Origin of the sequence: Nonomuraea sp. NPDC050383 (assembly GCF_044459125.1) — a bacterium.
In the GTDB taxonomy this organism is placed as follows: Bacteria; Actinomycetota; Actinomycetes; order Streptosporangiales; family Streptosporangiaceae; genus Nonomuraea.
The window spans coordinates 56,338-112,172 of record NZ_JBITIP010000023.1; the positions used below are offsets into that span (position 1 = coordinate 56,338).

The window sequence follows — 55,835 nt, forward strand, 5'->3', positions numbered from 1 at the left end:
GGCGCCTCACGGTCTACGGCGGCGCCTTGCACGCCTTCCACCACCCGCCGGTCGACCAGCCCGTGGTTCCCGGCGTCGGCTACCACCCACGGCACGCGCAGCGAGCGTGGCGCGACGTCGTCGACCTGCTCGCCGAGTGCCTGCCCGTAACGGAGTGATGTGGTGAGTCCGAGCTCGGCCGGTAGCATCAAGGTCGCCACCGACGACCGGCCCGCGCTGCTGAGCGCACTGTCCCGCATCCGCGACGGCGACCTGCTGACCGTTCAGGAGGTTGACCGCCTCGGCCGCAACCTGCCGGAAGAGCTGATCGTCCGCAACGATCGGTTCCTGCACGGCATCGGCGTCGTTCACAAGACCCTGGCAGAAGATCCCGCCAGTGGCTCAGCAGGAAAGGTGACCCGCCGCTCGGACTCCGACGGCTCGATCGGAAGCGGCGGTAGCGAGGCTGCGCAGGGTGTGGGGTCCAGTGGAGTGGTATGAGATCGAGACGTTCCTGGCCCTGGCTGAGGAGCTCAACTTCACGCGCACCGCCGAACGTCTACTCGTCTCGCCGGGTCGGGTCAGCCAGACGATCAAAAAGACAGAACGTCGTATCGGCGGCGCGTTGTTCGAACGCAGCAGCCACCACGTGGCCCTCACCCCGGTCGGCCGGCAGCTCTACGCGGAGCTGCTGCCTGCATACCAGCAGATTCAACGTGCCCTCGGCAACGCTTCGGCGGCCTTCGCGGGGATCAGCGGTGAGCTGCGCGTAGGATACACCGCCCCATGGTCCGGTGCCCTCATCGTGCGGGCGGCCGATGCGTTCAACTCGCGCCAGCCCCGGTGCACCGTCGAGCTGCAGGAGCTGACGTACAACGCGGCCATTGCGGCGTTGCAGAGCCAGGACGTCGACCTGGTGGTGGCCGAGCCGCCTGTCGAAGACCCTGCCATCATCGTGGGCCCCGTCCTGTTCTCCGAACCCCGCGCCTTGGTCGTGCCCGCCGATCATCCCCTGGCGACACGGGAAACGGTGTCGTTGGAGGCCCTGGCCGTCCTGCCGCTGATCACGGCTGTCGGGGTATCCCGTACCTGGCGCGACGCCTTCTTTCCCCGCCTCACCCCCCAGGGCCGCCCCATCAGGCACGGACCGGCCGCCGTCGGATGGCAGGAGGTGCTCTCACTGGTCGGGGCGGGCAAGGGGGCAACGGTGGCCACCGTCCGGGCGGGGCATTACCACGGTCGGCCCGATATCGTCTATGTCCCGTTTGATGACGCACCGCCCGTCGACTACGCGCTGATGTGGCGTAACGCAGGCGACACGGTCGGGCTGCGGGCGTTCATACAGACCGTCCTGGAGTTCGCCCCGCAGGCGGTCGGCAGGGCGTGACCTGGCGCGCGGGCCCGGGGCAAGGCTCACGCCTGCGCGTCCCGACGTCCGCCCCGCGGCAGTGCCAGGGTCGCGGCCGCCGTCAGGACGAGCCCGGCCGCCGCGAGCAGCATGCTCCACCGCATTCCGGTCAGGAACGTGTCCGCCCCTGCCAGCAGCGCCCCGAAGATCGCCACCGCGAGCGCCCCGCCGACCTGGCGGGCGGTGTTGAGCACGGCGGAGGCGGTGCCTGCCCGTTCCGGGGGTACCGCGTCGAGCAGCATCGCGGTCAGCGCCGGCACCGCGAGTGCCCCGCCGAGGCCGACCGGCACCATCAGCGCCGCCACCGCCCACACATCGGTGTGCGCGCCCACCGTGGTCAACGCCGCCAGCCCGGCCGTCCCGACCAGTTGCCCTGCCACTATCGGCACCCGCGGGCCGAACCGCCCGGCCAGCTTGGCCGAGGCCAGGTTCACCACTGCGACCAGTGCTGTCATCGGTATGAACATCAGGCCCGCGTGCAGCGCCGACTCACCACGCTCCTGCTGGAAGTACAGGCTGAAGTTGAACACTCCGCCGTAGTAGGCGGCATTGAGCATGAAGCCGACCACCACCGACACCACCACGACCCGTGAGCGGAACAGGGGCAGCGGGAGCATCGGATGCGCGCCCCTGGCCTGCGCGGCGAGGAAGGCGGCTGCCGCGACCGCGGCCACCAGGAGCGACGCCACCACGAGCGGCCGGCCGAAGCCCTCGGCGCCGCCCTCGATCACGCCGTACGTCAGCGCGCCCATCGCGACCACGGCTGTCACCTGCCCGACCGCGTCCAGCCGCGCGGGCAGTCGCGGGGAGGCCGGGACGCGGGAGAGCAGGGCGAGTGCCAGCAGACCTGCGGGGAGATTGACGAAGAAGATCCACCGCCAGCCGACGGAGGCGGTGAGTGCCCCGCCGAGCACCGGACCGACCGCCACCGCGACCGCGCCGCCCACGGTCCAGACGGCGATCGCCCGCGCCCGCCTGGCCTGGTCGGGGAAGCCCTGTCGGACCAGGGCAAGGGACGCCGGCATCATCACCGCCGCCGCGGCCCCCTGCACCAGCCGCGCCGCCACCAGCACGCCGAGGTTGGGGGCGAAACCGCACGCTGCCGAGGTCAGCGCGAAGAGCACCAGCCCGCCGCCGAACGCCCGCCGGGCCCCGATGCGGTCGGAGAGGGCGCCGGCGGAGAGCATCAGGGCGGCGAACATCAGCGCGTATCCGTCCACCACCCACTGCAGGCCGGACATGCCGCCACCAAGGCTGCGGCCGATGTCGGGCAGCGCGACGGTGACGATCAACGCGTCCAGCGAGATGAGAAAGAAGCCCAGCAGGGCGGCGCCGAGCACCATGGGGGATCCGCCCCGGGCCGCCTCCGGCGCAGCGGCCGCGGCGCGGACGGCAGGGGAGGGCTTGGACAGGGATTTCATCAGAGCACTCCTGAGACATTTCGATAGGTGCGCAACCGAGACCGGGAGCCGCGGGAAGACCACTGACAGACGGGCCTGCTGCCGGCAAGCCGTGTGCCGGGGTGTGACAGAGCCCCGGCGCACGGCGCATGCGTGCGGTCAGCCTGCCGCCTGTGCGGGCAGGTCCTTGTTGCCGTCACCCCACGTCGCCGTCATCACCACCGAGTTGATCAGCCATCGGCCGCCGGTCCGTGCCAGTTCCCACCGGTAGTCGCCGCCGAGCGTCCACAGCGGAGCCCCATGCGGGGTGGCGAGGCGGTGTGTGGCCTGGAAGGAGGCGGTGCACACAGCATGGACCCCGTCGATGCGGACCAGGTGGTTGGCGATCAGGTGCTGGGTGGCGTCGAAGCCACCGAGTGTCGCCGACCAGGCATCGACGATCTCCTGAGGAGTGAGTTGGATCGGGTCGCCACCGTTGAGGCTTGTGTAGTCGAGGAGCACCTTTTCGGCGAACAGACCGCGCAGGAGCGTCCATTCCCGGCGGTCGGCGTGCACCGCCATCCGGGTGCACGTCTCGACCACCTCGATCCTGGCCTCGGACAGGGACGGTGCAACGGCCGCAAAGGACTCGGACATGACGAGGTGACCTCCTGCTGTAGGGGCGATGAGTGGGGTGGCCGGGGGGCGGGGGTGCGAGCGCCGGGCGCTCACAGCGTGCGGGCGAAGTGCTCGGCCGCCGCATCCGCGGCGAAGCCGACCTGTGGTGACTGGTCGTAGAAGTCGAACTGGGTGCCCTCGGTCCACAGGAATTGCCTGGACCCGGCGAGATCTGCGTGGAAGCGGCGGGCTCCGTCCGGGATGGCGGCGTCCTCGCTGTGCACCAGCAGCACAGGTGCGGTCAACCGCGGCGCGATCGCGACGGCGTCGAAGTCCAGCCACCCGGTCCAGGCCATGACCGCGAACCGGTTGGACCACTGCGGGATACCGCCGCGCTGCGGGTCGAGGTAGAAGTCGATGTCGAAGGGCATGGCCGCGTTCGGGTCGCTGCCGCTGACCACCGGCACGTAGTCGACCTCCCCGGTCTCCTCGTACCTGCGCCGAGCCTCGGCCGCGGCCGCCTTCTTCGCCTCGATGCCCTCCGGACCGCCATAGTTCTCCTCACAGATACGCCGGTCGTGCAGCCACGGCGCCACCAGGGCAAGCGACCCCACCCTCGCGTCCTCGGCGGCGAGGGCGCTCGCGTACATCGCGCCGGCGCAGACGCCCAACGCGCCCAGGACCCCGTCACCCACCGCCGGATGCCCGGACAAGAAGTCGGCCGCCGCCCGGAGGTCCCGGACCTTCAGCTCCGGCGACTCGAAGTCGCGCGGCTCACCGCCCGATTCGCCGTAGCCGGTGAAGTCGAACGACAGCGCCGCAAAGCCACGCCGGGCCAACTGCTCGGCATACCGGTCGGCCATCTGCTCCTTGACGCTGGTCCAGGTACCTGCGACCACGACCCCCGGCGCAGGGGCGGCGTCAAGGTCAGCGTTATCAGGCAAAAAGAGGTGACCGGCGAGCTTTGCCGCATCACCGGTGAAGCTGACCTGTTCTGGTAGGGGCATGTCGAGACTCTCTTTCGAGGCAGGAAGGGATATGGCACGTCAGCCGACGACCAACCGCCTCGCGACGGCCACCTGAGGAGACCGTCGGTTGAGCACACCGCGTGGACCGCGCTGGCCGCAGCCGCGTTGATGGACGGGCAGCATTGCCCGCTCGCCGTCCCCCACACGCTCGCACCTGACGCTCCGGCCGGGCAACGCCCAATCTCTCAAGGCACGTTTAGCGCGGCTAACAGCCTGCGGCCGGATGCCGACCTGACCTCCGCCCGATGGGAGCGCCGCGCCGGCAGACTCGGTGCCTGGTGGCCGCCGGTGAGTGAGCACTCCCGCCGCCCGGACCGTGAGTCGAAGCGGGCGGTGCGGCACGGGAACGATCGTTGGGCGCACCCGGCCTTACGGTGGCGCCATGAGCAATCACTCCGAAGCGCCTGTCACGCCCGTCGAGGCCTACGAACCCCCCTACTACGTGGCTGTCTTCACGACGGTGCGAACCCAGGAGCAGAGCGGCTACAGCGAGACCAACGCACGCATGGAAGAGCTGGTGAAGGACATCCCTGGGTTCCTGGGGATGGATCACGCGCAGACTCCTGGTGGGCTGGCCATCACCGTCGGGTACTTCCGCGACGCCGACGCTCTCGCGGAATGGCGGTCCAACCCCGAGCACCGCGCGGCGCAGAAGCGCGGGCAAGTCGACTGGTACCAGAGCTACACGCTGCATGTGGCGAAAGTGGAGCGCAGCCACGGGTTCATCCGAGCGTAGGTCCCGCAGCGCCCGACAGCAGGCCGACCCAGCGAAGTCACCTCAGCGACCGTCCCGCCACAGGCTCTCATCGAACGGGTCGGCGTGCCCTCGTGAGCCCGATCCAGCGGAGTCGGGCCCGGCCTGGTCCCGGTCACCGACTGGCACCCTGACGGGATCTCCGAAGGTGTCAGCGGCGACCGGATCGGCCTCTTGGCCGGCGTCGGCCCCGTCCCCTGGCTAGCGGGCCTTGACGGTGGTCGGCAGGCTGCTCAAGCCGTGAATGTTCGGGTGGTGCACGCGCACGGGTGTCCCTACGCCGTAGTCCTCGTGTACGGCGGCGACCAACTCCTCCAGCACGATGCGGGCTTCGAGGCGGGCCAGGCTCGCTCCGAGGCAGAAGTGCGGGCCAGTCCCGAACGCCAACGTGCGGGAGGTGTCGCGGTCGAGGTCGAACATCTCCGGGTTCGGGAAGACGCGCGGGTCGTGGTTGGCGGCAGCGAAGATCAGCAGTAGCCGGGAGCCGGCCGGGACCACGGTGTCATGCCACTCCACATCGCTGGTGACGAGCCGTGCCGTCATCTGGCCTGAGGAGTCGTAACGGAGCGTCTCCTCCACCCAATCGCCGATCCGGCCGGGCTGAAAGGCGATGCGCCGCTGGCCGGGGTGGACGGCTGCCTGGTACCAGGCGTTGCCGAGGATCTTCGTGGTGGACTCGTTGCCGGCCACGCCGAGCAGCAGCAACACCGCGCCGATGTCCTTGTCGGACAGCCGCTGCCCGTCGATCTCTGCGGCGATGAGGGCAGACACCATGTCGTCGCCCGGGTGGGCGCGGCGATCGGCGATGAGCTGCCCGTAGTAGGTCATGAGCTGGATGGTCGCTGCGACGGAGGAGCCCGGGATGCCGGAGGTGCCCTCCTCTCGGTTCAGGCTCTCGTTCGACCAGCGCAGGACCTGCGCGCGGTCCGCAGCGGGGACGCCGACCAGTTCGCTGATGACGTCCGCGGGGATGTTCTGGGCCAGGTCGGTGATGAAGTCGAAGTCGCCGCCGGCCGCGAGAGCCGCGTCGAGATGGCCGCGGGTGATCTGCCGGATGCGGGGCTCCAGCTCCGCGACCCGTCGCGGGGTGAACGCGCGGGAGATCAGCGCTCGGAACCGGGTGTGGTCGGGCGGGTCCATGGCGATGAACGAGGAGCGTCTGGCCATGTCAGGTGACCATAACTCCAGGTTGACGCCGTGGCTGTTGCTGTAGGTGGTGAAGTCCCGGCCGGCGGCGTACACGTCGGCATGCCGGGTCAGGGCCCAGAAATCCAGCTCGTCGTTGCGGTAGATCGGCGCCTTCTCACGCAGCAGCTCGTACGTCGGATACGGATTCTCGTGCATGGCGTAGTCGTACGGGTTGTAGATCAGAACGTCGCTCACGAGACCCCTATCGGAAGTGAAGGGAAAGTGGGGAGTGGGCTGCGACCCCAGCTTCCCAGCCGATCCTGGGCCCGGGCAACGGCCCCGAGGGTCAGCCGCAGCCCGGCGGGCCAGAGCGGTGAACCGTAGACGCCGGCCGGTGCACGACCCGAGGGCAACTCGCGCGTAAGAGCGACAACCTGAACGAGCGTCCCGTTGCGCGAGAACCGCCGCATGAAGCGGACTCTGAGTCGTGATCACGTGGAGGGAAAGGGTTGGACGAGGTCGCGGGCGGCCTGGTAGCTGCAGCCGACCGCGACACCGTCCGAGGAGGTGAGACCCATGAACGTATCCATTGTGGGTGCTCCCCCTGTCGTCACGGTCGGGCGATTGACGTAGGTGTCGCCGGGAGCGCCTCGATGACAAGGCACTCCCGAAAGGCAACACCTGTGCACTCACTGCAGTTCACCGCCGAGTTGTTCCGGGCGAGGGCGGCGGGCGAGCCGGAAGGCCCGATCGTCGTGCGCTACAACGACCACCTGGCGGAGCTCGCCGTGCCCGAGTACCAGGCGACCCTGGATGCCCTCCAGGAACTCCCGGAGATCGGCACCGACGGGCTGGTCGGTTTCTGGGGCATCAACATGGGCACCGCCATCGGCATGCCGTTCGTGGCGATCGAACCCGGGATCACCGCCGCGGTCTTCGGTCAGCACTGGCCTGATGTCCTGGCCGAGAAGGCGAAGCAGATCACCATCCCGATCGAGTTCGACATGCAGTGGGACGACGAGCACATCTCGCGTGAGGAAGGTCTCGCGCTGTTCGACGCCTTCGCCTCGAAGGAGAAGTCGTTGCACGTGAACTCGGGCAAGCACAAGGAGCTGCCTCGGTTCGAGGTCGACAGCGCGGTCCGGTTCTTCGCCCGGCACCTTGGCGGAGCGGTCACCGCGTCGGCCTGACCTGAGCGGTCGCGGCGTCCGGCTTGCCGGCCGGGCGCCTCGACCGCGGCCCGGGTTCTGGCTGCGTATCCATCCGCGTAGTTGGAGTCCGCATCCGGCAGGCGCGATCGACCTCGGGCTGAGGAGCATTCCCGGAAGGGGTGGGCCTGGCTGACCGCGCTGCTGTACGGGCCGGAGTGCGACGAGATTCCCGGCCGCGTCAGACCATGGCGAGGTACGCGGCGAGCTCGTCGGAGGAGTCAGTGGAGATGCCGACATATCCGTCCGGCCGGATGAGGGTGTGCCGTACCCCGCCGTACGGGTCGGCCGGCACGTACGCCCGTACCCGCGGCCCGTCCGGCACCCGGGGCGCGGGATCCGGCGAGAGCAGCGTGAAGTGCGGGCCCCGCAGCAGGTCGAACATGCGCGCCCGGCTGCCGTCGGCCAGGCGCAGCGGCCCGTCGGGCACCCGGTCCCCGCCGCTGCGGGCCAGCGCCGAGCCCCGGTAGCCGACCTGCAGCTGGTAGGTCTCCTCGTCGCGCTTGAAGGTCTTCTTGTCGAGCAGGTCGGTGCTGAGGCCGAGGACGCGGGCCGCGATCGGGCGGCGTTCCTCCTCATAGGTGTCCAGCAGCGACCGCGGCGCCCCGTCCAGGACGCGCGCGAGTTTCCAGCCCAGGTTGTACGCGTCCTGCACGCCGGTGTTGAGGCCCTGCCCGCCCGCGGGCGAGTGCACGTGGACGGCGTCCCCGGCCAGGAAGACCCGGCCGTCCCGGTACCTGTCCGCCAGCCGGATGTTCACCCGGTAGAGCGAGGACCACAGCACCTCGGTGACGCGCACCCCGCGCAGCATCGACCGCTCGGCGAAGATCCTCTGGAAGCCGGACAGCGTCAGGTCCGGGGTCACGCCCGGCCTGAGCGGGGCGAGCAGCTGGAACGTGTCGGTGCCGGCCATCGGGTACAGCGCCACCATGCCCCTGCCGGGCCGGACCCAGACGTGGATGTGGTGCCGGTCGAGCCCCTCGACGCGTACGTCGGCCAGCGCCATGCGCTCCTCCTCGCGGGTCTCGCCGGCGAACCCGACGCCGAGCGCCTTGCGCACGAAACTCCTGCCGCCGTCGGCTGCGACCAGGTAGTCGGCCCGCACGGTGCCCCCCGTGCGCAGCGTGGCCGTCACCCCTCCCGTGTCCTGCTCGAAGCCGGTCAGCTCCGCGCCGTACTCCACCTTCCCGCCCAGCTCCGCCAGCCGTTCGCGCAGGACCCGCTCGGTGCGCCACTGCGGATGCATCACCACCATCGGGTACGGCACCGCGTCCGTCGCCGTGCCCGGCTTGTGCATGCGCCCCTGGTACACCGGCACCCGGCCGACCCGCACCCGCAGCGGCGGGTAGACCGTCGCGGACGCCAGCACGCGGTCGATCACGCCGAGGTCGTCGAAGATCTCCTGCGTGCGGGGCTGCAGCCCCTTGCCCCTGGAACCGAGCGAGGGCTCCGGCGCCCGCTCCACGACGCGGTGGCCGATCCCGCGCCTGGCCAGCTCCACCGCGAGCGTGAGCCCCGTGGGGCCGCTGCCGACGATGAGCACGTTCGTCTTCTCCGTCATGCCCCGACCGTGCCAGGGCGCGCTGCCATATCCCTGTCACCGCCCTGCCGGTCGGCGGCGGGCCAGGTGGCGTGGTCACGGCAGGATCGAGTCGACGTAGCCGCCGTCGGCGCGGACGGCGCCGCCCGTGGTGGCGGAGGCGTGATCCGAGCTGAGGTAGACGACCATGTTGCCGACCTCGGACGGCTCGATCAGCCGCTGGATGAGGGAGCTCGGGCGGTGCTCGCGCATGAACCGCCGCTGCGCCTCGTCCCAGGGCAGGTCGTCGCCGACGAGGTCCTCGACGAAGATCTCGACGCCCGGCGTGTGCGTGGGACCGACGATGACCGAGTTGACGGTGACGCCGCTCCCCGCGGCGGCCTTGGCGAAGCCGCGCGTGACCGCCAGCAGCGCGGTCTTGGTCATGCCGTAGTGCACCATCTCGACGGGGATGACCACCGCCGAGTCGCTCGCGATGTTGAGCACCCTCCCCCAGCCGCGCTCCATCATGCCGGGCAGGTAGGTGCGGGTGAGGCGGACGGCCGACAGGACGTTGACCTCGAAGTAGCGGCGCCACTCGTCGTCGTCGATCTCCAGCACGGGCCTGGCGCCGAAGATGCCGAGGTTGTTGACGAGGATGTCCACGTCGGGCACCCGGCCGAGGAGCCCGGCCGCGCCGTCCGCGGTCGCCAGGTCGGCGGCCACGGCGGTCACGTCCGCGTCCGGCAGCCGGCCGGTGATGGTGGCGGCCGCCTGCTCGGTCTTCTCCTGGCCGCGCCCGTTCACGACGACGGCGGCGCCGGCGCGGGCCAGCTCGGTGGCGATGGCCAGGCCGATGCCCTGGCTGGATCCGGAGACCAGGGCCCGGCGGCCCGACAGATCGATGTTCATCGGTTGCGTCCTTTCCGGGTCGTCTTTCGACCGACCGGCGTAGGACGTGCCCAGAGATGGGCGGTGAATGTCGGATCCGATGGGGTCAACCGAGTGTGCAGGTCACCTGCGGCGGGGTGTTGACGCTGCCGTTCCAGCTCGCGATGAAGCCGAACGTGGCGGACGCGCCGGCCGCCAGAGCGCCGTTGTAGCCCGCGTCGCGTGCGGTGACGGCGGCTCCGCTCTGGGTGAGCGTGGTGTTCCACGACTGGCTGACCCGCTGGCCGTCGGCGAAGGTGAAGGTCGCCGTCCAGGCGGCCGACGCGGCCGGGGATTCGTTCCTGACCGTGACCTCGGCCTGGAAGGAGCCGCCCCACTGGGAGATCAGCCGGTAGGTGGCGGCGCATCGTCCCCCGGTCGGTGAAGGCGACGGCGAGGGGCTGGGTGAGGGCGAGGACGAAGGGATCACGCCGTCCAGGACCCGCGCGAGCGCCGGGTACCAGCGGTCGGCCATCTTCTGGAAGCCGGTGTCGTTGGGATGCACCCCGTCGCCGGTGTCGGTGGCCGTGTCGAAGCCGGTCCACTGGTCCACGACGACGATCGGCGACCGGGTGGTGGTGAGGCCGGCCGCCCAGCCCGGGATCGCCTTGTCGAGCGCCGTCACGTCGGCGGCGCAGGTGGTGCAGCCGGACGGGTTCATGGGGATGATCTGCGCCACGATGATCTTCATGTCGGGGTTGTTCGCCCGCATCTGGCCGACCAGCTTCGTGTACGCGGCCAGGACGGTGGAGGTGGGGAGGTAGCCGCCCCACATGTCGTTGGTGCCCAGGTGCATGAGGACGATGTCCGGTCTGGCCGCGTCCAGCCATGGTGGGAGCTGGTTCTGGTCGGCGATGCCGGTGGCGGCGTACCCGCCGTGGCCCTCGTTGTCGCCGTCGTAGGAGTAGCCGTAACCGCAGCCGCCGTCGGGGACGCTGCCGACGAAGTCGATGTTCGCGTATCCGGCCGTCTGCAGATGGTGCCAGAGCATGGCGCGCCAGCAGCCGGGCCCCGCGGTGATGGAGTCGCCGAGCGGCATGATGCGGACGGGCGCCGCCGCGGCAAGGGCGCGTACGCCGGCCGCCGGAGGCGCGTACAGGCCGGCGCCGAGGGTGAGTGCCGCGAGGAGGGCGGCCAGGGCGGCGTACAGGTGGGATCTGCGAAGCATGGCTCACTCCCGATGGACCCGGCCGGGCCCGCCGGATCGCGGCGGGCCCGGCCGGAAGCCGGTTCTAGGACGGTTCTGTCTAGGACAGGGGGTTCTGGGTGAGCAGGTGTGCCTTGAAGCCCGCGCCGTAGGTGCTGGTGGGGGTTCCGTTGTAGTCCTCGATGAGCACGTTGCCCTGGCTGCAGCCCCACGGGTTCCACGTCCAGGCCGTGTATCCGACGCCGTGCGCGTCGGCCCAGGCCATGACCTGGTCGATGTAGTCGTGGGCGCAGGAGTTCTGGCCGATCTCGCCGGCGTGCACCGGCACCTGCGCGGCGACGGCGCCGACCTGGCTGTCCCAGCAGGAGACGTTGGAGCAGGTGTTGAAGTTGTAGGTGTGCCAGGCGGCCATGAGGTTGCCGGCCGGGTCGGACGGCTTGTAGGTGAGCCACTGGCTGAGGTCGTTGGACCAGGCCAGGCCACCGAGCATGATCACGTTGGTGGCTCCGGTGGCGCGCACCGTGTCCACCAGTGACTGCATGCCGGCCACCTGGTAGCCGATGCCGGTGCAGGTGCCGCCGTCGCGCCAGCAGGTCCATCCCGCGGTCGCGTTCCAGTTCGCGGCGGCGTCCGGGTACGGCTCGTTGAACAGGTCGAAGACGACCGCGTTGTTGCCCTTGAAGGCGGTGGCCACGCCCTTCCAGAACGTCGGCGCGTACTGCGCGTCGGGCATCGGCTTCTGGCAGGTCGCCGTGGTGTCGGAGCAGCCGGCGCCCTGGCCGGTGTACTGGCCGTAGTTCCAGTGCATCTCCACGATCGGCGTGATGCCGTTGGCGACGAGCAGATTCACGTAGTCCTTGACGTTCTGCTGGTACGTGGCGCCGCTGGGCGTGCCGTTGGTGCCGTTCCAGCACTCCTCGTTCAGCGGGATGCGGACCGCGTGGATGTTCCAGGCCTTCATCGCGTCGACCGACGCCTGGTCCGCGGGACCGCTGTCCCACATGCCCTTGCCCTGGACGCAGGCGAACTCGCCGCTCGCCCGGTTGACGCCCAGCAGCCGGTACGTGGCGCCGGCGGAGGTGACCAGCCGGTTGCCGGAGACGCGCAGAGCGGGCGCCGCGCCGCCGGTGACGGCGTCGTTGTCGGCCTCGGTGGCGTTGACGGTGACGGAGGTCAGGCCGGAGGAGGCGACGCTGATCGGCCGGGTGCCGTTGGTGCTGTCGGCGTCCTCCGCGGCGCCGAGCGTCACGGTCTGCGGGGTGCTCCAGTTGGCGGCGGTGAAGGTGAGGCCGGCGCCTCCGGTCACGGTGATGTCGCCGTCGCCGGCGCCCGCGGTGCTGGTGACCGTCACGTTGCCGGACGGCTGGGACTGCAGGCGCACCGTGTAGGCGCCGGTTCTGCCCTCCGGCACGCTCACGCTGGTGGGCGAGACCACCAGGGCCTGCTGTGTCCCTCCGGACCCGGTGCCGGTGCACGACACGGTCGGGGACGTGTTGGCGCCGGTGTAGGTGCCGTTGAAGCCGACGGTCCAGGTCGCACCGGTGCCCTTGGCGGCGTTGTACGACTCCGGCTTGACGGTGACGGCCGCACCCGCGGGGGTGGGCGCGGCGGGGGTCGGCACGCCGCCCCACATCTGGGTGATCACCTGGTTGCCGGGGAAGTCGAAGCTCAGGGCCCAGCTGGTCAGCGGGTCGCCGGTGTTGGTCACCGTGATGGAGGCACCGAAACCGGTGCCGTTGTCCCAGCTCTTGGCGTAGGTGGCCGAACACGCCACGGCGGCGTCGGCGGCGGTCTGGACGGTGGCGAGTCCGGATCCGGCGAGCAGCACGGCGGCTGCTGCCATCAAGGGTCTGCGCCACGGGTTCCGGGGCATGTGCATGAGGGTTCTCCGTGACGGCATCGGCCCTCCAAGGGGGGTGGGAGCGCTCCCAAACGATCTGCCCCTTTGCGGAGCCTCCGCAAGCCGGCTCCGGTGGCCTCCAGGCCGGCATCCGTGCCGACCTCGGAGGACACCGTCGGCGCCGCTGAAACTTTCACCCCTCTCAGGTCATCGGTCGCCCGCCGCCGCCCGCTGGACGACCACGATCGGGATCCGCCTCGACGTCTTGCGCTGGTAGGCCGTGTACTGCGGCCAGAGCCCGGTCATCGTCACCCAGAGGCGGTCCCGTTCGTCCTCGGCCGCCGGACGGGCCACCGCGTCGAACACCTCGGCGCCGACCTGCACCGTCACCCGCGGCTCGGCGAGCACGTTGTGGAACCAGAGCGGATGGACGTCGGCGCCGCCGTTGGAGGCGACCACGAGGTAGCGGCCGGCGTCACGGCCGTAGATGAGGGCGGTGCGGCGCGGGAGCCCCGAGCGGCGGCCGATCGTGGTGATCAGCAGGGTGGGCGCGCCGTGGAAGAGGTGACCGCGGGCGCCGCCGGACTCGGTGTAGCTCCTGACATGCCGGGCCACCCACCGGGTCGGGCTGTCGATCGGCTCCCGGCTCATCGGGCCGCCCCGCCCACGTGCCGGTCGGCCCACGCGCGGGCCTGCGCGAACCAGCGGGGCGCGGTGCGGTGGCCGTTGAGCACGTGCCCGGCGCCGGGGATCACGACGGTCTCCAGCTCGGCGCGGGGACCGTAGAAGGGGGCCTCCTGGGCGTGCAGCGCGGCGGACGTACGGGCTCCGGCCAGCAGCCGGTCGTGCTCGCCGTTGACGATCAGTACGGGGACCTGGATGCCCTTGTTGATCGAGGGCGGGGTGTAGGAGTCGCCGGGCGGGAAGACGTCGGTCGTCTTGGCGGCCTCGTCGGCGGCGATGACCTCGGGGGCGGCGTCGGGCCGGTGGTAGAACCAGGTGGCCCGCAGGCCGGGCCGGGTGGTGAGGTAACCGTCGTCGAGCCCGCGCCCGGCGAAGCGGGGATCGTCGGCGGCGCGGTAAATGCCCGCGCCCATCTGCTCGAAGGCGGCCGTGTCGGGCATGCTCGACTCGCCGGTCAGGATGACGCCGTCCACGTCCGCCGGGTGCCGGGCGGCCAGAATGCGGGCGAGTGTCGAGCCCAGCGAGTGCCCGACCAGGACGACCTTGGCGAACCGGCGGCCGCCCAACCGGCCCTCGCGCAGCCGCCGGATGAGCTGGCGGATGACGATCTCGTGGGTGTCCTGCCGGAAGCGGGCGCTCGGCGGGTAGGAGCTCGCACCGGTGCCGAGCCGGTCGATGGCCAGCGTGGCGTATCCGGCGGCGGTCATCGTCTCCACGTACGAGGGCCGCCGCTGGTCGCCGCGCATCCGCCAGTACGCCTGGCCGTAGAAGCCGCCGGGGATGAGCAACTGGACGGTGGTGGCATGGCCGCGCGGGAGGCACAGGGTGCCGGCCAGGCGCTGGTCGGCGGGGCCGTCGGCGGTCATCGCCACCTTGGCGCCGATGGATCGGCAGACGGGGGCGGCGTTCGCGGCCGCGGGCGCCGAGGTGACGGGGATCGAGGCGAGCGCCAGAAGCACCGCGGTGGTGATGCGCATAGAACTCCTTCGGGTAGCCAAATTTGGTTAACCAAATTTGGGTATCGCACTATGGCGCACCCACGTCCCCACCGTCAAACCGGTTCCCTACCGTTCAGGTCGGCCGTTCCAGCCGCCTTGCCGTCCCGTTCAGGCGGGCTTGTCGCCCCGTTCCAGCCGTCCGATCAGCTCACGGGTCCACGACGCGTCACCCTCGGCCTGCGCGGCGCGCAGTGCGAACAGCTCCGCCACATGCCCTGGGCGCTCTCCCTCACCGGCCGTGGCCACGATCCGCGCCCGTTCGTCCTCCAGAGCGCGTACCCGCTCCCTGAGCAGCGCGATCACTTCCTCCACGGGCAGCGCGGGCAGCATGACCAGGGCCGCGCCCAGCAGTTCCGGGCGTCTGTCGGGCACGCGCAGGGCGCCTCTGAGCAGCTGGAGGAACTCCGCCTCGCCCTTCTCGTTGATGGCGTAGTCGACGCGGCCCGGCCAGTCGTGCACCTCGCTCGCGTCCAGCAGCCCCTCCTTGGCCAGCTGGCGCAGGGCGTGGTAGATCGAGCCGGACCTGAGCCCGGCCCACCTCTCCGTCTCCCACGACTCCAGCTCGGAGCCCACCAGGTAGCCGTGCGCCCGGTCGTGCTGCCGCACCACGCCGAGAACCAGCAGTCGCGTCGCCGACATCGTCTCCCTCACTCGCCGCGGTACCTGGCATCCCGGACCAGGTTAGCCGTCACGCTCGGTCTGAGCCGGTCGGCGGGCGATCAGGCCGGCCGACGGAACCCCCGTCCGGGGCCCTCCACCAGCAGGGCCGCGAACACCTGATCGGACCCGATCACCGGTAACATCTGCTGACAGTCCCACGGCGCCCGTGCCGCCGCCGAGTTCGGAGTTCCGGCAGTTGCTTTTCGACGTCACCCGCAGCGAACTCGCCGACATCTTCGGCGACGACCGGCTCGCGACCCTGCCCGCCACCGCCTTCCCGCCCTCCATCGCGGACCTCGAGGGCGCCCGCCTCCTGCAGACCGTCGGCGTCCCCACCGGGACGCTCTGGCTGCGCGAGCCCGACGAGAACTCCGGTCGGCTGCCCCTCGTCCAGGACGTCGTCTACACCGAGGACCTCGAGGACGCCCCGGGGGACGCGGGCGAATGGCCCGTCATCGGCTGGCTGCTCAACGCCCACCTCGCCCTCGACCCCGGCTCCGGCAAGGTGCACGCCTTCGACCCCGACGAGGAGACCGTGCAGGAGCTCCACACGGACGTCTCCTCCCTCCTCCAGGTCACCGTCCGGTTCCAGCGCCTGCTCGAGGAGTTCACCTTCAGCGGCGGCGACGAGGAGGCCGGCTTCGAGCGCTTGGAGCGCGAGATCGAGCGTATCCGCCAGGAGACGAGCGGCATCGACCCGCTCCCCTTCCAGGACGACGAGACCCTCTGGTCGGTGGTCGGCGACGAGATCGCCGCGGGCCAGCGCTTCACGGGCACCAGCCCGGGAGCCCGCTCGCTCTACGGGTGATGCCGACGAAGGCGAGGAAGTGCTCAGCCTTTCGCGCGTGAAGCTCTCCTGCGGTGCACGGCTGTCGCCGCCCCGAGGGCGAGGGCGGCGTACCCGCAGGCCACGGCCAGACCTGCCCATGGCGGGAGCGGGTAATAGCCGCCGAGCAGCGACCGGTCCACGTCCACATGCGCGAACGTGGGGACGCTCTGCGTGATCGCGAACCCGGCGGCGGGGGTGATCGTCAGCAGCCATGGCGCCAGCCCCGCGGTCGCCAGCAGGTACGGGGCGACGACCAGCGCGATGGCCAGCCCGATGGCGACGATGCCCCGCTCGACCAGCGCGGCGAGGCCCAGGGCCAGCACGGCGGCGGCTGCCGTCAGCGCCGCGTAGCCGACGATCACCCGCAGCTCGGTGCCGGGAGTGATCGGCTGGACCGGGTTCTGATGGGCACGCAGCATCGCCAGGCCGGCAGGGACCACGACCCCCGCGGCCACCAGCCCCGCCACGAACGCGACCGCGCCGACCACCGCGGCCTTGGCCGCCAGCAGCCGCGCCGGCCGCGGCTCGGCCGGCGGGCCGGTCCCGATCGGCCCGCGCCGGCGTTCCGCCGTGCAGAACGTGACCCCCGCCACGAGCACCGGGATCAGCCCCAGGGCCCCGCCGATCAGCATGAGGTCGGCGCGCACACCGCCCTCCACCGTGGCGGGCCCGATGTCGCCACCCCCGGTCACGATGAGCTTGTCACCGGACTCGACGACCCCGCCCGGGTGATGCGGGGTCCTGCCGTCGGACTCCAGGGAGACGCCGACGTCGTCGCGGCGCCACGAACCGTTCGCGCCCTGCACCTTGATCTGGTCGAAGGTGGCGGTGGCCTGGGCGAAGGCTCGCGCCGTCTCCCACAAGGCTCCCGGTGAGGTGGCGAACAGCCCGATCTCGACCGTCTCCGGAAGCCCGGTCAGCTTGACCGCCCCGACCTCGGTCCACGTCCCGCCGTCGTCCGACTCGTAGCCGGTGATGGTGTCGCCTGACCTGATCAGCCGCAGCCACTGCGGGCCGTTGTGCGGGCCGCCGGGCACGTCGTGGGTGAAGTTGTACTGCATCCGCACGCCGTGCTCTCCGGTGAGCATGACGGCGGCATACGGTGTGCCCTGCTTGAGGCTCTGCCTGACGAGGATTCCGGCCTTGGCCCACGGCACCACTCCCTCCTTGATGTTGCGCACCCCGGGTACGGCGTCCGGCAGCCGGATCTGCCCCGTCATGTCCGACACACGGGCGGTGAGGCTGCCGTTCCCCTTGAGTGGCTGGTGCACGAAGTAGTACTTGTCCTTCACCGCGGTGCCGTCGGGACCCACCAGCGGCGCGGGGCAGGGGCCCTCGCCCTTCCCCGTCACGCAGCTGCTGCGCACTCCCCCGGCGATCAGCAGGCCGAGCGACACGGTGACCAGGACGGAGGCCGCCATGGCGAGCGCCCAGCCGCGCGAGGCACGAAACGTGGTCCACTGCTCGTGCAGCAACCGGGGGAAGCCGTCCCACCCGGCCCGCCGGCTGGAGCGGTGGGGCGTACCGGAAGGGGTCACCGTGACACCTCCGTGGACGTCGCGGCGCGATGGACCGGCACCTCGGTCCGATCCGCAGGGCGACCCGCCGCCGAGGCGGACTCCCCCGCTCCGTGCGGCCGCACGGAGCCGGTCGCCGGCCCCGCCAGGAACGCCTCATATCGCTTGCGCGGCCCGGCGACGATGTTCCCCGGGGCGCTCATGGGGTTGGTGGATGGACTCATGCCGACGGTTGTACGCGGCCTCCGGTTCCACCCGGGTCGCAGCGGCTGCGACCTGGCTGAGACCCGGGATCTGGCATCGTTGCACCATGGCACCTCGACCGGGCCGCCGCGCCCGCACGATGACCGGCGGTGAGCGGCGGTGAGGGTCCTCGTCGTCGAGGACTTCGAGGTCCTCGCCCGCTCCATCGGAACGGGGCTGCGCCGCGAGGGCATGGCCGTCGACGTCGTCCTGGACGGAACCGCCGCCCTCGACCGCCTGGCCGCCATCCGCTACGACGTGGTGATCCTCGACCGCGACCTGCCCGGCGTCCACGGCGACGAGATCTGCCGGCGGCTCGCCCACGGCCGCTGTGAGACGCGCGTCCTGATGCTCACCGCCTCCGGCACGATCGAGGACCGCGTCGACGGGCTCGGCCTCGGCGCCGACGACTACCTGCCCAAGCCGTTCGCGTTCGCCGAACTGGTCGCCCGCGTCCGTGCCCTGGCCCGCCGCGCCGCCCCGCCGCTCCCGCCCACCCTGGCATACGGGGACATCACCCTCGATCCGGCCCGCCGTACCGCGTCCCGGGCGGGCCGGCGCCTTGACCTGAGCCCCCGCGAGTTCGCGCTGCTCGAATGCCTGCTCGCCGTACCCGGACTGGTCATCTCGGCCGAGGAGCTGCTCGAACGCGTCTGGGACGAGGCCGCCGACCCCTTCAGCAGCGCCGTCAAGCACACCATGCACCGGCTGCGGGCCAAGCTCGGCGACCCTCCTGTGATCGAGACCGTCCGCGAAGCCGGCTACCGGCTCGGTGCGTAGTGCTCCGGCCTTCAGCTGGGGTGCAGCGGAGCGCGTCAACGCGTAGGACCGTCATGCCCCCTCAGACGCTCGCCAGAAGGTCCCTGCAGACGCGGCTGGCGCTCGCCTACGCGGCGGGCATCTACGCCGCCGGAGTCCTCGTGCTCGTCCTCGTCGCCGTCCCGCTGTCCAGCATCGATGCGGCCGTACCCGAAGGCGGCCCCCCGTCGAGCGCGATGCCCCAGGCCGGGCCCGGGATCAGCCTGCCCCAACTCCTCATGGGCTCCGCCGTCGCCCTGGTCGTCCTGATTCCCGTCGCCCTGGCTCTCGGCTGGTTCGTCGCCGGCCGGTTCCTGCGCCCGCTGCGCGCCATCACCGCCACCGCCAAGAGCATCTCCGCCGGCGACCTCCACCGGCGACTCGCTCTCGGCGAGCCCGCCGACGAGCTGACCGAACTCGGCCACACCCTCGACGACCTGTTCGCCCGCCTGCAAGCCTCCTTCGACGCCCAACGCCATTTCGTCGCCAACGCCTCCCACGAGCTGCTCACCCCACTGGCCGGCCTGCGCACCCTCCTCGAGGTCGCCCTCGCCGACCCCGACGCCGGCGCCGACACCCTGCGCTCGGTCTGCCAGGAGGCCCTCGCTCTCGGCGGCCACCAGGAGCGGCTCGTCCAGGCACTGCTCGCTCTGGCCACCAGCGAGCGCGGCGTCACCCGCTGGGACACCCTCGACCTCGCCCAGGTCGTCGAAGGGGTGCTCGCCACCCGCCGCGACCAAGCCACTAAAAAGGGCATCGACCTCGCCGGACACCTGGCGCCCGCAGTGACGGCCGGAGACCCGAGACTGGTCGAAAGCCTCGTCGCCAACCTCGTCGACAACGCCATCCGCCACAACCACGCAGGCGGGCATGTCGAGGTCACCACGCAGACCTCCGGCACGGAGGCGACTCTCACGGTCACCAACAGCGGGCCGACCGTCCCCGGCGACCAGATCCGGCGCCTCTTCCAACCCTTCCAGAAACTGGCACCGGAGCGTCACGGCCACCACGACGGCTACGGCCTCGGCCTCGCCATCGTCAGCGCCGTCACGCAGGCCCACCACGCCACCCTCACCACCGGTGCACGCCCTGAAGGCGGCCTGTCCGTCACTGTGCGGTTCGCGCACACCTCTCCTGCGAGCGACTTCTGATGTCGGGGACGGCTCCTGCGCGGGTCCTCCCCTGCAAGCCCGGCCCTTTACATTGTAGATCACTGTCGCCCTCGGGAGGCGATGTCCGCCAGCTCGTGCCCGGTCATGGGCAACCGGTGCCGAAAGTCCGGATGAGGTCCTCGAAGGACGGCCTCGCGCGTCTCGATAGAAGAGATAAAAGCGACATATGGGCATATAGAGGGTAAACTGCCAGGGCGTTTACCTCTCCCTGGAGAAATCCGATGCACCAGATTGTTCACGTGCGACCGGTCGACGACGCGGTGGGGCATGAGATGTCCCCGCAGTGCGTGTGCGGCCCCGTGAGTCAGGAAGTCAGCCTGAAGCTGAGCGGAGAGGCCGTCGGCACCATCTACCGGCACCACCCCCTCAGCCCCTGTCACGAATGGGAGGCCTCCGCCGCGTAGCCCCTGGACGAAAGCCTCATGGCCGTCCGCGCGGGCGCAGCGCGCTGACGACGATCGTGATGGCCGAGGTGACGATGACCAGGTCGAACACCGTCTGCACGATGACCGCCGCCTTCGCCGCCTGGCCGATGGGAACGATGTCGCCGTACCCGATCGTGCCCAGCGTCACCACCGCGAAGTACAGCGCGTCCAGCCTGGTGCGGATCCCGGCGAACTGGTCGGCCATCACCACGTACGTGGCCGCGAAGAAGACCACCACCAGGTTGACGCCGGTCAGCAGCATCGTGACCTGCTCCACCAGGAGCCGTTCCGGGCGCAGCGCCCGCTGCACCTGCCGCGTGAGCAGCCAGGTCAGGACGGCCAGACCCGCCAGGGACGCGAAGGAGCGCCACTGGAACAGGCCACCTCCCGCCCCCGCCTGCGGCAGTGGCACGACGAAGTAGAGGCCGGTGACGACCGCGATGGCGCCCGCCGTCCGCGTCCATGCCAGCATGCGGGCTCCGTAAGGGGACATGCGGTCAACGTTCCGCGGTCGCCCGGCGCGCAACGCGGGACACGGTATGGAATCGCCCAAGAATGTCGGGGATCTTCTCCGTCTCGGAGGTGACGCCCCGTCGCCCCGCAGGCGGACGACGGCAGGCGCCCCCGACTTCTAACGTCAGCGGCATGTTCAACGACCAGGTGACATTTCGCCGCGTGGCGGCCGGCACCGTCCTCATCGTGGCCCCGCTGCTCCAGGCCGTGGCCGTCGTCGTCGATCCCGGCACCTGGGGCGACGACAGGGAGGCGGTCAGCTACGGCGACAACCCCGCGCTCGCGCAGACCGAATCGGCGCTGTACCACTGGAGCTGGATGCTGATGGCCGTCGCGGCCCTCGGCCTGGCCCATCTCACCCGGCGCAAGGCGACCAGGCTCGGCCACATCGCGGGCGCGGCGACGGTCATCGGGTACATCTCCACCTCCGCGCTGCTGATGAGCGACCCGGTCGAGTGGTGGCTGGGCCGGCACTACCCGCCGGAGCAGGCGCAGAAGATCCTCGACGAGATGCTGAACCTGCCCGGCGTCGTCATCGGCTTCCACATGCCGTGGATCTTCTTCGCGGTCCTCGGCCTGCCGCTGCTGACCGTGGCCGTGTGGCGGGCGGGCTTCGTCGGCTGGTGGGTGCCGCTGCTGGTGTTCATCGGGTACGTCGCCTCCTTCCCCCTTGAGTACGGGCCCGCGACCGTGGCGTTCTGGGCCCTGCCGGTGATCGGCCTGGGCTGGACGGGGCTGAAGATCCTGCGCATGGGTGACGAGGCGTGGGTCGCCTACTACCCGTCCGCCGTCCACGACAGGACGGCCGTCCCGGCGCAGGGGTAGGCCGTCACGTGGGCAGGGGCCGGTCGTCCACCACGTGCTTCATCACGAGGGTGGAGTTCAGCCTCTGCACGCCGGGGAGCGCGGCCAGGACGTCGTCCTCCAGCTCCTGGTACGCGGTCAGGTCGGCGGTGACGATCCGCAACAGGTAATCGGGGTCGCCGAACAGCCGCTGCGCCTGCACCACCTCCGGCACCCGGGCGACGGCCGCCTCGAACCCCAGGAGCGTCTCGCGGTCCTCCTGGCGCATGGTGACGAACACCAGCGCCTGGAACGTCAGCCCGAGGGCCGCGGCGTCCACGATCGCCCGGTAGCCGCGGATCGTCCCGCCGCGTTCGAGCTCACGGAGCCGGCGATGGCACGGCGACACGCTGAGGCCCACCCGCGCCGCCAACTCGGTGACCGTCAGACGGCCGTCCTGCTGCAGCAGCGCAAGAATCTTCCGGTCGATCGCGTCCATGGAGCAGATTCTTCCACCGAAGCGCCTTGGACGGGCGGAAGTTGGAAGCCTCTTCGGCGCGATGAGCACTATTCTTCCCGTATGACCAGCTAGCGGGGGGATTCTGCTCCATGGCCGCCAGTTCCGTGCTCGCCTTCTGGGCGGTCGCACTCCTGCTCATCGTCGTCCCGGGCGCCGACTGGGCGTTCACCATCGGCGCCGGGCTGCGCGGCCGCTCCGTGGCCCCGGCGGTTGGCGGGCTGGTCGTCGGCTACGCGGCCATCACCGTCGTCGTCGCGGCCGGCGTGGGCGCCCTGGTCGCCGGGAACCCGGTCATCCTCACCGGCCTCACCCTGGTGGGCGGCCTCTACCTGGTGTGGCACGGCGCCATGACCTTCGCCCGCCCCTCCACCCCCGCCTCCCCGCGGGAGGCCGCCGCCGGCACCGACCGGGCCGTCTTCCTGCGCGGCATCGGCGTCAGCGCGCTCAACCCCAAGGGCCTGCTGATCTTCCTCGCCCTGCTCCCGCAGTTCACGAACCTGCACGGCGCCTGGCCGGTGTCCGCGCAGATCGGCGTGCTCGGCCTGACCTTCATGATCACCTGTGGGCTGTTCTACCTCGGCGTGGGCCGGCTCACCCGGGTCGTCCTGCACGGCCGCCCCGCCGCCGCCCGCCTCATCAGCCGCCTGTCGGGAGCCGCCATGGCCGCCATCGGCGCCTGGCTCATCATCGACCACCTGCTGCGCTGACGGCGTACCGCGGAAACCTCGGCGCACGGCGGGCAAGCGGCGAGCGAGCGCCCGACAAACCGCTTGCCGGAGGTCCGGGCCCCCGCACATGATCGGGTATGACGGTGACACGGGAGCTGCTCGCCTACTACGAGCAGGACAGGGAGCACGGCAGGCTGCGCGAGGGGCGCGGCCGGTGGGAGTTCTGGCGCACGCAGGACGTGCTGCGCCGCACACTGCCGCCGGCGCCGGCGCGCGTGCTGGACGTGGGCGGCGGAACCGGGGTGCACGCCGAGTGGCTGAGCGCCGACGGCTACGACGTGGAGTTGCTGGATCCGGTCCCCCTGCACGTCGAGCGCGCCGCGGAGCTGCGCGGGGTGAGCGCGCGGCTGGGCGACGCCCGCCATCTGCCGGTTCCGGACGCGGGCGTGGACGCGGTTCTGCTGCTGGGGCCGCTCTACCACCTTTCCGAGCGAACCGACCGGGTGCGAGCCCTGTCGGAGGCCCGGCGCGCCGTACGGCCTGGCGGCCTGGTGGCAGCCGCCACCATCAACCGCCACGCGGCCGTCCACGACACCGTGTACCTGGGCGACTACCTGGGCGAGCGTGAGCGGCAGGCGGCGCACGCCGCCGCGACCGACGGGATCATGTTCTCCCCCGGGCACGGCTTCACGGCCTACTTCCACGATCCGGACGAGGTTCCGGGCGAGTTCGCCGACGCCGGGCTGCCCGAGGCCCGGCGGTACGGGCTGGAGGGCGCCTTCTGGCTCTACGGCGACATCGACGACTGGCTCGACGACCCGGAACGCCGCACGCTCCTCCTCGACGCCCAGCGCTCCATGGAGAGCGTGCCGTCGCTCCTCGGCGTCAGCGGCCACATGCTGACCGCCGCCTACCGGGATCGTCACAGCTGAACGGCCACCTGCCTCGTGGTCAGGGCTTCCTGGGCGTCGGTGATGCGGCCGATCATCGACGCCGCCAGGGCCGCGACGACGATCCACAGCGCGACGCTCCCCATGTCGGCCATGGCCACGACCGCCAGGCCCTCCAGATCGTCCAGAGACTCCACCTCGTCGGCCTGGCCGAGGACGCGGCTCGCCACGTAGGTCACCGCCGAGGTGAGCACCCAGAGCGTCCACCAGGCGGTGATCACCCGGAGCCGGCGCGGCGGGGCGGCCGGCCGGGAGGCGGCCCAGATGTCGTCGACCAGCTGCTTGGGATACCACCAGCAGACGATCGGCACCGCCCAGGCGAGGACGAGCCAGGGCCTGGGATGCCGGTGCCCGTCCGGCGCCAGCAGCTCGGCGTTCGACCGGACCCGGAAGAGCCAGACGAGGAACGCCACGGCGGCCACCACGAACGTCCCCTTCTGCACGAACGCCGAGCCGGTGTAGACGAGGTCGCTCGCGTCGAGCTCGGCGTCGCTGACCGAGTAGGGGTCGGTCAGCAGGCGGTCGATGACCGACACCTCCCACACGTCCGACGCGGCGGACGCCACGCCCGCCAGGCAGTCGAGCGCGAGCGCGCCGAGAGCGAGGTTGGCCAGGCTGCGTACCGGCCGCAGCGGCAGCGGTGGCTGCCATGCCGATGGCGATGGCGACGATGGGGGGTACACGTCACGCCCTTCACAACGGATCCATGGGACGACCCGCCAGTATCACCGGCACGGCGGGCCCTGCGGGAGGGCGTCTTCCACCCCGCACCCTTTCGTGATCAACTTGGGACTCCCCGGCCGCGCCCGCTCGCACCGTAGGAAAGCCTTAAGGAAGCCGTAAACGGGCTGCGCGAAGCTGAAGGCACACGAGGACGGCGGCCCTCACGGGGGGCGCCGCGACGAAACGCGACACAGGGAGCAGAAGATGGCGAGCAGGCTGGTGGTCTCGGCGTTCCTTTCACTGGACGGCGTCATGCAGGGTCCCGGCGGCCCCGGCGAGGACGACTCCCACGACTTCCCGCACGGCGGATGGCTGCCCCCGCACGTGGACGAGGGCTTCGGCGAGATCATGGGCGAGCAGCTCGCCCGCGCGGACGGGATGCTCCTGGGCCGCCGGTCGTACGACATCCTCTCCTCGCACTGGCCGAACGTGCCCGACGAGGAGGGCAGCGCCGAGATCAACAGCATGCCCAAGTACGTCACCACGAGGACGCCGATGGACGCCACGTGGCGCAACACCCGGGTGCTGGTGGGCGACGCCGCCCAGACGGTCGCCGACCTGAAGCGCGAGACCGACGGCGAGATCCTCGTCCAGGGCAGCAGCGACCTGCTGCGCACCCTGCAGCGGGCCGAGCTGGTGGACGAGTACCGCCTGCTGGTCTTCCCCGTCATCCTGGGCGAGGGGAAGCGCCTGTTCGCCGAGGGCACCGCCCCTGCCGGGCTGAAGCTCACCGGATCGAGGACCACGGGCGCCGGCGTCGTCTACGTCACCTACGACTGGGCGGGCAAGCCCTCGTACGGCTCCGTCGTCTGACGCGCACGCGGGCCGGGCCGTTCAGGGGGTCCCCCCGACCGGGCGCTCCCCCTTCCCGTCGCCCGCGACGGCGGACGGGACGGCGGACGGGACGAACCTGCTTTGCGCTCGCTTGCCGGCCTCCACCGCGGCGTTCCCGCGCTCCAGCAGCTCCGCCTGGTACTCCGCGAGCGCCGAGGCGAGGTCGCGCTCGCCCCGGCCGGCCTCGGCCAGCAGCTCGGCCAGCAGGACGGCGTCCAGCAGCGCGGTGTTCGCCCCGTTGCCGCCGCTGGCCAGGGTGAGGTGCGCGGCGTCGCCGAGCAGCGTGACGCGGCCTGCCGGCCAGGGCGGCATCGGCCGGTCGAAGACCTTGGACCGGCCGACGGCGCTCATGTCGGCACCGCGCACCAGGTCCCGCAGGTCGGGGTGCCATCCGTCGATGAGCTCCAGCGCCGGCTCGCGCGCGTCGCTCCAGCCGCTCTCGCGTGCCGCCGGGTGCCCCGGCGGCACCAGCAGCACCCATCTCACATAGCTGTCCCGGTACGGCATGTCCAGGCCGGGGGCCAGCTCGGCGGCGGCCGCGGACGGCTCCCGGCCGAACTCCATCCGACCCAGCATCAGCGTGGTGCCGGGGCCCTTCACCATCGTGCCGCGCCCCGGGACCAGCTCCAGGAAGCGGCCGGTGAGCGGGGTGCGGCCCATCGCCCCGCACAGGTCCGCGTCGACGAGCCCCACCTCGGGCGCCAGGTACCGCCGCACCACGGAGTTCCCGCCGTCGGCGCCGACCAGCACCTCGCCCGTGGCCCGCGTGCCGTCGGCGAAACGCGCGGTCACGGTCCCGTCCGCCTCCTCGGCGACGCCTGTCAGCCGCTTGCCGTGCTCGACCCGCCGCCCGAGGTCCCCGAGCAGGATCCGGCGCAGCACCTGCCGGTCGAACGCCCTCGCCTCCTCCGGCGGTCCCGGCAGGTCGCCGCTCAGCAGCGTGAGCTGCTCGTCGAACAGCAGCCCCGGCCCGGCCAGGCTGCCGCTGGTGGCCTCGACCAGCTCGTACAGCCGCTGCGGCAAGCTGCCGCGCAACGCCTCCATCGCCGGCGGCGCGAGCCCGATCCGGTAGCCCTGGGCCCGCTCGCCGCTGCCGTCGTCGGCCTCGTACACGCGTACGTCCAGGCCGGCGCGAACCAGCGCGTGCGCGAGCGTCAGCCCGCCGAGCCCTGCCCCGATCACCAGAATCCGTGTCACCGTGACCCTCCCGTCTAAGTGAACAACGTTCACGTGTACATTGTTCACGTGGGAGGCACCGGCGTGTCAACCCCCGGCGGCGCGGCATGCATCGACCAGGGAGGTGTGTGTGGACCGGCCGACGCGGCGACGTCGCGCTGGTCGAAGACGTACGTCCGGCCTGCGGCGGGTGCTGGGCCTCCGGTGTCAGCCGGGCGCTCGCCGACGGAGCCGGCGCGTCACCGGCCCGGCGCGCCCGGAGGCCGGGTCCGGCCGAGCTCGGCCAGGCGGGCCAGCGCGGGCAGGGCGCCGGCGATCGCCCGCCGCTGCTCGGCGGTCAGCTGCGCGACCAGCGGAGCCAGGTGGCGCGTGCGGTCCTCGTGGCGCGAGCGGCCGATCCGCCGGCCGGCCTCGGTGAGGTGGACGAGGACGGCGCGCCCGTCGCTCGGGTCGGGGCGGCGCTCGACCAGCCCGTCGCGCTCCAGCCGGGTGACGAGCTGGGTGATGGCGGGCTGGCTGACCTGCTCCGTCCGGGTCAGGTCGGTCAGCCGCATCGGGCCGTCGGCGCACGCGAGGGTGTCCAGCACCGACAGCGTCGTGAACGACAGCTTCTCCAGCGTCGGCAGCCGGATGTAGAAGCGGTTGAAGCTCTCGACGGCCGCGGTGAAGGCCTCAACGTCCAGGTCGTCGTCCGGGGTCTCGTCCACGCCCCCATTATATATATCGCGAACTTATATAAGATGCTTATGATGTTGGCCGACACACCTGTCAGCGCGAGAAGAGGTAAGCATGACTGTTCGTATCGGCATCAACGGGTTCGGGCGGATCGGCCGCAACGTCTTCCGCGCCGCCGTCGCGCGGAACGCGGACGTGGAGATCGTCGCGGTCAACGACCTCGGCGACGTGGCGACCATGGCCCACCTGCTGGCCTACGACTCGATCCTGGGCCGCTTCCCCGGCGAGGTCACCGCCGAGCCGGGCGCGATCCACGCCGGTGACGCCACGGTCAGGGTGCTGGCCGAGCGCGACCCCGCCGATCTGCCCTGGGGCGACCTGGGAGTGGACGTGGTCATCGAGTCCACCGGCGTCTTCACCCAGGCCGCCAAGGCCCGCGCGCACGTGGAGGGCGGCGCGAAGAAGGTCATCATCGCCGCCCCCGCCAGCGGCGAGGACGTCACGATCGTGCTCGGCGTGAACGACGACGCCTACGACCCCGAGCGCCACACGATCATCTCCAACGCCTCCTGCACCACCAACTGCCTCGGCGTCCTGGCCAAGGTGCTGCATGACGCCGTCGGCATCGAGTCGGGCATGATGACCACGGTCCACGCCTACACCCAGGACCAGAACCTCCAGGACGCCCCGCACAAGGACCTGCGCCGCGCCCGCGCCGCGGCCCTGAACATCGTGCCCACCTCCAGCGGGGCGGCCAAGGCCATCGGCCTGGTCCTGCCCGAGTTGCAGGGCCGTCTCGACGCCTTCGCCCTGCGGGTGCCCGTCCCCACCGGCTCGGTCACCGACCTGACCGTCACCACCCGCCGCCCGACCACCGTGCAGGAGGTCAAGGAGGCCTACGCCGAGGCCGCCGCGGGCCCGTACAAGGGGCTGCTGTCCTACACCGAGGCGCCCATCGTCAGCACCGACATCGTCACCGACCCCGCGTCCTGCGTCTTCGACGCCGAGCTCACCCGGGTGCTGGGCACGCAGGTCAAGGTCGTCGGCTGGTACGACAACGAGTGGGGCTACTCCAACCGGCTCATCGACCTGGCCCTCCTCGTGGGCGGCACGCTGTAGGGGCCACCGTCACCAGCGCCGCCATCAACGTGTGGCTCCGCGCCTCATGAAACGCGACGGGCCGGGAGGTAGGAGCCGTCGCGCAGGTCGGCGACGGCGTCGGGGTGCCGGGGCTGCCAGCCCAGCCGGTCGCGTGCCCGCTCCCCGCTGACGGACTGGTCGAGTGCCAGGGCGTCGGCGAACAGCGCACCGAGTTCCTCTCGCGCCTGGTCCAGCGGCCAGACCCGCGGCTCGGCGAGGATTCCGGCGGCCTGGCCGGCGGCGATGGCCAGGTCCCGGACGGGAACCGCCGGCTGGCTCACGCCGTGCCACAGCGTTCCGGCGGGCGCTTGCTCGACCACTCTGGTGAAAAGGTCCGCCAGGTCGTCGAGGTGGACCATGGGCCAGCGCACCGTCGAGTCCGCGATGATCAGGGGCGCCCCATGCCTGCGGGCCAGGTCGACCAGCAAGGCGGGGATGCCGCCGCCGCGGCCGTGCACGATGCCGGGTCGGATGACGGTGGCGCGGACGCCGTTCTCGGCGGTGGCGAGCACCTGGTGCTCGATGCCGGGCCGGTATCCCACGATCGGGATCGGGTCGGTGGGCGTTTCCTCATGGGCGGTGGCCGCCCCCGTGGCGCCCAGGACCCAGACGCCGCTGGTGTAGACGAATGCGCGCCCAGTGCCGCGCAGCGGGCCGGTCAACGCCGCGACGGCCGCGGCGTCGGCGTCGGCGTCACCGGTGGGCGTGGCCAGATTGATCACCGCGTCGATGTCGGGGGTGACCGCCGCGGTGAGCGAGTCCGGGTCGGTCAGGTCGCCGATTCGCCGCTCGTACCGCCCCTCCGGCCGATCGCCGCCCGGACGGGCGAGTTCCACGACCTGGTGGCCGGCTGCCGCCAGCCTTTCGGCGACGGCCGAGCCCAGGTAACCACGAGCTCCTACGATCAGAGTACGCATCTCAACACTCCCTCGAAAATTTCGATGTCGAAACTTTAGGTCGAAACTCTCCAATGGTCAAACTCTTCGACATCGAAGACTTAGACTGTGAGAGAAGCCGCCTGACCCGGGAGGGAAGACCGTGACCGACGCGACCGAGCAGGACGGGGTCGATGTGATCATTCGGGAGTGGCAGGCGGTGCGGCCCGACCTGGACTGTTCCCCCATGGCGGTCGTCGGCCGCCTTTCCCGGGCGTCACGGCTGCTCGAACGCGCGATCAAGGACGAGTTCGCCGAGCACGGCCTGGAGTCCTGGGAGTTCGACGTGCTGGCCACACTGCTGCGCGCGGGGCCGCCCCACGTCCTCAGCGCAGGAGAGCTGAGCAGCGCGGGCATGGTGAGTTCGGCGGCGTTGACGAACCGCGTCGACCGGCTGGTGAGCAAGGGACTGGTCGAGCGCGAGGTGGACCCGGCGCATCGGCGACGTGTCCTGATCTCCTTGTCCGAACAGGGGCTGCGGCTGGTGAACCAGGTCGTCGAACACCACCTCGCCAACGAGCGCCGGCTTCTGGAGGGACTGCCCGTGGCCGGACGCGATCAGCTCGCCGCGCTGCTACGCCGCCTGCTCGTCTCCCTCGGAGACAACGGACGGCAACCGGCCGACACCTGATGCCGGAACCTACGTTCCTGCCCGAACCGCTCCATCCCCGACAGCCGGGACCGGTGTAACGATTGGCTGTGAACCGGGTCCGGGATACGACGGCCTTACGCCACGCGTGGAACGCTACATCCCCGTCGTCTACACAAGGATCGGATGGGGATCACGTGTCATCGGGTTTCCCTGCGTCGTCAGGGCGGGGGCGTTCCAGGTGGATGGCCGTGGCGGTCGTCGCGGCGGCGCTCGTCCTCGCGGGCTGCACTCCGGAGAGCACCACGGGCAACGGCACCGGCGACAAGGCGCCCACCTCGGAGGCGTCCGGCGCCTCCTCGCCGCCCGCGGCCGGTGAGATCCGCAAGCCGCCGCCGGTGGACGCCGCCTGGCCGCGCTGGGGCTTCACCCACACGGGCGTCAGCGCGAACAACGTCAGCCCGCGCTTCGAGCAGGACGTGGCCGGGGCGCTGGCGCGGACGCCGATGCTGCAGAACCAGCACATCATGGGCTTCGGCGCGCTCAACCCGGAGCCGCGGCCCGGCGAGTTCTTCTGGGAGGACCTCGACAGCCGGATGAACCTCATGCGCGAGTCGGGCGCCACCCCGGTCATGACGCTGTGCTGCGCCCCCGACTGGATGAAGGGCGGCCCCCAGGGCCCGACCGAGGAGTCGGCGTGGAAGGAGCACCTGGAGGACGCCCCGTACCCGGAGCACTTCGACGACTTCGCCAAGCTGGCCGCGGCCGTCGCCACCCGGTACACCGACGTGAAGTACTTCATGGTCTGGAACGAGCTGAAGGGCTTCTGGCGCGACCACGCCAAGCCGGCGGACGTCAAGGGCTATACGGCGCTGTACAACAAGGTGTACGACGCGGTCAAGGCGGCCCGCCCGGACGCCCAGGTGGGCGGCCCGTACATCGGCTTCGACAGCGACAACGAAGGACCGTCGGAGCTGCGCGGCCCGTGGGGCGTGGTCAACCAGAACGCGCTCGACGCCTTCGAGTACTGGTTCAAGAACAAGAAGGGCGCCGACTTCGTCGTGGTGGACGGCGCCTCCCCCACCGAGACGCACGAGCTGCGGCCGGACGAGTTCGGGGCGCTGGCCAAGTTCGGCGCGATCACCGCGTGGCTGCGCGAGCGGACCGGTGACCTGCCGGTCTGGTGGTCGGAGTGGTACGTCGTGCCGGAGGACGGCACCACGTGGCCCGAGCCGAAGCGCCTGGCCGTGCAGGCCGTCTCGATGATGGAGTTCGCCCGCAGCGGCGCCGCCACCGCCCTGTACTGGAACCCGCAGGCCAAGGAGGGGGAATGCCGGGCCTGCATGTGGGCGCCCGGCACCGGCTCGATGCTGCCGACGGGGCAGCTGGTGAGCGAGTTCGCCCGCTGGTTCCCCGCGGGAGCCGAGCTGGAGGACGTCACCTCCTCCGACCCGCGGGTCCGCGTGCTGGCGCAGGAGCAGCAGCTGCTGGCTGTCAACACGGCGGACAAGGCCGTCACGGCGACCGTGGACGGCAGGCAGGTCACGCTCCAGCCGTACGAGATCAAGTGGAGCGGCCGCTAGAACCGCTCAGCCCCCGGCGGGGCATGGTTGTCATCGGGCGGCCGGTCATGGCGGCCGCGCGACCGCTGTCGGCACTATGCCCAGCAAGATTGTTGACAATATTGTCGCCCGAGACGGGGGGACATGGCTCCCGCCCAGCGGGAGGCCGAGCTCGCCGAGCAGTTCGGGGTGACCCGGGCGAGCATCCGCGCCGCGCTGATCGACCTGACCGCCGCGGGCCTGGTCGAGCGCATCCCCAACCGGGGCGCCCGCGTACGGGTCGTCAGCGTCGAGGAGGCGGTCGCCATCACCGAGTGCCGGATGGTGCTCGAAGGGCTGTGCGCGGCCAAGGCGGCGGCGCGGGCCACCGACGAGCAGGGGGCCGAGCTCGCCGCGCTGGGCGAGGCGATGGCCAAGGCGGTCGCCGACGGCGAGCCCCTGACCTACTCGGAGCTCAACCATCGGTTGCACGCCCGCATCCGCGACATCTCCGGGCAGCAGGTGGCGGTCGAGCTGCTGGAGCGGCTCAACGCCCAGCTGGTCCGGCACCGCTTCCAGCTCGCGCTTCGCCCCGGGCGGCCCCAGCGGTCGCTCGACGAGCACCTGGCGCTGATCGAGGCGATCCGCGCCCGCGACCCGAAGGCGGCCGAGGCCGCCGCGCACGCCCACCTGGCCAGCGTCATCGAGGCGCTCAGCGACACCTGACGCCGTCCGGTGGCACGGCTCCCCCACCCGTCGAGGAGGACAACCCGATGACAGACGCCGTGAACCAGGCAGCTCCGGCGCAGCCACCCTGGTCGTCAGCGCGCACGCCGGCGACTTCGTCTGGCGCGCGGGCGGGGCGATCGCCCTGGCCGCCGCGCGGGGCAAGAAGGTGACGATCGTGTGCCTCTCCTGCGGCGAACGCGGCGAGTCCGCGAAGGCCTGGCGCGAGGGAAGATCGCTCGACGAGATCAAGGAGCTGCGGCGAGGGGAGGCGGAGCAGGCCGCGGCCACCCTGGGTGCCGGCATCCGCTTCCTCGAGGCCGGCGACTACCCGCTGCGGGAGACGCCCGAGCTCGTCGACGAGCTGGTGCGCCTCTACCGGGAGGTGGCGCCCACGGTGGTGCTCACCCACCCGCCGGAGGACCCGTACAACGGCGACCACCCCGCGGCGGCCCGGATGGCGCTGGAGGCCCGGGTGCTGGCGCAGGCCGCCGGCTACCCGGCGCCGGGCGAGCCGCTCGGGGCGCCGCCGGTGTTCTTCTTCGAGCCGCACCAGCCCGAGATGTGCGGCTTCACCCCGCAGGTCCTGCTCGACATCACCGAGGTCTTCGACACCAAGCGCAAGGCCATGGAGTGCCTGCCCGCCCAGCGGCACCTGTGGGACTACTACACCGACCTGGCCACGCGCCGGGGCGTGCAGCTCAAGCGCAACGCCGGTCCCAACCTGGGGCTGCCCCACACCACGTACGGCGAGGCGTACATGCGGCCGTACCCGCAGGTGACGGGCGTCCTGGCATGAGCGGTGTGATCGTCACCGGCGTCCGCCGGGCGGACGCGGACGCGGTGACCGCGCTGGCGGGGTTCGGCGTGGCCACCGTGCACGAGGCGCTGGGCCGGACGGGAAGCCTGGGCCCGGGACTGCGGCCGATCCAGCAGGGCGTGCGCGTCTGCGGCACCGCGGTGACCGCCCTGTGCCGGCCCGGCGACAACCTCATGATCCACGCGGCGGTCGAGCAGTGCCGCCAGGGCGACGTGCTGGTGGTCACCACCACCTCGCGCTCCCCATGCGGCCCGCACCGCCGTCGTCCGGACGGCCCGCAAGATCTTCGACGGCACGGTGTTCCCGCGCCCGCCCGCATCCGGCTCCTGAGGAGGCTCCCCGATGGCCCCACCCCTGGGAGACATCGCTCATCTCGGCCATGTCGAACTCTTCACCCCCGACCCCGACCGCAGCCTGTGGTTCTTCACCCAGCTGCTCGGCATGACCGAGAACGGCCGCTCGGGCGAGTCCGTGTACCTGCGTTCGTGGGACGACTACGAGCACCACAGCCTCACGCTGACCGCCCACCCGACCTCGGGCCTGCGCCGTACGGCGCTGCGCACGTCGAGCGAGCAGGCGCTGAACGCCCGCGTCAAGGCCCTGGAGGAGGCCGGCATGGGCGGCGCGTGGGTGGAGGACGAGCCCGGGATCGGGCCGCTGTACGTCACCCGCGACCCGGACGGCCACGAGATCGCCCTGTACTGGGAGAGCGAGTGGTACGAGGCGCCGCCCGAGCTGCGCCCCGGGCTGAAGAACCAGCCGCAGGCCAAGCCGTGCCAGGGCGTCGGCGTGCGGCGGCTCGACCACGTCAACTTCCTGGCCGCCGAGGTCGCGCCCAGCTCCGGCTTCACGCACCGGCTGCTCGGCGCCAGGCCGACCGAGCAGATCGTGCTCGACAGCGGCAGGCTCAGCGCGCAGTGGCTGACCTTCACCAACAAGTCGTACGACATCGTCTACACCGAGGACCGGTCGGGGTCGCGAGGGCGCCTGCACCACGTCGCGTTCGCCACCGACTCCCGCGAGGACATCCTGCGGGCCGCCGACCTGTGCCTGGACAACGGCGTGCACATCGAGACCGGTCCGCACAAGCACGCCATCCAGCAGACGTTCTTCCTGTACGTCTACGAGCCGGGCGGCAACCGGATCGAGCTGTGCAACCCCCTGACCCGGCTGGTGCTCGCCCCCGACTGGCCGCTGATCACCTGGACCCAGGCCGAGCGGGCCAAGGGCCAGGCGTGGGGCCTGAAGACGATCGAGTCGTTCCATACGCACGGCACCCCGCCGCTCGACTGAGCCCGCCCTGCGAACCCACCCGGGCGGCGGCCAGGACGGTGACGACGACGTGGGCGGTGGACATCGGGGGGATTCTCTGGGGCGGTGATGGGGCCAGCACCGAAGGCGCGGATCCTTCGGGCGGCCAGGCCAGGCTCACGGCCGTCCCAGATCACCGGTGAGGTGGTGCCGCACGAGGGGGGCCAGGATGGCGACGAGCGCTTCGCGTTCGAGCGAGGCGAGCGGCTCGACCTTCAGCACGTACCGGGCCGTCGCCACGCCCAGCAGGTGCGCGCCCGTGAGGTTCGCGCGCAGCTCGGCCCGGTCGGGCCCGATGGCGCGGGCGAGGGGCAGCATCACCTCGTCGGTCATGAACGAGGCCACCATCGCCGACGCGCTGGGCGAGGCCGACGCGCCGCGTACGATCGCGAGCAGCCGGGCTCCGGTGTCCGGGGCCTCCCAGAGCTCCAGATAGCGCCGCACCAGCCGCTCCCCCAGGTGGTCGACGTCGCCGTCGCGCACCAGCGCCGTCAGGGGTCGGGTGGGCGGATCGGCCCGCAGGGCGGCGTCGAACAGCCCGTCCTTGCTGCCGAAGAACTGCAGGACCAGCGCGGGATCGACGCCGGCGGCCGACGCGACGCCGCGGATGGTGGTCGCCAGGTATCCGTGCTCGGCGAAGCTCCGCTGGGCGGCCGCCAGGATCGCCTCGCGCGTTCCCGACACTCCCGGCCGTCGCCCGCCGGCTCCCTTCTGACGTGTCTCGGTCACCCCGGCAGAGTAGCTCACCCTTGTTGAGTTCGGCGCCGGCGTCGTCTACGTTCAACTCACCATCGTTGAGTTATTTCGTGAGGGGTGCGGCATGTCACCAGCCGTAGTGATCACCGGAACGTCGTCAGGGATCGGCCGGGCCTCGGCGCTGGCCCTGCATGCCCGGGGCTTCACGGTCTTCGCCGGAGTACGCAAGGAGGCGGACGGCCAGGCGTTGCGGGCCGCGTCCGGTGGCGGGATCGTCCCGGTCCGCATCGACGTCACGGACGAGGAGTCGATCGCGGCCGCCGTCCACCGGGTGGAGCGGACCGTCGGCGCGTCGGGGCTGGCCGGCCTCGTCAACAACGCCGGCATCGGCGCGCCCTGGCCGATCGAGCTGGTGCCCCTGGAGGAGTTCAGGCGTCACCTCGAGGTCAACCTGACCGGCCAGCTCGCCGTGACGCAGGCGTTCCTGCCGCTGGTCAAGCGCGCCCGGGGCCGGATCGTCAACGTCGGCTCGGAGGGCGGGCGCATCACGCTGCCGTTCCTCGGCCCGATCACCGCCGCCAAGCACGGCCTCGTCTCCGTCACCGACGCGCTGCGCATGGAGCTGCGCCCGTGGGGCGTGCACGTCAGCATCGTCGAGCCGGGCGCCACCCGCAGCGACGCCCCGGCCAAGCTGGTGGCCAGCGGCCGGCGGGCGATCGCCGACCGGTTCTCCCCCCAGGGCCGCGCCGACTACGGCGACACGTTCGGACACGTCATCGAGCGGATCGCCGCGAACCACCGGCGCAGCGGCAGCCCGCCCGAGACGATCGCCCGCGCCGTCGTGACGGCGTTGACCGCCCGCCGGCCGCGAACGCGCTACCCCGTCGGCGGCCACGCCAAGCTGCTCACCCGGCTCCAGCGCGCGCTGCCTGACCGTGCCGTGGACGCCCTGTTCAGGCGCATGCTCGGCCTGGGCGGGTGAGCGTGAGACCGTGCCCGCCGCTCCCCCGCGGCCTCAGGCGGCGGGCCCGCACCACCGGGTGAGGGCTTCGGCGAGGCCGGCGTTGTCGCCGCGGTCGCCGGCCCAGGCGAGGTAGCCGTCGGGACGGACGAGCATGCACCTCGCCGCAGCTGAAGCCTCGGCCGGGGCGACGTGGTCGACGCGGTCGCTCCACCCCGCCGGCGGGCCGAGGCGGGCGACGAGCACGAACCTCCCGCGGCGCAGCGCCTCGTACAACCTGCCCGGCGCGCCGCCGGCGAGCGCGAGGTCGGGGACGCGTCGTCCCACCCACGCGTGGGCGCCGTCCGGCGCGGGGTAGCGGACCGCGATGCCGGAGAGCATGTTGAGCGCCACCGCGCGGCGCAGCGGCCGGATGTTCATGACGGCGCCGCTGACCTGGTTGCGCACCGCGCGCGCCACCGGCGAGCGCAGCAGCGCCAACCGGGTGAGGAGGCCGCTGGTGCGCAGGACGGTCCGGCCCACGGGGTGCCGCTCGGCCTCGTAGCTCTCCAGCAGCCCGGCCGGGGCCCGGCCCCGAACGGCCGCCGCCAGCTTCCAGCTCAGGTTGGCGGCGTCCTGCAGGCCGGTGTTCATGCCCTGGCCGCCGGCGGGCGCGTGCACGTGCGCGGCGTCGCCGGCGATGAACACCCGGCCCGCGCGGTAGCGGGTGGCCTGCCGTTCCTCGCTGTGGAAGCGCGACATCCAGCGCGGATCGTGCATGCCGAAGTCGGTGCCGTAACACGCGCGGGTCAGCCGCTTCAGCTCCTCGAAGTCGACGGGGACGTCGTCCGGGAGGTCGCCGTTCGCGTGGTCGCGGCCGATGATGCGGTACCAGCCGTCGCCGAACGGGGCGATGAACACGAAGCCCTGGCGAACGCCGTTGACCGACAGCAGCTCCCGGGGCTTCTCCGTCAGCCTGACGTCGGCGAGCATCACCGAGCGGGCGACGGCGTGGCCGGGGAAGTCGATGCCGGCGGCCTCGCGCACGGTGCTGTGCCTGCCGTCGGCGCCGACCACGTACGACGCCCGCAGGGTGCGCGTGTCCCCGTCGAGCGCGCGGACGCGCACGGTGACGCCTTCGCCGTCCTGCTCCACGCCGGTGACCTCGTGCCCGGACAGCAACTCGGCGCCGTTGCCGAGGGCGCGTCGCATCAGCAACCGCTCGATCTCGTACTGCGGGGTGACGAGCATGTACGGGTGCCGGCCCGGCAGGTCGGTCATGCCGATCACGACGTGGTCCCAGATCAGCAGGCCCGGGACCGTGGTGCCGCCGGCGAGAGCCTGGTCGGCCAGGCCACGCATGTCGAGGAGCTCCAGGGTGCGCGCGTGCACGGCGAAGGCCCGCGAGAGCGGCGACTCGCCGGTACGGCGCTCGACCACGGTCACGCGCACCCCGGCGCCGGCCAGGTCTCCGGCGAGCAGGAGCCCTGCCGGGCCGGCTCCGACGATGATGATGTCCGCGTTCATGATGCTTCCTCCGTGAAGGGGATCGCCCTGAGGAACAGGGCCACGTGCACGTCGACGTCCAGCGCCTCGGGGGGCCGCCCGACCGAGGGAGCGACGAGCAGAACCTGCAGCAGCGCGTGGGTCACCAGGGGTGAGACCAGCAGGAGTGCCGCGGCGTCCAGATCGACGTCGTCGATGAGCCCGGCCTCGCGGGCGGCCGCCAGCAGACCTCTCGCGCCGGCCAGCGCCCGCTCGGGGACGGCGTTCCGGAACGTCTCGCCGACGTGCGGCAACCTGGGCGTCTCGGCGATGACGATGCGAGCCAGCTCCATGTACTCGCGGTCCATGAGTCCGGCCAGGAGCCGGCGGGCGAAGACGTACAGCGCGCTCTCCAGGGCGGCCCTCGACGCGACGGCCGGAGCCGCCTCCGGCGGGTCCTCCGTGGTGGTGATCAGGTGTTCGAGCACGTCGGCGAGGACCGCCTCCTTGCTCGGGTAACGCGTGTAGAGGGTCTCCTTGGACACCCCCGCCTCCTTGGCCAGGGCCGCCGTGCTCACCTGGGCGAAACCGTGCCGGAGGAACAGCGTCTTCGCCGCCGTCCGGATCTGGCGGACCTTGGCGTCCTCTTGCTCCATCCGAGCCTCTCTCCCTTGCCGAACCGTACCGTACGGTTCGACCGTACTCCGGACTGCTCGCCATCACAAGGCCGGATCGCACGCCGGGCCCGGGACCCAGCGGTCCCCGGCCGGTCAGCGGGCGGGCGCGACCAGGCCGGCGTCGTAGGCGGCGATGACGAGCTGGACCCGGTCGCGGGCGCCGAGCTTGGCGAGCAGGCTGGCCACATGCGCCTTGGCGGTGCCGGGGCTGATGTGCAGGTGCGCCGCGATCTCGGCGTTGGACAGGCCGCGCCCGACCAGGGTGAGCACCTCGCGTTCGCGCCCGGTCACACCGCCGAGATCCCGCGAGCCCGGCGTGGAGGGGGGCCGGGCGGCGAACTCCCCGATGAGGCGGCGGGTGACGCCGGGCGCGATCAGGGCGTCCCCGGCCGCGACCACGCGGACGGCCGCCAGGATGTCCTCCAGCGCCATGTCCTTGACCAGGAAGCCGCTGGCCCCGGCCCGCAGGGCGGCGTAGACGTTGTCGTCGTCGTCGAAGGTGGTCAGGATGACGACCCGGGGGGCCGGCTCGCCGGTTGTGATCATCTGGGTGGCCTCGATGCCGTCCATGCCGGGCATGCGGATGTCCATCAGCACCACGTCGGGGCGCAGCTCCCTGGCCAGCCGCACGGCCTGGGCGCCGGTCCCGGCCTCCCCGACGACGTCCGCGTCCGGCGTCCCGGCGATGACCGTGCGCAGCCCGGCGCGGATGAGCGGCTGGTCGTCGGCCAGCACGACCCGGATCGTCACCGCACCCCCTCGGCGCTCGTCATCGCGCCCGGCGCGTGGTCGTCGTCGGGCCTGTCCGGGACGGGCAGCCGGGCGGCGACCCGGAAGCCGCCTCCGGGCCGTGGGCCGGCGCTGAGGTCGCCGTCCAGCAGCGCGACGCGCTCCCGCATCCCGGCGATGCCGTACCCGCCGCCGGCCGGGGCCGCGGGGGCGGGGCCGTGCCCGTCGTCGACGATCTCGACGCGCAGCTCCTCGTCGCGGAAGTCGATCGACACCGCGCAGCGGGCGACGCCCGCGTGCCGGACCACGTTGGTCACCGCCTCCTGGACGATGCGGAACGCGGACCGGTCGACGGCGGCCGGCAGCGGGCGGCGTTGGCCGCTCCAGCGCACGTCCACGCGGACACCGGCGGCGGCGGTCATGGCCACGACCGCGTCGAGGTCCGCCAGCCCCGCGAACGGCGCCGGCTCCGCGGGCCGCGGCTCCGGCCGGCGCAGCACGCCGAGCAGGCTCCGCAGCCCTCTCAGGGTCTCGCGGCTGGTGGTCTCGATCGCGGTCAGCGCCTCGCGGGCCTTCGCCGGCTCGGCGTCCATCACCCTGGCGCCCGCGCCGGCCTGGATGGCGATGACGCCGATGCTGTGGGCGACCATGTCGTGCAGCTCACGGGCGATGCGCAGCCGCTCCGCCGTGACCGCCTCGGCGGTGGCGTGCGCGCGCAGCGCCCGGCCGTACTCGCGCCGCTGGCGGATCGAGGTGCCCGCCAGCCAGGCGACCAGGACGCCCAGGGCGAGCACGAGCGTCAGCCCGACGAAACCCGGCGCGAGGGCGCGGTGGCCGCCGCGCCACAGGTCGAACTGCCAGGCCACCTGCTGGACCGCCAGCGCGGCGACCGCGGCGACGACGCCGGCCCGGCGTGCGCGTCCGGCCGTGACCAGGCCGGTCAGGATGTCGGCGGCCAGGAACACCGGCCAGATCCGATCGGCCATGACCCCCGCGGCCGTCGCGACGGGGATCTCGGCCAGCAGCACCGCGAGCACCGCCGACGGCCGGCGCCGCGACCCGGCCAGGGGCAGCGCCATGACGGCGGCCGCGGCCGCCGCGGCGGGGGCCTCCGGGTGGACGTCCCGGTCCTGGTTCAGCAGCGTGACGAACAGCACGAGGGCGAAGACCGCCACCGCGCACCAGGTGAGCGCCGTCCACGCGCCCGGCGGCAGCCGCTGCGTCAGAGGCGGGCGGGGCGGGTCGTGATGCACGCGGTCGATCGTAGCCACCGCCTGCCGGCCGGGCATCGGCCCAGGGGCGTACGCCCGCGGGCCACCTTCGTCGCGCCGGAACGGGCCCGTGGCCCGATGCCGCGGGAAGGCCGCCCACGGCAGCGTTGACGACGTGATCGAAGTCAATGGACTGACCAAGCGCTACGGAGGCGTGACGGCCGTGAACGACCTGACGTTCACGGTGCGGCCCGGGCACGTCACCGGGTTCCTCGGCCCGAACGGCGCCGGCAAGAGCACCACGATGCGCATGATCCTCGGCCTGAACCGGCCCACCGCCGGAACCGCCACCATCGGCGGCCGCCCCTTCAGGCGGCACGGCGCCGGGCTGCGCCACGCCGGCGCGCTGCTGGACGCGGGCGACGTGCACCCGGGGCGCGGCGCCGCCGCGCACCTGTCGGCGCTGGCCCGCGGCAACGGCCTGCCCCGCCGCCGGGTGGCCGAGGTGCTGCGGGAGGTGGGGCTGGAGGGCGTGGCGCGCCGCCGTGTCGGCGGGTTCTCCCTCGGCATGCGGCAGCGGCTCGGCATCGCCGCCGCCCTGCTGGGCGACCCGCCCGTGCTGCTGTTCGACGAGCCGGTCAACGGCCTCGACCCCGAGGGCGTGCGCTGGGTACGCGGCCTGTTCCGGCGGCTGGCCGACGAGGGCCGCACCGTCCTCGTCTCCAGCCACCTGATGAGCGAGATGGAGAACACCGCCGACCGCCTCGTCGTCATCGGCCGGGGAGAGCTGATCGCCGAGGAGAGCCTGGCCGAGTTCGCGGCGCGCGGCGCCCGCGACCGCGTGACCGTGCGCACCCCGGACCCCGCCCGGCTCGCCGCCGTACTGACCCGTGAGGGCGCCACCCTCCTGCCGGGCGCGGACGTGCTCACGGTGACGGGGATGGGCGCCGCGCGGGTCGGCGAGCTCGCCCACCGGGACGGCATCGTGCTCCACGAGCTGGTCCCGCGCGCCGCGTCGCTGGAGGAGGCGTTCATGGAGCTGACCGCTGGCCACGCCGAGTACCTCGCCGGTGACCGCCGATGACCTCCGGAGCCTCCGGCGCGCCGCGTGCCCGCCTGCGTGACCTGCTCGCGTCGGAGTGGATCAAGCTGTGGTCGCTGCGGTCCACCCGCTGGGTCCTCGGGCTCGGCACGCTGGCCGTCATCGGCCTGGCCGCGCAGTCGAGCCTCGAGACGTACGACGCGTGGCCGGCCTTCACCCCGATGGAGAAGGCCATGTTCGACCCGATGACCGAGGCCTTCAGCGGCCTGGCCGGGGTCATGGTGATGATCGGCGCGGGCGCCGTGGGCGCCCTGACGATCGCCGGGGAGTACGCCTCCGGCCTGATCCGCGGCACGTTCACCGCGGTCCCGGCCCGCCACCGCGTGGTCGTGGCCAAGGTGGCCGTCACGGCGGGCGTCATGCTCGCCACTGGCGCGGTCGCGGTGACGGCCGCGTTCGGCGTGAGCCAGGCCATCCTGTCCGGCAGGGGCGTCGCCGCCGCGCTCGGCGATCCCGGCGTCGCCCGCGTCCTCACGGCGAACGCGCTGCTCGCGCCCGTGTCGGCGCTGGTCGGCATGGGCATCGGCGCGCTGCTGCGGCACACCGCGGCGACCGTCGTCACGGTCTGCGCCGTGCTGGTCGTCCTGCCGATGTTCTTCAAGCCGACCGTGCACCAGTGGGCCAACGACCTGTACGCCCTGTTCCCCTTCTACGTCTGGCGTACCTGCCTGTCGCTGGTGGCGCCCCGCGACAGCCCCGCCCTGCCCACGGTCACGGGCTCGTGGCTCGTCTTCGCGCTGTGGCCGCTGGTGGCGGCGGCCGTGACCCTGCTCGTCGTCCACCGCCGGGACGTCTGAACGCCCTCCGACCCTCAACCGATCGTCCTTCGACGAGACCCTCCGACGAGAGAGAGACCATGCGACAGCACCACGCCCAGGAGCCCGCCCGTCGTGCCCGCCGGCCGCGCCTGGCGGCGGCCGTTCCCCTGGCGGTGGCGGCCTGCGTCATGACAGCCTGCGTCGTGACCGCCGCCGCACCGGCGGCACCCGCCCTCGCCGCCCCCGTTCCCGCGGCTGCCCCAGCGGCCGGGCCCGTCTCGGCCGTGCGCCTCGAACTGCCCCGGCCGACCGGCCCGTACGCGGTCGGCCGCGACACGCTGCACCTCGTGGACGAGGACCGCAAGGACCCCTGGGTGCCGCAGGACGGCCCGCGGCAGCTCATGGTGTCGATGTACTACCCCGCCCGGTCCGACGCCGGCCCCTCCGCGCCGTACATGAGCGTGGCGGAGGCCGAGTCGCTGCTGCGGCGCAAGGCCCCCGGCGTCTCCATCCCGCCCGAGACGGTCAGCGCCACCCGCACCCACGCCCACACCGGCGCCGCCCCGAAGCACGGCCGGTTCCCGCTGGTGGTGCTCTCCCCCGGTCTGGGGTTGCCGCGCGCCAGCCTCACCTTCCTGGCCGAGGAGCTGGCCTCCCGCGGGTACGTCGTCGCGCTGGTGGACCACGCCTACGAGTCCTCCGGCACGACGTTCCCCGACGGGCGTACCCTCACCTGCGCCCCGCTCTGCGACCAGCCCAAACCGCCGGAGGGCGGGCAGGCGGCCATCACGAAGAGCCGCACCCTGGACGTCTCCTTCGTCATCGACGAGCTGACCGGCCGGCGACCGGCGTGGAAGAAGGCCGCGATGATCGCCCCCGGGCGGATCGGCATGGCCGGGCACTCGCTCGGCGGCGACGCGAGCGCGGCCACCATGGCGGCCGACAAGCGCGTGCGGGCCGGGGTGAACCTGGACGGCACCTTCCATCCCGCGATCCCCGCCGGCGCCCTCGGCGGCCGACCCTTCCTGCTGATGGGCAGCCAGGACGACCACGTTCCCGGCAAGGACGACACCTGGGACGCGAGCTGGCCCCACATGGACGGCTGGAAGCGCTGGCTCACGGTCGCCCACACCGACCACACCGCCTTCACCGACCTGGCCCTCCTGCAGCAGGCGGCCGGCACGTCCGCGCCCGGTGCCCTGTCCCCGCAGCGCTCCCTGCAGATCACCCGGGCCTACGTCGGCGCCTTCTTCGACCTGCACCTGAAGAGGAGGAAGCAGCCGCTGCTCGACGGGCCTGCCGGCGCCGACCCGGAGGTCGCCTTCCACACCCCCTGACCTCACCGGACGGCTCCAGCCGCTCAGCCGGCATGCTCGGCCGCCCACGCGCCGAGGCCCTCCTCCGTGAGGACGTGGTCGAGCGCGGTCGCCGCCGCCCCGTGCAGCGCGCCGTCCCCTCCGAGGGCGGCGGCCACCACGGGCGGCGGCTCCGCGCGGCGGAACCGCATCAGCCCGTCGGCCAGAGCCGCCGCGAACTCCTCCTCGGCGGCGGCCCGCAGCGGCTCGGCGAACCCGCCGAGCGTGACGATGCCCGGGTCGAACGCGTTGATCAGCCCGGCGAGGCCCCGCCCGAACCCGCCCGCCGCGCGTCCCACCGCCGACCGCACCGCCGCGTCGTGCTCCGCCCTGGCCAGGGCCGCCTGGGCGTAGCTGCGGGGGTCGCCGGGCGGCGGCTCTCCCAGGTGGCGGGCGATGGCCCGGCCGTCGACCGCGAGGTCCCAGCAGCCCAGGGCCCCGCAGGGGCAGCGCAGCGCGGGGTCGCCGAGCGGCAGGTGGCCGAACTCGCCGCCGGCTCCGGTCGCCCCCTGGACCGGCAGGCCGTCCACGACCAGGGTCCCGCCCACGCCGACCTCGATCGTGACGTGCAGCGCCGTACCCGCCCCGGCGGCGGCGCCGTAACGCGCCTCGGCGGCGCCCGCGAGCGTCGCGTCGTTGCCGACCAGCAGCGGCAGGCCCGGTACGGGCGCCAGCGCGGTGAGGTCCACCGCGTCCCAGCCCAGCGTCGCCGACTGCACGACCCCGCCGTCGCGCACGGTCGCGGCGACCGCCACGGCCACGGCACGGACGCGGTCACCGAGCCGGGCGTGGACCCGGCCCACCGCGTCGGCGATCGTGCCGATCACGCGGTCCGGATCGCGGCTGCCGTGCCTGCCCCGCTCGGCGACGCGCGGCGTGCCGTCGAGCTCCGCGACCGCGCACCGCCAGTCCTCCTGGCGGAGGTCCACGGCGATGACGACCGGGCCGTGCGGGTGCGGATGGAGCACGGTCGTCGGACGGCCCCGCCCGGAGGCGGCGGCCGGGCTCTCGGCGAGCAGCGCCAGGTCGCGCAGCCGGGCGGTGATCTCGGTGGCCGATCCGGTGGACAGGCCGAGCCGCCGGGCCACGACCGCCCGGGTGACGCCCGGCCCTCGGCGCATCTCGTCCAGGACGGCCAGCGCGCCACGCCACCGGGCGTCCCGCGCTCGTACGGAGGGGGCGCGGACGGGCCGGCCGCGACCGGCGGGGCTTGCCATGGGCGGTGGTGCCTCCTTTATCCTCGTTTGACGAGTTTAACGTGAGGAGACCCCGTGCGGCGACGACCACCGGATCCCGGCCCACTCCGAACAGCATGCCCTGACGGCACCCCACCGGGCCCCTGCATCGCCCCGGCGGACCGATGACCGGCTTCCGGGACGACACAGACCTCCCGGACGAACAGCGGCTTCCCGCCGGGCAACCGCCCACCGGCCGGCCGGACGTGGCTCACCCGGGCGCGGGCCGAGCGGACATCGGTGGAGCGGACATCGGTGGAGCGGGCACCCGGCGGACCGTGCGGCAGGTCGCGCTGGCGCAGGTGGCGCTCGGGTTCACCATCAACAGTCTCGGCGCGTGCCTGGTGCTGCTGGCGCGCGACCTGGACACGCCCGCCGGGGAGCTGGCGTGGCTGTCGTCGTCGTTCGGGGCGGGTCTGCTCGTCGTGGGGGCCGCCGGGCGGTGGGCGCTCAGGCGGGGCCCGCAGCGGGCGCTGCTCGGCGCGGCCCTCGTCGCCGCCGCCGGGGCCGCGCTGCTCGCGACGGCGCCCACCGCCCCGACGGCGGCGGCCGGAGCGCTCCTGCTCGGGCTGGGGGCGGCGGGCCTGGTGCTGGTCACACCCGCGCTGCTGAGCGGTCCGGACGCGGCGGCCCGGTTGACCCGCGCCAACGCCGCCGCCAGCGTCAGCGCCCTGCTCGGCCCGCTCGCCATCGGCACCCTCGACGCCCTCAGCGGCCCGGGCCGCCTCGGCGGGCTCGGCGGTTCCGGCGGGCTCGGCGGTTCCGGCGGGCTCGCCGTGAACGGCCGGCTCGCGCTGCTGCTGGCGGTTCCGCCGCTGCTGTTCCTCGCGGCCGACGCCTGGCGACGTGGACGGCCGCCCCGTGACGCGCCCGGCCCGCGACGTGACACCACGGCCGGCGGCGAACCTTCGACCCGCGGGTCAGGCGGCAGGCCGGGCGGTGGAGCGGAGTGTTTCGCGCCGGGGCGGGGGCGGGTGGTGAAGGCGTGGGCCGTGATCGTGGTGGCCGTGTCCATGGAGTTCTGCTTCACGATCTGGGGCACGGTCCGGCTGCAGGTCACCGGGCTGGCCCCGGGGACCGCCGCCGCGGCGGCCACCGCGTTCCTGGTGGGGATGGCCGCCGGTCGGCTGGTGGCGCCGCGGCTGCTCGCCCGCGACCTGCCGGTCGTCCCCCTGGGGTGCGGCCTCACGGCGGCCGGGACGCTCGCGGTCTCCCTCACCGACGCGCCCCTGCCGGTCGCGGCGGGGCTCGTGGTGGCCGGTCTGGGCATCGCGCCGTTCTACCCGGTGACGCTGGCACGGCTGGTCCAGGTGCCGGGGCTCACGGTGGCGCGGTCGTCGGCGTACGGAGCACTCGCCTCCGGCACGGCGATCCTGGCCGCGCCCGCGGTGCTCGCCGCGATGGGGGCCGCGCTCGACCTGCGGGCGGCGTACCTGGTGACGGTGCTGCCCCTGGCGGCCGTGCTGGCCGTGGCCACCCTTCCCGCCGCGCGCGCCCGGCGGTGAGGGCGAGCAGGAAGGCGGCACGGTCCCGGTGATGGCCCGCCTCCGTCGCTCCCACGGTCCGGCCCGCGAGAGCACAGCATGACGGTGTGCCCGCCACCGGGACCCTGCCCCGTTTCGCCGCGCCGGTGCGGGTGTAACATCCCACTGTCCCTACCTGAATGTGGGAAGTCCCCCCGGTGCGTCGCCGAGCCGACGGAGGTCTGACCATGCCCGCGCCCGGAGCCTTCACCTGGGAGCCGAGCGAGCGCTGGGTGCGCGGCGTCCGCGGCGACGTCGTGGTCGTCGACAGCCGCGCTCCCGTGCTCGTCCGGGAGCCTGGCCGGCCGACGCCCCGCTACGCCTTCCCGGCCGGTGACGTGCGCACCGACCTGCTGCGCGCCGCCGAGGAACCGCCGGACGGCGCGCGCACCTTCTACGACCTCGCGGTCGGGGACGCCCTCGTGCGCAACGCCGCCTGGCGTTATCCCGAGCTGCCCGGCCACATCGCCTTCGCGTGGTTCGGGCATCCGGAGGTGGTGCTCGACCACTGGTACGAGGAGGACGAGGAGATCTTCGTGCACCCGCGGGACCCGTACAAGCGGGTGGACCCGATCCCCAGCTCCCGGCACGTCGTCGTCGAGATCGGCGGGCGGGTGGTCGCCGAGACGCGCAGCCCGGTGCTGCTGTTCGAGACCGGACTGGTGACCCGCTACTACATCCCGCCCGGCGACGTGCGGTTCGATCTGCTGGAGGCGACGGCGACGCGGACGCGGTGCCCGTACAAGGGGCTGGCCTCCTACTGGTCGCTCAAGGACGGGGGCGCGCCGCCCGACATCGCCTGGTCCTACCCCGACCCCGTGCCCGCGGCCTCGCCGATCCGGGGGTACGTGGCCTTCTACAACGAGGCCGTGGACATCGTCGTCGACGGCGTCAGGCAGGACCGCCCGGTCACCCCGTTCAGCAAGGGACCGAAGCGCTGACCACGACCGCGCCCGCCCGCCCTCCCGCCGGACGACGGGCGGGCGGCTCAGGCACGCCTGCGGATGGGCCGGCCCCACCAGCGCCCAACCATTCTGTCCCGTCGGTAGTCGAAGGACGATGAGGTCTGCACAGACGGGACAGGGGGCAGGAAGTGTTGCGCATCCACTTCACCAGCGAGGACCTGCGGCGTATTACTTTGGCCGAGGACACGGACCCGTTGTGGGACGTGTTGCTGAGCCTCCATGTGCTGCAGGAAGGCAGGGAGCTGACTTATGGCGAGTGGTGGCGGCGGACGCGGCAGGTGAAAGTCACCGATATGCGCCTGCTGCTGTCGTTGACGCCGCCTCAAGGATATTCACCGGACTTCCTGACACCGGGGCGCGGGGGCGACCCGCTGGAGGAGCAACTGGATCGGCTGCTTTCCACCCCCACACCACGGTTCCGCGAAGAGCTGAGCTATTTCAATGACAAGCAACCGAACTCCGCGTCGATCAGGGCACTGCTGGACGGAGGAGCTCCGATGCTCCGCCGGTTGGGCGATGCCATCACCGAGTACCACCATGCCGGAATAGCCCCGTACAAACGCATGCTGCGCCCGCACCTGCAGGCTGACCACGCCCGGCGGCTGCAGGCGCTCGCCGACGGCGGCGTCGATCGCCTGCTGAGCGAGCTTCATCCGGACGTGGTGTGGGAGCCACCGGTCCTCTGCGTGCTCGACTATGTGGAGCACGACGTGCACCTTGAGGGGCGCGGGATCGTTCTCCTGCCGTCGGCGTTCTGCCGCCGCCACCCGATCACGTTGCGGGACACCGATCTGCCGCCTCTGCTGTGCTTTCCCGTGCAGCCGCCCGTCGGCTGGCTTCCGCGCGTGCGAGCGGACGACGCGCCGGAACACGAACCGGTCGTGGCTCTGCTCGGGCGGACCCGCGCGTACGTCCTGGAGCAGGTCGCCCGGCCCACGACCACGACGGAGCTGGCCCAGCGCCTGGGCATCTCGCTGGCCATGGCGAGCCGGCACGCGGCGGTGTTACGCAATGCCGGCCTCGTCGATTCCAGGCGTGACGGCAACACCGTCTTCCATCACATCACCGCTCTCGGCAGGGCGTTGCTCAACGGCCGGTCGTTCTCCTGAGGTGCGGACACCGGGAGCGCTGATTGATGGAGATCCAGCGACAAGGAACTCCACGAGGTGATGAAGTCGTACCGCCGGAGTTCGATCCCGGCGGCGCGCCACCGCACCCTCCGTGCACGATCGGGCTCGACGGGTACGTCGCCGCGACCGACCTGGTCGCCAAGCTCGGCGTCTCCGCAACACCGTACGGCGACACATGCGCAGGCTGGCCGGCGACGGCCTGGTCAGGGCGGTAGGGGGGTGGGACCGTGTGCGTTACCGGGAGGGCCGGCGGTCCCCCGACGACAGCCCGTGCAGGTACCGCAGCCGCAACACCTCGCTGATCTGCGGAGCCTGCGTCCTCGGGCCGGCAGAATGGCCGAGAATCGCTTGCGCTCGCCCGTGACCGCATCGACGCGCTTGTCGTTGATCCCGGGAGCGGCGACCTCGATCGCGCCGGCGCGGTGAGAATCTCGCGCGGCTGGTGACAGCCGATAAGAACCACCAGGTGGCGGCCGTTCTCGTCGCGCTCGTCGACGAACGCGGCGATGTAGGCGTTCATCTCAGCCTGCAACGCCGCGGCCAGCGTCTTGCGGGCGCCCTCGCGGACGACCTGATCGAGCAGCGAAGACGACGCGGGCGCCGGACTGTTGTCGTCAGCGGGCGGCTAGGGCACCACGGTAAGCGGCACGGGTGTGCCTTCCCGACTGACGTTGGCGCGTCGGCCTCACCTCGAAACCGTCATCGGATGATCCGGAAAGGTACCCCCTTCCCGGCAGATCCATAGGTTTTTGCTTGAAACCACCACCCACTCATCCAGGAAGATACGAAAGTGCGATCTCAATAGCGTCCTCCACCGAGCCGACTTCTCTCCTTGAGTCGCGTGAGTTCGTGGACTCGACTCGGAACCTCCCGTCGGCGAGCGGAGCGATCCAGATCTCCCCCGCCCTCCTCTCCAGATGGTCGAGGGCAAGGCGAATCGTTCCGTGACTGACATAGGGAAACAACATCCGCAGCCGATCCGCCCGGTGAACCGCCTGCAATACGTTGGCCTGCTGCCGGAATGCTGCATCGCCGAGGAGATGATCCCACTGGACCGATACCGGATCACCGCTTTCATACGCCTCGGACAAGCGGCTGTAACTCATGAACGGGAATCGATCGGCCAACCCTCTCAGCGTTACCCCCTGCCGCCAGGAATCGGCCATCTCCACCACGGCGAGAAGATCATTCGTGCCGCCGCTCGCCCAGACGTGCGCGTTTCCTTCAATCGTCACCGAGAACCAGCGCCGCTCGGCGCCGAGCAGCACAGAGATGCGCCCTCGACTCAAGGGTATCTTTGCAGTGATGTATCGGGCGGCCCCGGGCTCGGCATCCACTTTTTCCAGCTCAATACAGTTATCCCTTGCGAGTTGACGTATCGCGGACGCAAGACCGCCGAGCTGTGTCAGATCCGGATACAACTCGGCATCCAGATATTCGGAAGGGTCCGCAGCGGGGAAATCCATGCCGTCCGTCATTCGAGCCACACCCTCAGGTTTCAGAGCCCTCTCCCAGTGATTCTAACGTGAAGAGCAGGTCCAGCTCGCACGGACGGGAGCTGGACCTGCGACCCCGAGGTCAGGAGAAGGGGAAGTCGGGCAGTCTTCCGAAGGAGCTCCAGTCCGGCTCGGGAATTTTTACGACCTCGCCGGCGCCATCATAGAATCTCACTGAACTCCATGTGCGTCGTCCGTTCGCCACCGCTCTGGCGATCCAGCCCATCTCTTGCTCGGTCGCTCGAGGCGCCATGCCTCCGGCTTTGCCGAGTCCGCGCATCGCCATTTCGTTGAAGCCGCCACCAAAATCTTTCATATTGACGTGCAGAGTCTTGCCGCCGTCTGCGATCGCACGTTGCACCGGCGCTACCCATTCATCTGGCCCGAGGTCCAGGAAATGGGTGAATCCTCTGTCTTCGGCGAATTCTTTTGTTCCTGCATCCCTGTATCCCAGAGCCACATCTCCGCAGTTGTGAACGAGAACCGTCGCGTCACCGGCGGCTACGTAGAAGGAGTGGAAGTCTGCGACCGTGAGGTCGTGCGCGGTGGGGTGGCCGTGCTTTGTGCTGACTCCGAGTACATCAACCGTGGCGCCGCCGGGCGTACGGAGGTGATCAGCCGGTGTCAGGTGGTCGGCGCGGACCCACTGGTGGTCCTCGGCGTCCCAGAACAGGTGGTGTTCGGTGGCGAGGATGACGCCGGTCTCGTCGCCCTTCTTGCCATCCGTGTCGACCGTGATCTGGACGACATTGAGGTAGCCGATGCCCGAGAAGGCGGCCAGCACGAGCTTCGGCGCGGTCCTACCCGTGAGGGGGTCGGTTGCGAGGACCTTTTCGCCGGGCTTGATCTTCTCGATGGCCTTGAATGTGCCGTCGGCGAGCTGGACCTTCGTGCCGGCGACGAAGCTGTTACAGCTTCCACGAGATCCGGACGACGCTTGCGGGCGTCCGGCCTTGCTTCCGCCGGCTCTGGCGGCAGCGCCGTCCGCTCCGGCCGCGTCTTCGGCGGCGCCGCCCATCTTGCCCAGCGCGGATCTCGCCTTGCCGGCCGCCTTGGCTATCGCACCCGTGACGGCCTTGCCGGCCGCCGTGCTCGCGACCTTGCCGAGTACCGCCGATGCGGCCTTGCCGAGGAATCCGCCCGCTGCGCCTGTGACGGCTCCTACCGCCGCCGCGTGGAAGGCGCCGCCCATGCTCCACTGGTCGCGTGGGGTGGAGACCAGGTAGCCCGCGAGGTTGCCGGCGGCTCCGCCGGCCGCGGCGCAGCCGATGCTTCCGGCTCCGGCCGTCGCCGCCTCGCATCCGATCGTGACGACGACCGTGACGGTGACGTTGACGATGGTGGCCTTGTGCTGGTTCCAGAAGTTCTGGGCCTTGCAGCCGAAGTCCCAGGTGCCGCAGTGTCGCGGGCCGGACGGCGGGGGCGGCGAGGAGCCGGCACCCGGGCTGCTGGGAGCACTGTTGTTCTTGCCACCGCTGCTCGGCTTGCACTTGTTGGCGTACAGGCAGTCGGTGTCGCCCGTCAGCGGGCCGTCGAGGCCGGTCGGGTCGCTGATGTTGACCGGGTTGTTGTCGGAGTAGCCGTAACCGTTCCAGCTCTGCGGATCGCTCGCGTTGAACACCGGGTCGACGGAGATGAAGCGACCGGTTTCGGCGTCGTACTCGCGGGCGCCGAGGTGGGTGAGGGACGTCGCCTCGTCGATGGTGCCGCCGACGAAGCCCTTCTGGCCGGGCCAGGACGACGGCGGTGAGCCGCGGAGCTGGCCGAACGGGGTGAAGTACCGGCGTAACGGGGTCTGGGTGTCGTCGTCGCTGACCGAGGCGTCGGTGGTGCCGTGGTTGTCGGAGGCGAGCCAGGTGACGCCCTTGCTGGTGCGGGCGGCGACGATCTGCCCGCCGTGGGAGTAGTAGCGGGTCGCCGTCTTGGCGCCGCTCTTGGTGTCGAGCCGGATCTCCATCCCGGCGACGTACAGCGTCGTGGACGTGGGATCGCGGCGGATCAGCCGCTCGCCGTTGGCGTCGTAGAGGAAGGTGCTGACGCCGGACGGGTCGGTGGACTTGGCGAGGTGCCCCTCGACGTCCCACTCCAGCGCCCGGCCGGAGCCGCGCTCGGTGGTGTTGCCGGCGGGGTCGTAGCCATAGCTGTCGATCTGCCCGTCGCGGGTGCCGCCCTTGTACTCGACCGAGGTCAGGGTGTGGGGCTGCGGCTTGCCGGCCCCGGCGTAGGTGTAGGTCTTCGTGACGTCACCGGACGCCTGGTGGTCGACCTCCTTGGTACGGTTGCCGGCGATGTCGTACGAGAAGGACTGCCAGTACGGCGCCGGTCCGCCGACGACGCTCTGTGAGGGGTCCGAGGCGCAGTCGTCGGTGGCCGTCCATGCTTCGGCCAGGCGCTGCAGGTAGTCCTGGCGGAAGCACTGCACGTCGGGCGTCTGGCCGGACGGGCTGTCGGCGATCTTGGTGATGTTCCCCGACTGGTCGTAGGTGTAGGTGGTGTCCGCGACCGAGATCGGCGACGTCTCGCGCTCGTACAGGGAGCGGGTGAGCCGGCCGGTGCCCTCGTCGTAGAAGTTGGTCTCCTTCACCCGCTTGCCGCCGGTCGACATCATCATGTCGAGCAGCTGGCCGACCTTGGAGTACGAGGTGGAGGTGACGTAGCTGGTCAGTCCCCGCATGGTGGTGGGGTTGCCGAGCTCGTCGTAGTCGTAGAGGAGTGTCTCCTTCAGCAGGCCGCCGGCCGCGGGCAGCACGGTGCGGTGGACGGTGCCGTCGAGGTTGTAGTCGGTGCTGGTCTCGTAGGTGCCGGTGAGCCCTCCCTCGGCGGCCGGGATGGTGGTCTTGGTGCCGAGGGTCCGGTAGGCGTCGTCGAAGCCGGTGACCGCCGTGGTGTAGGCGTCCATCGCCCCGGTGGTGGCGTTCTTGACGTACCGGGTGGAGGCGGTCGGCTGGCCGTCCACGACGGTGCCGTCGGCCAGCTTGTCGTAGGTCCACTCGGCGAGCTTGGTGCCACTGGCCGAGGTGCCCTCGTACTCGGCGCTCTTGCGGCCGAGCGCGTCGTAGCTGAAGAAGATGCTCTTGCCGCGCGCGTCGGTCGTCGTCAGCAGGCGGTCGGTCTTGTCGTCGTAGGTGAGCTTCGCGGTGCCCTTGTCGGGGTCGTCGAGCTGGGAGAGCCGGCCGCGCAGGTCGTAGTGGTAGGTCCAGGTGGTGCCCGCCGCGTCCTTGATCGTCGCAGGCTGCCCGGTCGGCGTGTAGGTGTAGGTGACGGCGTCGTAGTCGCCGGTCGGGCCGTCGCCCTTGTACTGACGGAGCTCGACCAGCCGGCCGTCGGCATCGGTGATCTTCGTGATGGGCGTGGATCCGGCGGGCGGGTCGACGCTGACGCGGTCGCCGCCGTACGTCGTGGTGGTGCGCCACTGCTCGCTGCCGCGCTTGCGGAAGATCTGCGCGGTCGGCCACTCCATGCCGTTGAAGACCGTGACGTTCTGTCCGGGGACGTCGTCGTCACTGGCCGGAGTCCAGAGCGTGCTGCCCGGGTCACCTTCGGCGTAGTAGTCCTCGTTGGTCTTGTGGACCAGGCCACGCGTGTCGTAGAGGGTGTCGTCCACGACCCGGCCGCCGCCCGGCGCGGGCTGCTGGGTCTGGCGGGGACGCAGCATGCCGTCGTAGAGGGCGTAGCCGGTGGTGTAGTGGACGCCGTCGTTGCGAAGCGTCGAGGTGGACACCGTGGTCGAGCCGCCGGTGCGGATCTGGTAGCCGAACTTCATGTTCGGGGCGGACGGGTACGTTGACTGGGCGTGTCCCGGCAGCCAGACTCCGGTGAGCCGGCCGAGAGGGTCGTAGGTCAGGTCGGTGCGCTTCTGGTTGACGTCGATGGTGGCCGTCGGGACGCCCCACGCGGGCTCCACCTCGGTCCTGGTGACGTGGCCCGCCGCGTTGGTGACCTCGGTGCCGGTGACGGGGCCGGTCGCCGGGGTGTACTTGGTGGTGGTCCTGCCGCCCGAGGCGTCGGTGACGATCTGCGGCCTGCCGTACACGTCGAAGGTGGTGGTGCCGACGGTGACGTACTGCGGTCCGCCGTTCCACGATCCGAGCTTCTCGGTCTTGCTGACGTCGCCCCTGGTGGGCGCGGCGCCGTAGGCCTGGTTGTCGTAGTACTTGCGCACGTCGGAGGCCACGTCGTCCGGCCGGTCAGGCGTGACGGCGCAGGCCTTGGTGACCGTCTCGACGCGCGAGACGTACGAGATCATCCACTTGGCGGCGTTGCGGGCGTACTCGGTGCGGGTGCACTGGTCGTCGCTCGCGGTCGACTCGTCGCCGAGGTCGTCGACCTGGGTGGGCAGGCCGTCGGCGTTGTAGTCGGTGTCGGTGGTGGTGTACCGCCAGCCGCCGGAGGCCAGCGCCGTGCGGGTGCGCACCTTGTCCACCTCGACCAGGTGCGCGGTGGTCGTGGCCCACGAGCGCACGCGCTTGGCGGTCTGCCTGGTCCAGTAGCCGGTGATGGTGCCGCTCATGGCGGGTCCACCGGGCCCGTCGTAGTGGATCTCCTCGCGGACGCGTCCCTGCAGGGGCTCGGCGTCGGGCACCGCCGCACCCTCGGAGTCGGTGACCTGGACATCCTTCGTACCGCCGCCGGACTTCTCGTCCCCGTCCATGCCGCGGAAGTAGGTGTACTCCGACTGCGAGCGCTGCTCGGGGGCCTCGCCGTGGACGACCCGCACCTTGCCGTAGCCGCGCCACTGCGACCAGGTCTTGTACTTCTCCTTGGTCAGTCCGTCGTCGTCGTCGTGGTGCCAGGCGCCGCCGCCGAGGTACTCGTAGCCGGTCACCTCGTCGGGCGCGCCGCCCGTGCGGTCGATGGCGCGCACCTGCGTGACGACGTATTTGTGGAACCAGTCCAGCTTCGGGCTGGTCGCCCCCTCCGGTGACCAGTACTGGGGGTAGCAGCGGCGGGTGTTGGAGTCGGGTTCGGGCGTGTCGCCGGCCTTGCAGTCCGGGTCGGAGTAGGCGATGGACAGGGAGCCGCCGGTCTCGTTGTCGATGGCGGAGATGCGCCACTTGGTGAGCGGCGGCCGTCCTTCGAGGGCGTCGACACGGTTGGGCTTCTGGACGCCCGCGAAGTGCACCGACGGCAGCGACGCCGTACCGTTCACGTTGCCCTTGTGCTGGATGCCTTCGAGCCAGACCGTCGCGGCCGTCCCGTCGCCCGGGTCACGCATCTTCTGCTGGAGCGTCCAGGTGTCGACGTCCTTGTACGTGCTGCCCGACGCCAGGACCTGGGTGGTCACGGAGGCGAGCCGCTTGCGCGTCCAGAAGGTCGGCGAGTACTTGTCGATGCACTTCTCGCCGGAGTCGCAGTTCTGGTCGTAGGGGACGTCGGGCCAGTACTTGGCGTTGTCCTTGGTGAACTTGGTCTCGGCGCAGTCGAAGCTCGAGGTCGGGTCGCAGCGCTCCTTGGCGTCGAACACGACCCGCGCGGGCGCGGAGGAGGAGAAGATCGCCTCCGAGCGCTGGCCGTAGTCGATGCGCTTGAGGTAGCCGCCCCGGTCGTACACCGTCGGGGTGCCGTTCGGCACGCCGTCGGTGATGGTGGTGACGTCGCGGCGGTAGTAGTTGGTCTCCTTGCCGTACCAGAACGTGCTGACCGTGCCGTGCGGGTCCACGACGTAGTCGAGGTTCCACCGCCACGCCTGCTGACACCAGGAGTCGGCGAAGGTGTCCTTGTGGCAGGGCTCGCCGGAGTCGTCGCCGAAGACCGGGACGGTCCAGGTGGAGTTGGTCTCCGCCTTGCCGCTCGCCCAGCCGGGCAGGTGGTTCTGGCCGAAGAAGTACTGCGTGCCGTCGGGAGTGGTGACCCGCCAGTACTCGCCGTCGTTGTCGCCGTTGTCGGCGCCGGACAGCTTCTCGACCTTGGTGCCGTCGTCGTCCTTGGGCTGCCAGGTGCCGGTGGCGTCGTCCAGGACCAGCTCGGTGGCCTGGCCGTTGAGGGACATGGTGGCGTTGCTGTAGCGCCAGCACTGGTCGTTGCGCTTGGGTGTGACGTCGTCGTCGGCGCACTGCTTGTAGCGGCGCTCGATGAAGCCGGGCCAGTAGTCGAAGCCCTCGCCGATCCAGGAGGCCTGGTTGTTGGTGGCGACCGTGCGGCCGTCGATGCCGCCGGAGGAGTAGACGAAGGCGACGTTGGGGGTGGGGCCGCCCGGGGTCGGGGGCAGGCGCAGCGGATAGGACCAGGAGAAGGCGCCGCTCTGGTTGCTCACGTTCCAGGTGGCCGAGGGCGACAGGGAGGTCGCCTCGTACGTGCCCGCGGAGCCGGACGGCCCCGCCTCTGCCGCCAGGGTGGTCGCGCCGGCGGCGGCCAGGTCGACGTCG

Annotated in this window: 51 protein-coding genes and 2 pseudogenes (2 of these 53 only partly in view); 26 read left to right on the forward strand and 27 right to left on the reverse strand. The window is 71.8% G+C overall.

Features of this window, described 5'->3' with window-relative positions:
- The 3 genes in view from ACIBG4_RS37130 to ACIBG4_RS37140 are tightly spaced (at most 4 nt apart) and all read left to right on the forward strand, a layout consistent with a single transcriptional unit that may run on beyond the window.
- Positions 1–158, forward strand: the end of a protein-coding gene (locus tag ACIBG4_RS37130; RefSeq protein ID WP_397206558.1) for a dienelactone hydrolase family protein. 568 nt of this gene lie to the left of the window's left edge; only the last 158 of its 726 coding nucleotides appear in the window; its start codon lies beyond the left edge, outside the window; it ends in the stop codon at positions 156–158.
- Positions 159–162: 4 nt separating this feature from the next.
- A complete protein-coding gene (locus ACIBG4_RS37135; RefSeq protein WP_397206560.1) occupies positions 163–480 on the forward strand; it encodes a recombinase family protein in 318 nt (105 codons plus the stop codon).
- Entirely contained in the window at positions 467–1,366 is a 900-nt protein-coding gene (locus ACIBG4_RS37140) for a LysR family transcriptional regulator (RefSeq protein WP_397206562.1), read from the forward strand. Before ACIBG4_RS37135 ends, ACIBG4_RS37140 begins: the two co-directional genes overlap by 14 nt.
- Positions 1,367–1,392: 26 nt before the next feature.
- Here ACIBG4_RS37140 and ACIBG4_RS37145 read toward each other — a convergent pair whose 3' ends face one another.
- The 3 genes from ACIBG4_RS37145 to ACIBG4_RS37155 form a co-directional block, all read right to left on the reverse strand.
- Positions 1,393–2,808 carry an MFS transporter gene (locus ACIBG4_RS37145; protein WP_397206564.1) on the reverse strand — a complete coding sequence of 472 codons (1,416 nt, stop codon included), beginning with the start codon at positions 2,806–2,808 and terminating at the stop codon, positions 1,393–1,395.
- 138 nt (positions 2,809–2,946) lie between these two features.
- Entirely contained in the window at positions 2,947–3,423 is a 477-nt protein-coding gene (locus tag ACIBG4_RS37150; protein ID WP_397206566.1) for a nuclear transport factor 2 family protein, read from the reverse strand.
- Between the two features lie 71 nt (positions 3,424–3,494).
- Complete coding sequence (locus ACIBG4_RS37155; protein WP_397206568.1) at positions 3,495–4,391, reverse strand: alpha/beta hydrolase; 897 nt, start codon at positions 4,389–4,391, stop codon at positions 3,495–3,497.
- Positions 4,392–4,794: 403 nt separating this feature from the next.
- On the opposite strand from ACIBG4_RS37155, the gene ACIBG4_RS37160 reads away from it, so the two are divergent.
- Positions 4,795–5,148 carry an antibiotic biosynthesis monooxygenase family protein gene (locus ACIBG4_RS37160; RefSeq protein WP_397206570.1) on the forward strand — a complete coding sequence of 118 codons (354 nt, stop codon included), beginning with the start codon at positions 4,795–4,797 and terminating at the stop codon, positions 5,146–5,148.
- A 219-nt stretch (positions 5,149–5,367) separates the two neighbouring features.
- Here ACIBG4_RS37160 and ACIBG4_RS37165 read toward each other — a convergent pair whose 3' ends face one another.
- A complete protein-coding gene (locus ACIBG4_RS37165) occupies positions 5,368–6,549 on the reverse strand; it encodes a cytochrome P450 (protein ID WP_397206572.1) in 1,182 nt (393 codons plus the stop codon).
- A gap of 428 nt (positions 6,550–6,977) precedes the next feature.
- Between ACIBG4_RS37165 and ACIBG4_RS37170 the strand changes: the two genes are divergently transcribed.
- On the forward strand, positions 6,978–7,484 hold the full coding sequence (locus ACIBG4_RS37170) for a hypothetical protein (protein WP_397206574.1): 507 nt from the start codon (positions 6,978–6,980) through the stop codon (positions 7,482–7,484).
- A 199-nt stretch (positions 7,485–7,683) separates the two neighbouring features.
- On the opposite strand, the gene ACIBG4_RS37175 is transcribed toward ACIBG4_RS37170, so the two are convergent.
- The 7 genes from ACIBG4_RS37175 to ACIBG4_RS37205 form a co-directional block, all read right to left on the reverse strand.
- The gene (locus ACIBG4_RS37175) at positions 7,684–9,063 is read right to left on the reverse strand and encodes an FAD-dependent monooxygenase (RefSeq protein ID WP_397206576.1); all 1,380 of its coding nucleotides are present in this window, start codon (positions 9,061–9,063) and stop codon (positions 7,684–7,686) included.
- 75 nt (positions 9,064–9,138) lie between these two features.
- Positions 9,139–9,933 (reverse strand): SDR family NAD(P)-dependent oxidoreductase, encoded by a 795-nt coding sequence (locus tag ACIBG4_RS37180; protein ID WP_397206578.1) that lies wholly within the window; start codon positions 9,931–9,933, stop codon positions 9,139–9,141.
- Between the two features lie 85 nt (positions 9,934–10,018).
- Complete coding sequence (locus ACIBG4_RS37185; protein WP_397206580.1) at positions 10,019–11,119, reverse strand: cellulose binding domain-containing protein; 1,101 nt, start codon at positions 11,117–11,119, stop codon at positions 10,019–10,021.
- A 79-nt stretch (positions 11,120–11,198) separates the two neighbouring features.
- Positions 11,199–12,941 (reverse strand): cellulase family glycosylhydrolase, encoded by a 1,743-nt coding sequence (locus ACIBG4_RS37190; RefSeq protein WP_397206582.1) that lies wholly within the window; start codon positions 12,939–12,941, stop codon positions 11,199–11,201.
- Positions 12,942–13,145: 204 nt separating this feature from the next.
- Entirely contained in the window at positions 13,146–13,589 is a 444-nt protein-coding gene (locus ACIBG4_RS37195) for a nitroreductase family deazaflavin-dependent oxidoreductase (protein WP_397206584.1), read from the reverse strand.
- Complete coding sequence (locus ACIBG4_RS37200) at positions 13,586–14,599, reverse strand: alpha/beta hydrolase (protein WP_397206586.1); 1,014 nt, start codon at positions 14,597–14,599, stop codon at positions 13,586–13,588. The genes ACIBG4_RS37195 and ACIBG4_RS37200 overlap by 4 nt, the downstream gene beginning before the upstream one ends.
- Positions 14,600–14,728: 129 nt before the next feature.
- Complete coding sequence (locus ACIBG4_RS37205; RefSeq protein WP_397206588.1) at positions 14,729–15,259, reverse strand: PadR family transcriptional regulator; 531 nt, start codon at positions 15,257–15,259, stop codon at positions 14,729–14,731.
- Between the two features lie 217 nt (positions 15,260–15,476).
- On the opposite strand from ACIBG4_RS37205, the gene ACIBG4_RS37210 reads away from it, so the two are divergent.
- Entirely contained in the window at positions 15,477–16,088 is a 612-nt protein-coding gene (locus ACIBG4_RS37210; protein ID WP_397206590.1) for an SUKH-4 family immunity protein, read from the forward strand.
- Positions 16,089–16,111: 23 nt separating this feature from the next.
- On the opposite strand, the gene ACIBG4_RS37215 is transcribed toward ACIBG4_RS37210, so the two are convergent.
- Positions 16,112–17,647: a hypothetical protein gene (locus ACIBG4_RS37215; protein WP_397206592.1), complete on the reverse strand. Its 1,536-nt coding sequence runs from the start codon at positions 17,645–17,647 to the stop codon at positions 16,112–16,114.
- 342 nt (positions 17,648–17,989) lie between these two features.
- Here ACIBG4_RS37215 and ACIBG4_RS37220 point away from each other — a divergent pair, with 342 nt between their 5' ends.
- Both ACIBG4_RS37220 and ACIBG4_RS37225 read left to right on the forward strand, forming a co-directional pair.
- The gene (locus ACIBG4_RS37220) at positions 17,990–18,649 is read left to right on the forward strand and encodes a response regulator transcription factor (RefSeq protein ID WP_397206594.1); all 660 of its coding nucleotides are present in this window, start codon (positions 17,990–17,992) and stop codon (positions 18,647–18,649) included.
- Positions 18,650–18,702: 53 nt separating this feature from the next.
- Entirely contained in the window at positions 18,703–19,818 is a 1,116-nt protein-coding gene (locus ACIBG4_RS37225; RefSeq protein ID WP_397206596.1) for a sensor histidine kinase, read from the forward strand.
- A 441-nt stretch (positions 19,819–20,259) separates the two neighbouring features.
- Here ACIBG4_RS37225 and ACIBG4_RS37230 read toward each other — a convergent pair whose 3' ends face one another.
- A complete protein-coding gene (locus ACIBG4_RS37230; RefSeq protein ID WP_397206598.1) occupies positions 20,260–20,736 on the reverse strand; it encodes a potassium channel family protein in 477 nt (158 codons plus the stop codon).
- Positions 20,737–20,909: 173 nt separating this feature from the next.
- Here ACIBG4_RS37230 and ACIBG4_RS37235 point away from each other — a divergent pair, with 173 nt between their 5' ends.
- The gene (locus tag ACIBG4_RS37235; protein WP_397206600.1) at positions 20,910–21,602 is read left to right on the forward strand and encodes a hypothetical protein; all 693 of its coding nucleotides are present in this window, start codon (positions 20,910–20,912) and stop codon (positions 21,600–21,602) included.
- A gap of 4 nt (positions 21,603–21,606) precedes the next feature.
- On the opposite strand, the gene ACIBG4_RS37240 is transcribed toward ACIBG4_RS37235, so the two are convergent.
- A complete protein-coding gene (locus ACIBG4_RS37240) occupies positions 21,607–22,059 on the reverse strand; it encodes an Lrp/AsnC family transcriptional regulator (RefSeq protein ID WP_310713806.1) in 453 nt (150 codons plus the stop codon).
- A 110-nt stretch (positions 22,060–22,169) separates the two neighbouring features.
- On the opposite strand from ACIBG4_RS37240, the gene ACIBG4_RS37245 reads away from it, so the two are divergent.
- Both ACIBG4_RS37245 and ACIBG4_RS37250 read left to right on the forward strand, forming a co-directional pair.
- Complete coding sequence (locus tag ACIBG4_RS37245) at positions 22,170–22,787, forward strand: LysE family translocator (protein WP_397206602.1); 618 nt, start codon at positions 22,170–22,172, stop codon at positions 22,785–22,787.
- A 98-nt stretch (positions 22,788–22,885) separates the two neighbouring features.
- Positions 22,886–23,680, forward strand: a complete 795-nt coding sequence (locus ACIBG4_RS37250) for a class I SAM-dependent methyltransferase (RefSeq protein ID WP_397206604.1) — start codon at positions 22,886–22,888, stop codon at positions 23,678–23,680.
- Here ACIBG4_RS37250 and ACIBG4_RS37255 read toward each other — a convergent pair.
- Complete coding sequence (locus ACIBG4_RS37255; protein WP_397206606.1) at positions 23,671–24,381, reverse strand: DUF4328 domain-containing protein; 711 nt, start codon at positions 24,379–24,381, stop codon at positions 23,671–23,673. The two genes, ACIBG4_RS37250 and ACIBG4_RS37255, sit on opposite strands and share 10 nt — an antisense overlap.
- A gap of 244 nt (positions 24,382–24,625) precedes the next feature.
- On the opposite strand from ACIBG4_RS37255, the gene ACIBG4_RS37260 reads away from it, so the two are divergent.
- Positions 24,626–25,234 carry a dihydrofolate reductase family protein gene (locus ACIBG4_RS37260; RefSeq protein ID WP_397206608.1) on the forward strand — a complete coding sequence of 203 codons (609 nt, stop codon included), beginning with the start codon at positions 24,626–24,628 and terminating at the stop codon, positions 25,232–25,234.
- A 21-nt stretch (positions 25,235–25,255) separates the two neighbouring features.
- On the opposite strand, the gene ACIBG4_RS37265 is transcribed toward ACIBG4_RS37260, so the two are convergent.
- On the reverse strand, positions 25,256–26,452 hold the full coding sequence (locus ACIBG4_RS37265) for an FAD-dependent oxidoreductase (RefSeq protein WP_397206610.1): 1,197 nt from the start codon (positions 26,450–26,452) through the stop codon (positions 25,256–25,258).
- 218 nt (positions 26,453–26,670) lie between these two features.
- Entirely contained in the window at positions 26,671–27,138 is a 468-nt protein-coding gene (locus ACIBG4_RS37270; RefSeq protein ID WP_397206612.1) for a MarR family winged helix-turn-helix transcriptional regulator, read from the reverse strand.
- A gap of 82 nt (positions 27,139–27,220) precedes the next feature.
- On the opposite strand from ACIBG4_RS37270, the gene gap reads away from it, so the two are divergent.
- Positions 27,221–28,225, forward strand: coding sequence for a type I glyceraldehyde-3-phosphate dehydrogenase (gene gap / locus ACIBG4_RS37275; RefSeq protein WP_310713792.1), 1,005 nt, complete (start codon positions 27,221–27,223; stop codon positions 28,223–28,225).
- A gap of 44 nt (positions 28,226–28,269) precedes the next feature.
- On the opposite strand, the gene ACIBG4_RS37280 is transcribed toward gap, so the two are convergent.
- Complete coding sequence (locus ACIBG4_RS37280; RefSeq protein ID WP_397206614.1) at positions 28,270–29,163, reverse strand: NAD-dependent epimerase/dehydratase family protein; 894 nt, start codon at positions 29,161–29,163, stop codon at positions 28,270–28,272.
- A gap of 121 nt (positions 29,164–29,284) precedes the next feature.
- On the opposite strand from ACIBG4_RS37280, the gene ACIBG4_RS37285 reads away from it, so the two are divergent.
- The 6 genes and pseudogenes from ACIBG4_RS37285 to ACIBG4_RS37310 all read left to right on the forward strand — a co-directional run bounded on the left by ACIBG4_RS37285 (position 29,285) and on the right by ACIBG4_RS37310 (position 34,150).
- A complete protein-coding gene (locus ACIBG4_RS37285; RefSeq protein WP_310713787.1) occupies positions 29,285–29,812 on the forward strand; it encodes a MarR family transcriptional regulator in 528 nt (175 codons plus the stop codon).
- A 203-nt stretch (positions 29,813–30,015) separates the two neighbouring features.
- Positions 30,016–31,353 (forward strand): xylan 1,4-beta-xylosidase, encoded by a 1,338-nt coding sequence (locus ACIBG4_RS37290; protein WP_397206616.1) that lies wholly within the window; start codon positions 30,016–30,018, stop codon positions 31,351–31,353.
- Positions 31,354–31,476: 123 nt separating this feature from the next.
- A complete protein-coding gene (locus ACIBG4_RS37295; RefSeq protein ID WP_397206618.1) occupies positions 31,477–32,037 on the forward strand; it encodes a GntR family transcriptional regulator in 561 nt (186 codons plus the stop codon).
- An 88-nt stretch (positions 32,038–32,125) separates the two neighbouring features.
- Entirely contained in the window at positions 32,126–32,836 is a 711-nt protein-coding gene (locus ACIBG4_RS37300) for a PIG-L deacetylase family protein (RefSeq protein ID WP_397206673.1), read from the forward strand.
- Positions 32,833–33,081: pseudogene (locus tag ACIBG4_RS37305) on the forward strand (4-carboxy-4-hydroxy-2-oxoadipate aldolase/oxaloacetate decarboxylase); the annotation flags it as partial. The gene ACIBG4_RS37300 and the pseudogene ACIBG4_RS37305, both read left to right, overlap by 4 nt.
- 118 nt (positions 33,082–33,199) lie before the next feature.
- Positions 33,200–34,150, forward strand: coding sequence for a catechol 2,3-dioxygenase (locus ACIBG4_RS37310; RefSeq protein WP_397206620.1), 951 nt, complete (start codon positions 33,200–33,202; stop codon positions 34,148–34,150).
- Between the two features lie 135 nt (positions 34,151–34,285).
- Here ACIBG4_RS37310 and ACIBG4_RS37315 read toward each other — a convergent pair whose 3' ends face one another.
- On the reverse strand, positions 34,286–34,897 hold the full coding sequence (locus ACIBG4_RS37315) for a TetR/AcrR family transcriptional regulator (RefSeq protein WP_397206622.1): 612 nt from the start codon (positions 34,895–34,897) through the stop codon (positions 34,286–34,288).
- A gap of 91 nt (positions 34,898–34,988) precedes the next feature.
- On the opposite strand from ACIBG4_RS37315, the gene ACIBG4_RS37320 reads away from it, so the two are divergent.
- Positions 34,989–35,846: an SDR family NAD(P)-dependent oxidoreductase gene (locus ACIBG4_RS37320; protein WP_397206624.1), complete on the forward strand. Its 858-nt coding sequence runs from the start codon at positions 34,989–34,991 to the stop codon at positions 35,844–35,846.
- A gap of 33 nt (positions 35,847–35,879) precedes the next feature.
- On the opposite strand, the gene ACIBG4_RS37325 is transcribed toward ACIBG4_RS37320, so the two are convergent.
- From ACIBG4_RS37325 to ACIBG4_RS37340, 4 genes are all read right to left on the reverse strand, one after another.
- Positions 35,880–37,331, reverse strand: coding sequence for an FAD-dependent monooxygenase (locus tag ACIBG4_RS37325; RefSeq protein ID WP_397206626.1), 1,452 nt, complete (start codon positions 37,329–37,331; stop codon positions 35,880–35,882).
- Entirely contained in the window at positions 37,328–37,945 is a 618-nt protein-coding gene (locus ACIBG4_RS37330) for a TetR/AcrR family transcriptional regulator (RefSeq protein WP_397206628.1), read from the reverse strand. The genes ACIBG4_RS37325 and ACIBG4_RS37330 overlap by 4 nt, the downstream gene beginning before the upstream one ends.
- A gap of 114 nt (positions 37,946–38,059) precedes the next feature.
- The gene (locus ACIBG4_RS37335; protein ID WP_397206630.1) at positions 38,060–38,716 is read right to left on the reverse strand and encodes a response regulator; all 657 of its coding nucleotides are present in this window, start codon (positions 38,714–38,716) and stop codon (positions 38,060–38,062) included.
- Positions 38,713–39,948, reverse strand: coding sequence for a sensor histidine kinase (locus ACIBG4_RS37340; protein ID WP_397206632.1), 1,236 nt, complete (start codon positions 39,946–39,948; stop codon positions 38,713–38,715). The genes ACIBG4_RS37335 and ACIBG4_RS37340 overlap by 4 nt, the downstream gene beginning before the upstream one ends.
- Positions 39,949–40,081: 133 nt before the next feature.
- Between ACIBG4_RS37340 and ACIBG4_RS37345 the strand changes: the two genes are divergently transcribed.
- The 3 genes from ACIBG4_RS37345 to ACIBG4_RS37355 are packed head-to-tail and all read left to right on the forward strand — an operon-like array spanning position 40,082 to position 43,103.
- A complete protein-coding gene (locus ACIBG4_RS37345; RefSeq protein ID WP_397206634.1) occupies positions 40,082–40,990 on the forward strand; it encodes an ABC transporter ATP-binding protein in 909 nt (302 codons plus the stop codon).
- Positions 40,987–41,805, forward strand: coding sequence for an ABC transporter permease subunit (locus tag ACIBG4_RS37350; protein ID WP_397206636.1), 819 nt, complete (start codon positions 40,987–40,989; stop codon positions 41,803–41,805). Before ACIBG4_RS37345 ends, ACIBG4_RS37350 begins: the two co-directional genes overlap by 4 nt.
- Positions 41,806–41,864: 59 nt before the next feature.
- Entirely contained in the window at positions 41,865–43,103 is a 1,239-nt protein-coding gene (locus tag ACIBG4_RS37355; RefSeq protein WP_397206638.1) for an alpha/beta hydrolase family protein, read from the forward strand.
- Positions 43,104–43,126: 23 nt separating this feature from the next.
- Here ACIBG4_RS37355 and ACIBG4_RS37360 read toward each other — a convergent pair whose 3' ends face one another.
- On the reverse strand, positions 43,127–44,338 hold the full coding sequence (locus tag ACIBG4_RS37360; protein WP_397206640.1) for an ROK family transcriptional regulator: 1,212 nt from the start codon (positions 44,336–44,338) through the stop codon (positions 43,127–43,129).
- 296 nt (positions 44,339–44,634) lie between these two features.
- Between ACIBG4_RS37360 and ACIBG4_RS37365 the strand changes: the two genes are divergently transcribed.
- The 3 genes from ACIBG4_RS37365 to ACIBG4_RS37375 all read left to right on the forward strand — a co-directional run bounded on the left by ACIBG4_RS37365 (position 44,635) and on the right by ACIBG4_RS37375 (position 47,953).
- Positions 44,635–45,861: an MFS transporter gene (locus tag ACIBG4_RS37365; RefSeq protein ID WP_397206642.1), complete on the forward strand. Its 1,227-nt coding sequence runs from the start codon at positions 44,635–44,637 to the stop codon at positions 45,859–45,861.
- A 206-nt stretch (positions 45,862–46,067) separates the two neighbouring features.
- Positions 46,068–46,820: a DUF427 domain-containing protein gene (locus ACIBG4_RS37370; RefSeq protein WP_397206644.1), complete on the forward strand. Its 753-nt coding sequence runs from the start codon at positions 46,068–46,070 to the stop codon at positions 46,818–46,820.
- A gap of 152 nt (positions 46,821–46,972) precedes the next feature.
- Positions 46,973–47,953: an ArsR/SmtB family transcription factor gene (locus ACIBG4_RS37375; protein ID WP_397206646.1), complete on the forward strand. Its 981-nt coding sequence runs from the start codon at positions 46,973–46,975 to the stop codon at positions 47,951–47,953.
- 261 nt (positions 47,954–48,214) lie between these two features.
- Here ACIBG4_RS37375 and ACIBG4_RS37380 read toward each other — a convergent pair.
- From ACIBG4_RS37380 to ACIBG4_RS37390, 3 genes and pseudogenes are all read right to left on the reverse strand, one after another.
- Positions 48,215–48,557: pseudogene (locus ACIBG4_RS37380) on the reverse strand (IS256 family transposase); the annotation flags it as partial.
- Between the two features lie 187 nt (positions 48,558–48,744).
- The gene (locus ACIBG4_RS37385) at positions 48,745–49,452 is read right to left on the reverse strand and encodes a DUF6193 family natural product biosynthesis protein (RefSeq protein WP_397206648.1); all 708 of its coding nucleotides are present in this window, start codon (positions 49,450–49,452) and stop codon (positions 48,745–48,747) included.
- Positions 49,453–49,552: 100 nt separating this feature from the next.
- On the reverse strand, positions 49,553–55,835 hold the 3' portion of the coding sequence (locus ACIBG4_RS37390; protein WP_397206650.1) for an RHS repeat-associated core domain-containing protein. It continues 737 nt past the right edge of the window; 6,283 of the gene's 7,020 nt are visible here — the last part of the coding sequence; its start codon lies off the right edge, out of view — the gene reads right to left on this strand; the stop codon is at positions 49,553–49,555.

What these genes read in the sequence shown, in the direction of transcription:
- ACIBG4_RS37260 (WP_397206608.1), top strand. Translation starts at nt 24,626, where the DNA reads ATGGCGAGCAGGCTGGTGGTCTCGGCGTTCCTTTCACTGGACGGCGTC.
- ACIBG4_RS37230 (WP_397206598.1), bottom strand. Translation starts at nt 20,736, where the DNA reads ATGCTGGCATGGACGCGGACGGCGGGCGCCATCGCGGTCGTCACCGGC.
- ACIBG4_RS37175 (WP_397206576.1), bottom strand. Translation starts at nt 9,063, where the DNA reads ATGACGGAGAAGACGAACGTGCTCATCGTCGGCAGCGGCCCCACGGGG.
- ACIBG4_RS37190 (WP_397206582.1), bottom strand. Translation starts at nt 12,941, where the DNA reads ATGGCAGCAGCCGCCGTGCTGCTCGCCGGATCCGGACTCGCCACCGTC.
- ACIBG4_RS37155 (WP_397206568.1), bottom strand. Translation starts at nt 4,391, where the DNA reads ATGCCCCTACCAGAACAGGTCAGCTTCACCGGTGATGCGGCAAAGCTC.
- gap (WP_310713792.1), top strand. Translation starts at nt 27,221, where the DNA reads ATGACTGTTCGTATCGGCATCAACGGGTTCGGGCGGATCGGCCGCAAC.
- ACIBG4_RS37310 (WP_397206620.1), top strand. Translation starts at nt 33,200, where the DNA reads ATGGCCCCACCCCTGGGAGACATCGCTCATCTCGGCCATGTCGAACTC.
- ACIBG4_RS37355 (WP_397206638.1), top strand. Translation starts at nt 41,865, where the DNA reads ATGCGACAGCACCACGCCCAGGAGCCCGCCCGTCGTGCCCGCCGGCCG.
- ACIBG4_RS37330 (WP_397206628.1), bottom strand. Translation starts at nt 37,945, where the DNA reads ATGGAGCAAGAGGACGCCAAGGTCCGCCAGATCCGGACGGCGGCGAAG.
- ACIBG4_RS37325 (WP_397206626.1), bottom strand. Translation starts at nt 37,331, where the DNA reads ATGAACGCGGACATCATCATCGTCGGAGCCGGCCCGGCAGGGCTCCTG.
- ACIBG4_RS37150 (WP_397206566.1), bottom strand. Translation starts at nt 3,423, where the DNA reads ATGTCCGAGTCCTTTGCGGCCGTTGCACCGTCCCTGTCCGAGGCCAGG.
- ACIBG4_RS37385 (WP_397206648.1), bottom strand. Translation starts at nt 49,452, where the DNA reads ATGACGGACGGCATGGATTTCCCCGCTGCGGACCCTTCCGAATATCTG.
- ACIBG4_RS37350 (WP_397206636.1), top strand. Translation starts at nt 40,987, where the DNA reads ATGACCTCCGGAGCCTCCGGCGCGCCGCGTGCCCGCCTGCGTGACCTG.
- ACIBG4_RS37195 (WP_397206584.1), bottom strand. Translation starts at nt 13,589, where the DNA reads ATGAGCCGGGAGCCGATCGACAGCCCGACCCGGTGGGTGGCCCGGCAT.
- ACIBG4_RS37185 (WP_397206580.1), bottom strand. Translation starts at nt 11,119, where the DNA reads ATGCTTCGCAGATCCCACCTGTACGCCGCCCTGGCCGCCCTCCTCGCG.
- ACIBG4_RS37145 (WP_397206564.1), bottom strand. Translation starts at nt 2,808, where the DNA reads ATGAAATCCCTGTCCAAGCCCTCCCCTGCCGTCCGCGCCGCGGCCGCT.
- ACIBG4_RS37235 (WP_397206600.1), top strand. Translation starts at nt 20,910, where the DNA reads ATGTTCAACGACCAGGTGACATTTCGCCGCGTGGCGGCCGGCACCGTC.
- ACIBG4_RS37160 (WP_397206570.1), top strand. Translation starts at nt 4,795, where the DNA reads ATGAGCAATCACTCCGAAGCGCCTGTCACGCCCGTCGAGGCCTACGAA.
- ACIBG4_RS37205 (WP_397206588.1), bottom strand. Translation starts at nt 15,259, where the DNA reads ATGTCGGCGACGCGACTGCTGGTTCTCGGCGTGGTGCGGCAGCACGAC.
- ACIBG4_RS37360 (WP_397206640.1), bottom strand. Translation starts at nt 44,338, where the DNA reads ATGGCAAGCCCCGCCGGTCGCGGCCGGCCCGTCCGCGCCCCCTCCGTA.
- ACIBG4_RS37370 (WP_397206644.1), top strand. Translation starts at nt 46,068, where the DNA reads ATGCCCGCGCCCGGAGCCTTCACCTGGGAGCCGAGCGAGCGCTGGGTG.
- ACIBG4_RS37245 (WP_397206602.1), top strand. Translation starts at nt 22,170, where the DNA reads ATGGCCGCCAGTTCCGTGCTCGCCTTCTGGGCGGTCGCACTCCTGCTC.
- ACIBG4_RS37295 (WP_397206618.1), top strand. Translation starts at nt 31,477, where the DNA reads ATGGCTCCCGCCCAGCGGGAGGCCGAGCTCGCCGAGCAGTTCGGGGTG.
- ACIBG4_RS37180 (WP_397206578.1), bottom strand. Translation starts at nt 9,933, where the DNA reads ATGAACATCGATCTGTCGGGCCGCCGGGCCCTGGTCTCCGGATCCAGC.
- ACIBG4_RS37320 (WP_397206624.1), top strand. Translation starts at nt 34,989, where the DNA reads ATGTCACCAGCCGTAGTGATCACCGGAACGTCGTCAGGGATCGGCCGG.
- ACIBG4_RS37225 (WP_397206596.1), top strand. Translation starts at nt 18,703, where the DNA reads ATGCCCCCTCAGACGCTCGCCAGAAGGTCCCTGCAGACGCGGCTGGCG.
- ACIBG4_RS37290 (WP_397206616.1), top strand. Translation starts at nt 30,016, where the DNA reads ATGGCCGTGGCGGTCGTCGCGGCGGCGCTCGTCCTCGCGGGCTGCACT.
- ACIBG4_RS37250 (WP_397206604.1), top strand. Translation starts at nt 22,886, where the DNA reads ATGACGGTGACACGGGAGCTGCTCGCCTACTACGAGCAGGACAGGGAG.
- ACIBG4_RS37200 (WP_397206586.1), bottom strand. Translation starts at nt 14,599, where the DNA reads ATGCGCATCACCACCGCGGTGCTTCTGGCGCTCGCCTCGATCCCCGTC.
- ACIBG4_RS37240 (WP_310713806.1), bottom strand. Translation starts at nt 22,059, where the DNA reads ATGGACGCGATCGACCGGAAGATTCTTGCGCTGCTGCAGCAGGACGGC.
- ACIBG4_RS37280 (WP_397206614.1), bottom strand. Translation starts at nt 29,163, where the DNA reads ATGCGTACTCTGATCGTAGGAGCTCGTGGTTACCTGGGCTCGGCCGTC.